The following is a 55,635-nucleotide window of genomic DNA, read 5'->3' as shown; positions in this document are numbered from 1 at the left end:
ATTGAGGTGAAAAGTTCATGTTTAACTTGTACTTTTTCTTGACATAGGACCAGCCAACAGTTCGACAATAGACGAGACAGCAATAACCGCCGTTACGATAATAATATTTATCAAGAATGTATATTCACTTCTAAAACTTTCAAGTGAATCAATCACAAGTTTAGGAATAAATATCGAAGCCACGGATTTTATAATCCCGGCTGGCACTAAAAACAGCGATAAAATAAATCCTAACTTATTATAAATGAAACTCTCTTTACAATAAAAATAAAAATTGTTTAAAATTCCGTACTTTTTGCTATGTATCTGCAAATATTTTTTTACAATATTATCCTGAAATATCATGGTATTCTCCTTATTAAATAGTTTATTGCACCATTCTCTGCATAAAACTACTTAACATAGTTTCATGCCATCAGATATTTCTAATACGCCAAAATACCACCATAATTTTACCTCACTTTCAATCTAAATCTGCCATTAGCTACAATTTATTATAACAAGCTATCTATAAGTCCACAACCAAAATACTATATTTTTTCTGTAAATTAGTAACAGTTCAGCCATAAAAAATAATTGACAATACTTGAGCTTGCTCATTGTATTGTTGATTATCTTTTTATGGTAGAATAGCCTTTCATTTCTGAAATGAGGGAAAAGCCCTCGCGAGCACGCTCAGATGGAACAAATTTATTTGTTCCATCTGAGCTTTGCTTTCGCGTAAATAAACCAAAGCTGCTAAGCAGCGACTGACAGCTTGCTGGCAGGTTTATGAATTGAGGAAATAAAAGGCTGAACTGTTACGTAAATTATCAAGTTTTCCCTATCAATAAGAATAAAAAACTTTAATAAAATATTTTAAATCATCTGCATACTTAAATACCAGAGTCAATCATCTCTTTTGCACGATATAAAACAGGTAGTTCTCTGTTTGCCACAAGTTTCCCTAATCTTGTATTTGACCTGTATTCATATTCTTTAACTGCATCTTCATATAATAATTTCAATGTAGACAAATGAAAACAATTTATCTCATCTTCGGTCAGATTTTTATCACCAAACGAATTAACTCTACATAAAAAATAATTATTAATATTATGTCTATGAATAAGGTTATAATAATCACTTACAACTCCGATTTTACAAACCACTTCTACATCTGCACCCAATTCTTCTTTTAATTCCCTTTTTATGATAGCAATCAGGTCTTCTCCATCCTCTACACCACCGCCGGCAGTTTCAATCAATGTTGCTTTTCCGAAGTCATCATCCCTATTTGCTCTTACAAAATAAAAATATCCGTTTTCATCGTAAACAAACGCTCTTGCTATATTCCTGTCATGATCAATATAATCATATTTCCATTCGGTATCCTGCAAACTAATTTTTAGTTCTTTATGCATATTTTTCTCCACTAACTTTTATTTAGTTTTTAAATTAAATGTGTTTTTGGAGAGCCGGATCATTTCGGCTCCCCTTTTATTATACTGGTTATATTTTTTCAGCTTTAACAATTAAAAGTCATTTTTCAATCCTCTATATAAAATAAATATTCCCATAATATACTTTCATATTCTCTGTTTCATGCTTGTAAGTAAATAAAACCCACCAGACAAATCAATGTCTGGTGGGTTATTTATAATTAGATTGAAATATACAATCTTTAGACACTTATTACGAAGTTTCGCAGAAACTTCTAAAATGAAATCTTCAGATATATTTAACGAAGTTTCACAGAAACCTCTAAGATGAAATCTTTGATTTCATCATTTATACCGGATAAGCCTTGTTCTCTGTATCCGCTGCTGAAGCATCTACCTTATTCTGCTGAGCTTCTCTGTACTTGAAGAACTCTGTAGCAACCTGTGGGAATAATGCATATGAAAGCACATCCTCGTCCTGCTGCTTGTACTGAGCCATCTCTTTCTCGATATCAGCAAGCTGTGGCTTGATGAGATCTGCCGGACGGCAAGTGATAACTTTTGCATCATCACCAAGACATTTCTTCTGTACTTCAGGGTTAAACGGCTTAACTGTCTGTCCAAACTCACCTGATAGGAGTTTCTTAGACTCTTTAGTTACCATCTTGTATCTCTCACCTGATACTACATTAAGTACAGCCTGTGTACCAACGATCTGTGATGAAGGTGTAACAAGTGGAGGCTCACCAAAGTCTTTACGAACTCTTGGCACTTCCTCAAGCACCTGCTCATACTTGTCTTCCTGTCCCATTTCTTTAAGCTGTGATACAAGGTTGCTTAACATTCCACCAGGAACCTGATAACGAAGTGTCTGAATATTAACACCGAGAACCTTTGTATTCATAAGACCGCTCTTAAGTGCCTCCTCACGCATTGGACGGAAGTAATCAGCTATCTCTGCAAGTTTTGTCTGATCAAGACCTGTATCATAAGGAGTTCCCTTAAATGCCTCAACCATAACTTCTGTTGCTGGCTGGCTTGTTCCCATTGAGAATGGAGACATAGCAGTATCGATAATGTCACATCCTGCTTCTACGGCTTTCATGTAAGTCATTGAAGCAACACCTGATGTGTAATGTGTATGAAGATCGATTGGAATACTTACTGACTCTTTAAGTGCCTGAACAAGCTCTGTAGCCTTTGCCGGAACTAAAAGACCAGCCATATCTTTAATACAAAGTGATTTAGCACCCATATCCTCAATCTGTTTTGCCATATCTTTCCAATAATCAAGTGTATAAGCATCACCTAATGTATAAGAAAGTGCAATCTGTGCATGACCGTTTTCTTTGTTTGCTGCATTAACTGCTGTCTTAAGGTTTCTAAGGTCGTTAAGACAGTCAAAAATACGGATAATGTCAATACCGTTTGCGATTGATTTCTGTACGAAATATTCTACAACATCATCTGCGTAATGATTATAACCTAAGATGTTCTGACCTCTGAATAACATCTGAAGTTTTGTATTTTTAAATCCGGCTCTTAATTTACGAAGTCTCTCCCATGGATCTTCCTTAAGGAAACGAAGTGAAGCATCAAATGTTGCACCACCCCAGCACTCTACTGCATGGTAGCCTACCTGATCCATTTTATCTACTATTGGAAGCATCTGCTCTGTTGTCATACGAGTAGCAATAAGAGACTGATGCGCATCACGGAGAACTGTTTCCGTAATCTTTAATGGTTTCTTTTCTAAATCTGCCATGATAATCCTCCTATATTTTAGTATGTACTCTCGGTATCTTCTCAAAACGAGTCATTTCGGCTGGATTTCCGATATACTATTTCCATTTTCTCGTCGTACACACCGTGTACGCACTGTAAAAATGTCATTGTATATCAAAAATCCATCTTGAAATTCTTCGTTCAGAAGATTCCAAGAATACATTAGTGTTTAAATTCCGAATATTGCCATAAATACACCGGCAGCAACCGCTGTACCGATAACACCGGCAACATTTGGTCCCATCGCATGCATGAGAAGGAAGTTTGTCGGATCTGCCTCCGCACCGACCTTCTGTGAAACTCTGGCAGCCATAGGAACGGCTGATACACCTGCTGAACCAATCAGTGGGTTTACCTTTCCGTGTGTAACCTTACACATAACTTTTCCGAAAAGTACTCCTGCTGCTGTACCTACACAGAATGCGATAAGTCCAAGTGCAACAATCTTTAATGTAGTTACTTTAAGGAATGCTTCTGCACTTGTTGAAGCTCCTACTGATGTACCAAGTAAGATAACTACGATATACATAAGAGCATTTGAAGCTGTCTCTGCGAGCTGTTTAACTACTCCTGACTCTTTAAAGAGGTTACCAAGCATAAGCATACCTACAAGAGGAGCTGTTGTTGGAAGGAGAAGACAAACAATAATCGTAACGATGATTGGGAATAATATCTTCTCAAGCTTTGATACCGGACGAAGCTGAGACATTTTAATCTTACGCTCGTCTTCTGTTGTGAAAAGCTTCATAATAGGAGGCTGAATGATAGGCACGAGTGACATATAAGAATAAGCTGCCACTGCAATAGGTCCCATGTACTCAGTCTGCTTTAATTTACCACAAAGGAAAATTGATGTAGGACCATCAGCTCCACCAATGATTGATATTGCTGCGGCTGCCTTATCATTGAATCCTAAAAGGATAGCAATAAGGTATGCTGAGAAAATACCAAACTGTGCTGCAGCTCCGAGAAGGAAACTTGCAGGGTTTGCAATAAGTGGTCCGAAATCTGTCAATGCACCTACACCCAAGAAAATAAGTGAAGGCAATATACTCCATTCATCAAGTATATAGAAATAATGTAATAATCCTCCGACACCATTTGATGTACTATCAGGATCTGCCATGATATCAGGATAAATATTTACAAGAATCATACCAAATGCGATAGGTACCAACAATAATGGTTCGTATCCTTTTTTAATCGCTAAATAGAGAAAGATACAGCCAACCACGATCATAAGGTAATTTCCTAATGTAAGTGATGTAAACGCGGTCTGACCTGCAAGATTCTCAAGCGTTGTAATAACGTAATCCAAAGTCAGTCCCTCCTAGTTTAATGTTGCAAGTACTGCTCCTGCTTCTACTGAATCTCCTGCTGCTACATTGATACTTGCTACTGTACCATCCTGTGGTGCAACTACTTCATTCTCCATCTTCATAGCTTCAAGAATCATGATGACATCACCTTTCTTTACAGCCTGTCCTGCTGAAGCCTTAACTGATAAAATCTTACCAGGCATTGGTGCATTTACCTTAACTGAACCTGCTGCTCCTGCCGGTGCTGCTGCCTTTGGTGCTGCTTTAGGAGCCGCCTTTGGTGCTGCTGCCTTTGGTGCTGAAGCTGCTGAGCCTGCTGCTCCTTCCTCTACTGTTACATCATAAACAGTACCATTTACGGTAATTGTATAATTTTTCATGAATTTGTCCTCCATTTAATTTACTTATCTTCTAATAATTGAACGAATAACAAGACCGTCTGCTGACTCTGTCTCACTTGCTGCTGCAATTGCTGCTGTAATAACTGCCACAAGTTCAAGGTCATCAACAAGATTTTCTTCTTCAACGACAGGTGCTGCCTCTACAACAGGCTCTGCCTTAACTTCCTCTTTCTTTGCACCATTCTGGAAATTGCCAATGTGTTTAAACTGTGCAATAATAATTGCTATAAATATAAGAACCGCAAATACTATAGCCATACTAAGAACCGTATTAAGTCCTGCTTTAGCCATCTTGTCTCCAAGACTCTTATATTCTTCTACTTTCCAAGAAGATGTCTGACCCTTTTCATCATATGTCACGGAAAAAATAAGTTTCTTTCCTGATGAAGTCGTATATGTCTCTACAACTGTTGCAGAATCACTGCTGATAGTGAAATCAGTATCAACCTTATTTCCCTGCTTTCCATACTTTTTCTTAAGCTGTATAGACTCTTTATACTGATTAACCGTGTCCTCGTCAACTTCTGTTGACTGCTCTTTCATAGATTTAACTGCACTCTCAAAATCATAACTAAACCAACTTGTTACAAACGAATCTGCGTTTGTTTCAAGTGTTTTCTTGTTAAAATTTTTGTTGGTCTTTGTAAGACTAAGACTACAGCCTGCCATCATCAGAATACATGACACGATACAAAAAATTAAACATAATTTCTTCTTCATATAACGCTCCTTACTTAGATGGTTCCATGTTTTTTGCCAATAGGATATTCGCTTTTTGTAAACAGCATCTCAAAAGCAAATAAAAGCTGCTTTCTTGCAGATTCAGGAGCGATAACAGAATCTATATATCCTCTTGCTGCTGCTGCCTCAGTACCTGACTGAGTCTCAAACTCTGCTGCCTTTGCAGCCACATCTGCATCTTTGTCATCAGCATACATTATCTTAGCTGCGACATCTGCATCCATCATTCCAACCTTAGCATCAGGAAGTGCAAATACCATATCTGCACCGATATGCTTAGAATTCATTGCAACATATGCACTTCCGTAAGCATTTCCGGTGATAAGATTAACCTTAGGTACATCTGCCTCTGCAAATGCATTTGTAAGTTTTGCAACTGCACCTGCGATAGTTATCTCTTCGTCAACTGTTGTGGCAAAACCTTCAACATTTGTAAGTGTAAGTACAGGAATGTTAAATGCATCACATTTCTTAACAAAAGCTGCTGCTTTCTCACAACCTGCTGTTGTAAGACGTGCATCATATTTTGCTACTGTCTTTCCGTTTTCATCGAACTCAGCAGTTCTGTTTGCAACTGCACCTACAGTCATACCGTCAAGACAAATGAAGCCTGTAACCATCTCTTTTGCATAACCTGCTTTTTCCTCAAGGAAGAAATTGTTGTCTCCGAGGTCTGCAAGTGCAACCGCCGGGTCTGCAGCCTCTGCTGCAAATGCATCAACAACACGGTTAAGGTCATCCATACATTCATCTGAAATACCTGTTTCATTATTATTCTGTGGAAGAATAGTGATAAGTTCTCTCACACTGTTAAGAACTTCTTCCTCTCCCTCGATAACAAAATCAACTGTTGAAGCAGTCTTCTGGAACTTAGCTGATGCAGTATCAAGTTTATCTGCATAATTTCCATCAAGTGTATTTGGTGAATTCACAAAAAGTTTTGCGTTCTTTTCTTCCATGAATGTAAAGTCACTCATAGCTGCAAGAACTGCCACACCACCACCACAGTTTCCAAAAACAGCACTTATCTGTGGAACTATTCCTGATGCGTCAGATTTAACTTTGTAAATCTTTCCAAATCCTGCAAGTGCGTCCGTTGACTCCTGAAGACGCATACCTGCACAGTCAATAAGACCGATAACAGGTACTCCTGTTTTCATAGCAAGCTCATATACATGTGCAATCTTCTTTGCGTGCATCTCACCGATAGTACCATTCATTGCAGATGCATCCTGACTGTAGATATAGACAGGATTGTTCTGAATAAGTCCGTATCCTGTAATAACTCCATCAGCCGGTACTGACTTTTCCTGCATGTTAAAATCCGTACTTCTCTTTGTAATCATAGCACCAATTTCAACAAAACTGTTCTCGTCAACTAAAGTCTCAATACGAGCTTTTGCTGACAAAGCATTTGTGTTACTCATGTTCAGCCCTCCAATAATAGTAGAATATATTTGGTAAATCTAATTTATGAAAGTAAATACAACTTCCATAAAATTAAACAAATTTACACCAATGATAAGTTTATTACTTTTATGCAAAAATATCAACCTTTTTTTAGCATTTCTACCAAAAAAATTGCATATCATTACATATAAAAATAATAGGACATTTTCTAATATGCCAAAAAAAATAAGTTTATTTATATGTTTACTAAGTCTTCTGATTACCGGTATCTCATCATATAAAGCTTCCTGCCATTTTCTTAACGATACATATTTCTTGGATCCCCCCCTCTCTGATACAACAAACTGCGTTATCAAAAAAATATCCGCTTCTGAAAGTGGCATCAAAAGCTTTTCAAAAACTCCGTCAGGACTTTACTCAACCGCCTGCTGCGTCATCGAAAAAGACAGCAAACAGATATTGTATGAAAAAAACAGCAGCAAAAAACTTCCGATGGCAAGCACTACAAAGATAATGACCTGCATACTGGCACTTGAAAAAGGCAGTCCGAAAGATATAGTAACTGTTTCAAAATATGCCGCATCAATGCCTGATGTACAACTCAATATGCAAAGCGGTGAACAGTTCAGGCTTGCCGACCTTCTCTACTCTCTTATGCTTGAATCACATAATGATACCGCTGTTGCGATAGCTGAGCATATCGGCGGCTCGGTAAAAGGCTTTGCAAAGCTAATGAACCAAAAAGCCGCTGAACTCGGATGCAATAAGACACACTTTGTAACTCCTAACGGTCTTGACTCCGACAAGCATTATACCACTGCATATGAACTCTGCCTGATAGCAGATTATGCGTTAAAAAACAGTGGTTTCAGAAAGATAATAACTACTCCTTCATACAGTTTTTCCAATATCAGCGGTTCTAAACAATACAGTGTCAATAATAAAGATGCTTTTCTGACGCATTATAACGGTGCCATAGGTGTAAAAACAGGATTTACCGGAAAAGCCGGTTACTGTTTCTGCGGTGCGGCAAAAAGAAAGAACACAACTCTTATCTCCGCCGTTCTCGCCTGCGGCTGGCCGCCAAACAAAACTTACAAGTGGAAAGACACCAAAAAATTAATGGACTACGGTTTCAATAATTTTACAAAAGTAAATTTCAAACCTGAAAATAAAAATGTAAAGATATTCGTAAAAGGCGGTCAGTCCCCATACACATATGTAAAACTTAAAGATAATTCATGTAAACTCATGCTGTCCTCCTCGGATACCGTCACCTACAAGATAAAGCTGCCAAGAACACTTGACGCACCGGTATCAAAAAACAGCATAATTGGCTATGTAAAACTTTTTATCAACAACAAACTATACCATCAGACTCCTCTTAGAACTGAAAATTCAGTAAAAGCAGTTGACATAAATTATATAAGGTACATTCTCATTCACACATTGTGCGGCATATCGTAAAATAATCCGGCTGCTGCCACTTTACTGCAGAACTGCTCCTAAGAAATCTCCATTTTGAGCCAGCTCTACTGCTGCACATATCCTTTTGTGTATAATTGAAGATATCTCAACAGATTTTTTATCTTTATATTCATCGTACAACATAGGTTTTAGATAAAAAACTTCTGTTTTTACTTTTCTAAGACTCCAAAGGTCAAAAACTTTCCATGAATCAACTATTGCAACCGGCACTATTGGAGCCTTAGCTTTCATTGCACTCTTAAAGGCTCCCGGTTTAAATTCATCAACATAGTTTCCATTCCGGTGCTCATAGCCTCCCGATGGAAAAATAATAAACTTCCGCCCTTCTTTTACTTCCCGGGTCACCTCTTTTATTATCCCTGCTGCCTGTTTTAAATTGTCAATTTTAAGTCTTTTCCCCTCGACAAGGTCAATAAACTGTTTGACTAAAGGACCATGGCTTCTCGCATCATCCATCACAACCGAGCAGGGTTTATCATGTGTATGCATTATTCCAAGTGCATCATACTTACCCTGATGGTTTGAAAACATGACATATCCGCCCTCCTTAGGCAGGTTTTCCATTCCAAAACCCTCTGTAGTTATACGCCCTGTTTTTTTCATAAGATTTATCGCATACCTGTCATATTCATACCGGAACTGTTCAGAATATTTTTCAGGATGCCTTGAATAATATCCCATCTTTGGAATCATCCATGCTCTATATAAATTACCTGCTATCACATAAATAAATCTCAACAAAATACTTCACCTTTTCTTTATTAATATCGCTTTTTCATCTTCCCGTATATGATATTTATAACTCCCGAACCACTATCGAGAATAGCAACCAAAAATCCGCAATATACAGTAACATAATTTGAAAAAATTTACAACTGCTATTTTTTATAATCCTGCAACGGCGGTCTAACTGTTACCGTTTCCTCTATATCATGTTTCTTCTTGAATAATAAGCAGTTTTTGTTTAAAATATAGCTTAAATATAAAATACAGATAATTGCAAAACTAATCATGTTATATTAATTACATCATATTGGGTTCAAAAAATATTTTCCCTCTAACGCAATGGATAACTATCTATTGCATCATAATATGCCATAACGGTTTTGCAGACACATATCTAAAAATAATGAAATGAGGTTATTATAAATGGCACTTGACGGAATCGTTATATCAAGTCTTGTTGATGAACTTGACACAAATATTACAGGCGGTCGTATCACAAAGATAGCCCAGCCTGAAAAAGACGAACTTTTACTTACCATAAAACGAAGTACGCAGGATGAAAACGGCAAAACGGTACGAAGCACGAAAAGACTCACCATTTCGGTAAATCCAAGTCTTCCGCTTATATATCTCACCGATACGAACAAAACATCACCGCTCACGGCACCTACTTTCTGCATGGTACTAAGAAAGCACTTAAACAACTGCGGTATTATTTCCGTATCACAGATGGGACTTGAGAGAGTTATAAAATTTGAACTTGAACATCTGAATGAAATGGGTGACCTTTGCAAAAAGTTTCTGTATGTCGAACTGATGGGCAAACACAGCAATATCATATTCTGTGATGACAACAATAAGATAATCGACAGTATAAAACATATATCACTTCTTGTAAGCTCAGTCAGGGAGGTACTTCCGGGCAGAGAATATTTTATTCCCGACACACAGCATAAATACGACCCATTTTCGATTACCGAGGAGGAGTTTATAAATAATGTACTCTCAAAGCCACTCCCTCTCTCAAAAGCGGTATATACCTCAATAACAGGTTTTAGTCCGCTTATGGCAAACGAACTTATATACAGAGCATCTCTTTCTGAGAAAAACAACACTCAGGAATTAAGTGATATGGAAAAGCTGCATTTATATAGGAACTTTTCCGAGATGATGAATGACATATCAGAGAAAAAATTTACACCTGTTATCGCATTTAAAGACAGTATGCCTGCCGAATTTACAAGTCTTGAACTCTCAATGTATGAAAAGGATGACGCATACACGATAAAAAACTGCGACACTGTAAGCAGTATGCTTTTTGATTATTATGCAACAAAAGAAGTGATGAGCAGGATAAACCAGAAATCTGCCGACCTTAGAAAGATAACAAATACTCTTTTGGAGAGAAATTATAAAAAATATGACCTCCAGACAAAGCAGCTTAAAGACACTGAAAAGCGTGATAAATATAAGGTGTACGGCGAGCTTCTCACAACTTACGGCTACGAATTAAAAGGCGGCGAAAAAAAGCTCACCTGTGAAAATTATTATACTGGCAAAGAGATAACAATACCTCTCGATGAAACAAAATCTGCCGTAGACAATGCCAAAAAATATTTTGACAAATACGCAAAACTCAAAAGAACATTTGAGGCATTAAACATTCAGATAGCAGAGACAAAAGAAGAAATCGAACATTTAGAATCAATAAGCAACTCACTTGATATTGCAAGACAGGACTCTGACCTCACCGCAATAAAGCGTGAACTGTCAGACTGTGGTTATATCAAGAAACATCACGAAAAAAATAAGGGCAGTAAAAACACCGGAAAAAGCAAACCTCTCCACTATATATCATCAGACGGCTTTGATATGTTTGTAGGAAAAAACAACTACCAGAATGATGAGCTTACATTTAAAATTGCGACAGGAAATGACTGGTGGTTCCATGCAAAAGCAAATGCAGGCTCCCATGTAATTGTAAAAACAGATGGCAAAGAACTTCCCGACCGCACATTTGAAGAAGCTGCAAGACTCGCCGCACATTACTCAAAAGCATGCGAACAGGGCAAAGCTGAGATTGACTATATCCAGAAAAAACACATCAAAAAACCAAACGGCAGCAAACCCGGATTTGTCGTTTACTACACAAACTATTCCATGACGATAAGCACTGACATAACAGGCATACAGGAGGTGACAGAATAATGTTTTCAGATAGTAAATCTGCAATTTCAAGACCGGATGCAAATTTGTCAAATGAAAAATTTAATCATGATATTATTCATTCTGACAATCATGTGCACACATATTTTTCAACAGACAGCGATACACCCATGGAAGAAATGTTAAAAGCCGCCATAGACAAAAGATTTACATCCATCTGCTTTACAGACCATATGGATTATAACTTTCCATCAGAAAGTGACACACCTGAATTTCTTCTCGATATAAAGCCATACTTTGAGGAACTGGAAAGGCTCAGTGAAAAATACAGTGACAGTATAAAAATCCGCAAGGGCATTGAACTCGGTCTGAAAAAAGACTGCCTTGACAAATGCCTTTCACTCACAAAAAAATATCCGTTCGACTTCGTTATCGGCTCAACCCATCTTGTAGATAATATTGACCCATATTATGATATATTTTGGGAGGGCACCGACGAAAAAAATGGTATCTTAAGATATTATGAGACAACTTTAGAAAATGTAAATCTTGGAGCGGATTTTGATGTCTACGGACATATAGATTACATCATCCGCTACACGCCAAAAATGAAACAGCTAAAAGCAAAAGGCATCGTGGACGACAGCTATATAGACCGCCTGCTCAAAGACTCGATGGAAATAATAGAAGAAATCTTAAAAACACTTATATCCAACGGCAAAGGAATAGAGATAAACACGGCAGGTTTTAAATACGGACTCGGACACCCAAATCCACATGAAAAAGTTTTAAAACTCTACCATGAACTTGGCGGCGAGATAATCACCATTGGCTCAGATGCACATGAATGTAAACACCTTGCCTATGACTTTGAAAAAGTCCCGGAGATACTTAAGAATTGTGGTTTCAGGTATTATAGTGAATTTACGGGCAGAAAAGCGGCGATGGTAAAAATATGATGGTTTAAATTTGACACCAGCTGACCGACAGTATAAAGATTAATTGCTAAATAGCTCCCCCCATACATGAGATAGGTTAAATTCGTGTATGGGAGAGTTTTAAATAATTTAAAATATAACTTAAAAGTTTACACTAATAATTCTAAAACTCACACTATTTATGTCTATGTTGCAAGCGAATTTCATTCAATAATATCGGTGATATACTTTTTCAGTCCTTTTTCCGTAGAAAAATCATATTCTGCACTTTTTTCGGTATAATATGCTTTTATGCTCTCCATAGAGATTTGCTCATGAGCCGGAATCCCGTCAGCATACCCTCTCCTCGCAAGTTTCCAGGGAGTTTCCTCATGAGTAATCTTTTCCAGCACTTTACCGCTATACTCTCCAAAAGTATTAACAACCAAATCTATAGCATGATGTTCTTTCTCGGTAAGTACATCCTCTGCACATTCAAAAATTGCAAAGCGTGCATCTTCAATAGGATTAAATTTAAAATTTCTAAACATATCATATACTTCGGGATATACCGGTCCATGAACCCATGCCTGACAATTTTCAGGAAATATAGGTTCCCCATTCAGAGCATAAGATTCTCCCTGAATAAAATAAAGTAATTTTTGAAGCATTAACGGAGTTACTTCTTCAAGTTTTTCAAACACATACGAAATCACCCTAAGCATTTTATCCGAAACCGAAAATAACTTTTCCAACTGTACTGCGGCTTCCATTGCCTTATTATATGCGGCAGATGCAATCTTATCTTTGTTTTCATTCAATCTTTTTTGCATAAAATCCGGGGAGGATAATGCCATTCTTATAATATCAGAATACTCTTTAGACGGTATCTGACCGGAAAGGTATCTCGTAATAGTTACTTCACCAAATCCAAGTGCAAGAGACAATGGAGCTTTCCCAATTTTATAAATTTTCATAAGATTTTCAATATCATTAATCGAAACAATATTTTCATAGTCTCTATACTGTTTATCAACTTCCTGAATATTTCTATCAATCAGCCCCGGGATACTCATTTCTTCTCCACAATCACGGCATATTGCAATTGTAATATTAAACATATATTCTACATCTTTTATATTTTTTTTAATATTTCTTTTTTTCAGCACATACTCCGTTTCTTTTCTGCATATCGTACAAAAATCGATTCTCTCTTTCTCTGCCATGGTATTTCCCCCTTATCACATTTCTATTTGAAATAATATTTAATCGGATATTTCTGTTCATGCAATGATACAACAATAACATAACAGTTATCCAGCTTGTTAAATTTTATGTATAAGGACACTGTTTTACTTTCATTACCCATCCTTTCCAAAAGTTCTACATCTTTCCCAAAAACATACAACATTTCATCTTCATATCCCTCGTGTTCATTTTGTAACCTCTCAGAAAAATCTGTTGCCGTCAATCCCATCAATATATCTTTTGCCATTTCTTCATCAATAACATAAGTAAGAAAAAGCTCCCTATTATCCTGCCGCCGGGAATTCATTTCAATTCTATATCTGTTTTTTCTAATCGCATTTTTCACCTCAGTCAAATACAAATCAATATCTTTTAGTGTAATACCCAATATATACATCTCCTCTCATTAATATGATTGACTTTTCATCTTTTTCCATCATCATTATATGCTTATGATAGAATTTTGTCAATATCCTATCATATCTTTTTAAATTAACAGGCTATCTGCTTTACAGCAAATAGCCTGTTTTTCAAGATTTTCCCATATACCGGTCATTTTATGACACTATTCTTTTACTAATTCCTGTTCTTTATAAGTTATACTTCCTTTTGGGTTGTCTGTATCTGATGAAAACACTCTAATTGCATATTCGCAATTATCAGGTTTTATATAAATACTAGAACCATTAAGGGCGATATTCATAGTTTTTTTCTTTATATACAAGATTGTCCAGTTCTGCATTTGACATATTTTTGTACTCCATATCTTCATCCTCCTTGTATAAATTTTTAGTTTTTATTACCATAACACACCTATGTCAAAAAGCAGTTTCCGTTTTTTCACACAAAATAAGACTGTCACATTAAGTTTAATCTATACAATATACAAATAATAAAAACTTTTATCTGCATATTGTATGAATAACATCTCGTGCAACAGCCTCATCTTTTCTGTTAATCAATATTTATACATAGTATTTTTATCCACAGTCAGGCAGATACTTACAATCCACTCTACTACTTCTATAATAGTATTAGTTTTTTCATTTGTACTGAATATTTTGTTTAATACATTTACCAGTTCCAAGAAATTTCAGGCACAACTTTTCTATTCCTCATAGTAATAAATTTCTGTTGCTGCTCCATTCTTAAATTTAAATTGAAAATACGGTGCTTTTTTAATCTTTTTTATGTATTTACCAATCTCTGATTTTTTGACTTTCTTCTTCTTATAATTTTTAACATGAATAAACTTTGTTGAAGGTGTAATTTTGAATGTCCTTTTTTTCTTCTTCATTTCGCTTGCCGCACTATATAATGCACAATAAGTCACAAGTTTCTTTTTGCTTAAAGTGAATTTACCATTTACCTGCCATATATTTACGCTTTCTGCTAATGTTTTTTGAACCGGAACTGCTACCACCGATGCCATCAATATAAAAGCTAAAATCAATGCAATTTTTTTCTTACCATTCCTAATATCTTTAATGTTGTTCATGTTACTTTTCCTCCTTTTTTATCATATAAACTCTCGGATTCTCCTCAAAACAAGTCATTTCGGGAGTACATTGTGTTTAAACTTTTTAAGTTACATCTACTTACTTTAATCTTTATGGTCTGCTCCATATTACGAAATGATTATTCCCCCCTTTTCGTATAAATTTTATATAACTCACCTGCCTTTCTTTATATATAAATAATCCGCCTATAACTTTTTATTTGTTGCTATTATTGCAATATTACCATTATATATTTTCCGTGTATGACAAATATTATTTTTTTAAAACTATACACATCTTAAACAGATGTATTATTAAACTCAACATCATAAAAGAAATCAAAAAAGTCATTATAAGTTTTTCCTCTCCATGTAATTTTGGTATAGTAAGTATCAATGGCATCTCCGGCATTCTCTTTACCATTTTCAAACTCATGTCCGACATATGTCAAACCATCAGGTATTGTTATATCTGTCAGTGCTTCGCAGCCATAAAAGCAACTCTCTCCTATACTTGTCACCCCATCCGGAATTGTTATATCTGTTAATGAACTGCACCACTCAAAGGTTTCATCATTTAACTTTTTTAATCCCGATGGTAATTTTATACTTTTAAGTTTATCGCAGTGATTAAAACACTTTTTACCTATACTTGTTACGCTGTTTGGGATTGTTATATCCGTCAATGCGTCACATGATGAAAAACAACCCTCTCCCAGACTTGTTACCGTATTTGGAATTGTTATATCTGTCAATACATCACAAGCCAAAAAACATTCATTTCCCAGACTTGTTACCGTATTTGGAATCGTTATATCTGTCAATGCAGTACAACCGCAAAATGTGGCTTCTTCTAATTTTTTTAATTTATTTGGCAATTTTACCTGCTTAAGTTGTTGGCACCATGAAAATACACCCTCCCCTATTGTATTTACCGTATTTGGAATTGTTATTGACTGGATACTCGAAAAAGCAAATGCATATTCTCCAATAGACTTAAGTGATTTTGGCAACTTAATACTTCCTATTTTAGTCTCAGCAAATACCTCATTTCCTATTTTTTTCACACCATTTGGAATAACTATATTTCCACTATTTTTTACTCCCCAATATTCCATATTTTTCTTTGTGAGTATTCCTTTTTTTGCATCCGCATCTGCTACAGCTTTACTAACCGTAACACTGCATACATATTTTTTGCCACCTGCTTTTGCCTGAACAGTTGCTTTTCCAACTTTGCAACCTGTTACTGTTACACTCATCTTTGATTTCTTTGACAGACCGATATTTCCACTGCCTTTTGTCACACTCCATGTAACCTTTTTCTTATTGTTACTCAATTTAATCTTTGCAGTTTTTCCTTCATATACTTTTACGCTTTTTGTTATACTTACTTTTTTCGCCGCCTGCGACTTGTTCGGTGAAAACGCAAGTCCTCCAAAAAGCATCACTCCTGCAAATGCTGCAAATACAACTTTCATTTTTTTCTTTTTAATCATAATAAACCTCTTTTCTGCACACTTTTTTGATTTACAAGATTGTGTCCGGTGTGCGAAGCCACAAATCTTGTGGAGCTGCTGCCCTGACACATAAAAATTGTCAGCGTGCAGCTCCGTTTTTTTCTGCTTGTATCTTTACATTCCCCATCCTAACATACCCATGTCTAAAAGCTGTTTCCGTTTTTTTCAGCCAATTTATCCCCATTTTTAGGGCTTTTGACGGCTTTTCTTACCCAAAAATACCGCTTTTTTTGCCTTATTTTGGTGAAAAGTCCAATTTTCCGCCAAAAATTTTATACTTTTTTAATAATTTAATTATAGAGTTGATGCTACGGTACTTACTTCACCTTAACCTTTATGGTTCTGCTCCATTTTCCTGAATAACTCTTTCCGCCTGTTTTTGCTACGGCTTTTATACGGAAATAATAATATTTGCCTTTCTTCAAGCCTTTTCCCGTATATCTTCCACTCTTTAGTGATGATTTTCCTGAAAATGTTTTTGCGTTTTTAAACTGTTTATTCAACGAATACTGAATCTGGCAAGTCGTATTGCCTGCAGATGTCTTTTTCCATGTACATTTTATTTTACCTTTTGACGCAGCTTTTACCTTGAAGTTTTTGACACTTGCCGGCAAAACTTTTATTGTTATCTTCTTTGTTGCCGCTTTATAATTTTGAGTTGCCGCTACTTTTACCGTTATAACTGTCACTCCACAGCCTGTTAAAGTAACATCTCCGTATGCCGATACTTTTGCCACACCCGAATTTGAACTCTGATATGTAACAGAACCGTCACTGTCAGTTTCTATTCCAAGTTCAAAACTTCGAGAATCTAAATATTTTGTATAAGAAGACACTGCACTTATTACGGTGTTCATTTGTTCATTCTGTTCATTGTCAGGTTCTTCTGTCTCTGTCGGTTCTACATAAGGCTCATCTGTCGGCTCTGTAGTTGGTGTCGCCGTCACTGTAGTTGATGGCGATTTACTTGGCGTTGCACTTACACCCGGTGTTGCACTTGGACTCTGCGTTTCATCTGAAGATGGTTCTTTGCCAGGAATTACCGTAGCTGTCGGCTTAGGTGTAGCTGTATATTCTGCCTCTTCAGGTACTTTCGCTTTCACTGAATCCTTATACGAAGAACTGTTACCGTATTTGTCGTACGCATATATGTGAGTTGTATATGAACCTGTTTCATTATTATGGTCTGAAATCTTTACTTTATATGTATAAATATCACCATCTTTTGTACCTGTTACAGCCGCATTTGTTCCCCAGTCTGATGCTATGTCATCCTGTCCGCCTGCTTCTGTCCATGTAGGGAACTGTACTCTGTCTACCATGTAATTATCAGTAACTTTGCATGATACCGTATATCCTTCACTCGTTACATCAGATATTTTTACATCACTTATAACAGGCCCTTGCTCGTCCACTATCGTAAACTTGTCACTTCCACTCTTATATGTTGTTCCATTGGCAACGGCATACATCTGGTAAGTATATGTCTCACCCTGTCTTAAGCCATCCGCTTTTGCTTCGCTCACTATATTCAGATTTTGTTCAACATAAGAAGTTTTCAAACCGCAATCTTCCTTGTGGTCTACAACCAGATTTCCGGCACTGTCCCATATCCATACACCAACCTGTGATATAGTTGCACGGTCAGGATTTTCAATTCTTCCGTGAAGCCCTGCATTCCATGTGTCTACAAATGTAGTATTAAGCTGTGAATACGACACTGACGCTGTCTGAGTTCCTCCTCCTCCGACAAGGTAAATATATCCATAAAATCCTGAGCAGCCGCCCAAAGTCTGCATCTTTGCTTTCGATACGGTTCTGTTGATAACACCGGTGTTTCCCTCAAAACTGTATCCTGCACATCCTCCCTCCGTAACTGTTACATTGTCACCTGAAACATTCTCGACAAAAGCAACATGACCGTACTTTCCGTAGGTACTATTTGCACCTGCGTTATTGTACTTCCATACCGCCAGAGCATATTTTGCCGGCTCACTTCCCTTGTCATAATTTAATGTACGCCAATAATTGTTTGCACCGTAAAGACCAAATTCGTTCATTCCTGTTGCCGGAAGTGTTATTCCAAGCACACTCTGGGCTCTGTCCTTAACCCATTGCACACAGCCACCGTTCGTATAATCTTTGGCTGCACAATTTTTTTCTGTGTGAAGCAGCCAAAAAACATTGAAACAATCAATGTGGCTGCCAATATGACGCTTCCTATGCTTCTTCTTGTTCGTTTCTTCATATTAACCTCATTTCTGCACACATTTTTTGTGCGTAATGTGAAATATGATATATTTCACATATAAGATTTGTGCCAAGTGTGCACAGACACAAATCCAGCTCTTAATAAAATTACAACTATTATCACTTCGTATCCGCATTTCCGCCAAAAAAGCCGGAAATTCAAACACAATTTTCATGATATTTTCGTTTACATCCTAACCATAACACACCCATGTCAAAAAACAGTTTCCGTTTTTTTCGCAGGAAAAAAGCACCATAATGGTGCTTAACCCTTGATTTTATTGACTTTTTCGGCATTATTTTTCATGTAACCGTCCATACCTGCCGCATGAACAAAAAATTTTTTTTGATTTTTTTTTATAATTTGTATCGTATCAGCTACCTTTGACTTTAACTTTCAAGCAATCCGAATAAACACTGTAATATTTTTTCTTTACCCGCTTTACTATCGTGCGTACTTTGAAATAATACACTGCTTTTTTATTATTGCATTTCAGTTTAAATTTTGCATTATATCTTTTTATCGAAGATGATTTTAACTTAATCTTCTGATATTTTTTGTCTTTTTTGCGGATATATATTTCCGCATAAATGCCGCTGTATTTTTTTAGTTCTATCTGCACATAAGGCATTTTCCGGTATATTCCTGTCGTTCCTTTTATCTTCGGTTTCACTATCGACAGCGTCTTTATCATGCAAACATTTGAATATTTGCCATAATATTTTTGTCCTCCCGTCTTTTTAAACAGCCTCATCTTATAATAATATTTTTGTCCCGCTTTTGCTTTTTTATCAGTATATCTGCATGAACTGTTCGTTTCGCCGGCTGCAATCTTCTTCCATGTTATCTTTTTTGACATTGCACGATATATTTCATAGCCAATATTCACTGATGTTTTTTTCCATACTATCTCAGGCTGATTGTATTTAGTCAGTTCAATCAGATTTATCCTTACAATAAGTGCTTTTTTGTCCTTCTCACTTAACCCCGGTACAGATGTTGGCTGTGTTGTGGCTGATGTCGGAGTCGGACTGATTGTATAAAGCGGCTCGTTTGCAGGCGATGGTGACGCATTATCTGCAGGCTGTGGCGTTGTCCTGTCTGTTGGATTTGGTGTTGTCTTGTTCCCTGATGTCGGTTCAGGCTCTTTATCAGGCTTTGACGATACATTTCCATTTGGCATTGCTGATGTAGAATTTATCGGTATTGCCGTCGGTGATACTACCGGAGGTGAACCAGTCATTATCGGTGTTGGCGACGGAACTGCTGCCGCAGGTGTTTTTGTCGGCTTCACCGTTACGGTCGGAATTTTTGTCGGTGCAGGTGTCATAACAGGTGATATTGTAGGGATTAGCGTTGGTGTCGCAGGTGAAGGTGTCGGCTCATCCGGTGGATGCACCAGTTCCTCCAAAATTCCATAATCCGAAGTCTTTTCAAATTGTTCAGGTGCATCTATTTCTCTATAATCCGAAACATAATGACATTCACTGCAATATGTCACTTCCAGTCCTGTATCGTATGCCCGTGCCTCCTGTACTGTCTGTGTCACAAAATTATGCTCATGCTCCGTGACATTTTCAAAAAGTGCATTATTATTTTTGCGAACTCACTCATATCTTCTTTTCCATATACCGTAACCTGATTTTCGGGAATATCATAAAAAAGTTCATTGTCCTCACTGCCTAAGCAGTTTTCAGGCAGATATAACTTTTCTAATGATGTGCATCCCTTAAAAAACTGTTTTGGAAGATATTGCACTGCATCGCTTAATTGAACCAGTGTAAGTTTTTTACAGTTCAAAAACATTTGTTGTCCATATTGTGCATTTTTTCCGCCTAAAATATATTTTATGCCACTCTGAGAAAAAGCATATTCACCTATATCCGTGACACTGTCCGGCAGCACAAGACATTCAAGATTATTGCAATCCCAAAATTCAACCCCGCCTATTTTTTTCAATTTATCTGACAGATAAACATTTCTTAATGTGCTTGAGTACGAAAACGCTCTATCTCCTATTTCAACAGCACCTTTTAATGACACAGTCCGCAAATAAGCTGCCCCATAAAATGCATATTCTCCTACTGAAGTTACATTATCTGCCTTTATATTAAAAATATTTACATCAGCAAATGCACCTGCAGCAATTTTTTTGACACTTTCAGGCACATTATATACAGGATAATACTGATTCCATAGCTCCCCCGGACACCTTATAAGCGTTGTCATATCTTTATCAAATAATACACCCTGTTCAAGAATATAATTTGTATTGTTCTTATCAAGATAAATCTCATCCGTCATAGCTGCCGCGATCGCCAATTCACCAATCTCTGATACATTTGCTCCTATATATAATTTGTGTATTGTATTTTCCCAAAATGCTTTGTCACCTATACTTATAACTGTATCCGGTATATACACTTCATCAAATCCAACTCCTGCACTTTCAAATGCACTTTTTCCAATCCTCGTTACTTTATAATTTTCTCCATCATATTTTACATATGATGGGACTCTTAATACCCTGTCATCTAATTTACTTGTATCATTAAACCCTGCATTTCCCATTTTATCATTATCAGCCCCGACGGTTGCTGTTTTCTCAGATTTATTTAATTTATAATAAATACCATATTTGTCCTTTTGTTCTTCATCAAGTTCATATGTTACTTCTTCATCTGTTTCTTCATCATTTTGTTCTATCATAGGCAGCCATACATTTCCTTCTTTATCCTTGATTACATTAAAATTCTCATAATTATTTTTATAACTGACCTGATAATGTATGAGTTTACTTATATCATAATCTTTTGGCATTTTAAGGCATGAAATATCATTGTGCAAAAATGTCTCTAATTCCGTATCATAGTCAACAACACTTTCAGATATCTGCATTTCAAAATAAATATCTATTCCATCGTCATCTATATTCTCTATTTCAAATCTCGGATGACATTTTTTAGTTATTTTGCTGCTACTAACACTAGCACTCATTATAAAACTACAATTATCACTGTCTGTATTTTCTGCCAGACTAATTTTTCCAATCCTGACCCTTGTAGATTTAATCATATCTATATATAACCAACAGTTATCTATTGATATTTCACCAATCTCATATCTTCCATAAGCGTCGTACCTGATATCAGTCAAATAATCTTTTGCTATTACTTTTTTTATTTTTGCCTGCCCGCTCTTAATTTTTAATTCTGCATCCATTTCAAGCCTTACCGTATCTATATTCAAGTCAATATCAATCATAAAATCATTGTTATTTATTATCAATTCAGAGCCATCCTGCCCCTCAATCCTAAAATAATAAAAATCAGTTTCATCATTATAATAATACCAGTCGTATTTGTGCATTACACACGCTATTATCTCCGTGTATTTTCCTGTCACCTCCAGCTTATGACTACCTATATCCATCACACTCATTTCCGATACATTACACTCATATATCGTGCAGTTACTTAATACAACATCAGACTGTAAATGAATACTGTGATTAATCTTAATCGCCGTTGATCTATATTCTTCTTTATTTACGGGTATCCCCACAAATTTTATGCTCTTACATTCCGGCAGCCATACCTCCCCGTCAATTTTATATTCTGTCTGTTCTGCCGGAAATATTATCTTATAATCTCCATGCTTATCGGTCATATTTGCAAACAGCGTTTTCAGGTCACTGTATTTTCCTATCAACTGACCGCTATTATAAAGTTTCATGACAGTATCCGCTTCATCTGCCGTATCAGCACTCACCAAACATCCGGCAGAAGATAAATTCAAAATCACGATTGCAGATATAAGTAAAAACGCTGCTTTTTGTCTAAACTTCCGTTTAATAATCTTCATAGTATTTCACCTCCTCTCCTATTGCAGATTTTATCATCAATGCCCCGTCACTTTTACCTTTATACAGTCAGAATATACACTGTAATATCTTTTCTTTGACTTCTTTACTATCGTCCGAACTTTAAAGTAATACACTGCTTTTTTATTATCGCACTTAAGTTTAAATTTTGCTTTATATCTTTTTATGAAAGATGATTTTAACTTAATCTTCTGATATTTTCTTCTTCCCCGAATATAGATTTCCACATAAGTGCCGCTGTATTTTTTTAATGTTATCTGCACATAAGGTATTTTCTGATATGTCCCTGTCGTTCCTTTTATCTTCGGTTTCACTATCGACAAAGTCTTTATCATGCAAACATTTGAATATTTGCCATAATATTTTTGTCCACCCGTCTTTTTAAACAGCCTTATTCTGTAATAATATTTTTGTCCCGCTTTTGCTTTTTTGTCAGTATATCTATAGGAACTGTTCTTTTCGCCGACAGCAATCTTCTGCCACTTTATCTTTTTTGACATTGCACGGTATATTTCATAGCCGATACCCTCTGATGTTTTTTTCCAAACTATCTCAGGCTGATTGTATTTATTTAGTCCAATCGAATTTATCTTAATGATAAGTGCTTTTTTGTCTTTATCACTTAACCCCGGAACGGATGTAGGCTGTGGTGTGGCTGCTGTCGGAGTCGGACTGATTGTATAAAACGGCTCGTTTGTAAGCGATGGTGACGCATTATCTGTAGGTTGTGGCGTTGTCCTGTCTGTTGGATTTGGTGTTTCCGTATCCAATAATGTCGGTTCAGGCTCTTTATCAGGCTTTGACGATGCATTTCCATTTGGCATTGCCGTCGGTGATACTACCGGAGGTGAATCAGTCATTATCGGAGTCTGTGTCGGTGACGGAACTGTTGCTGTTGCAGCAGGTGTTTTTGTAGGCTTAACCGTAACAGTCGGAGTTTTTGTCACCATAGGAGTCTGTGTAGGCTTCGCCGTAACAGAAGCAGTTTTTGTAGGCTGGGGTGTAGGCGATACTGACGGCTTTGGTTCTTCCGACGGATGCACAAGACTTTCCGGTTCTCTATAATATGTTGTATCTTCTAACTGTTCAGGTGCGGCTATTTCTTTATAATCCAAAATATAATGACATTCACTGCAATATGTCACTTCCATTCCCGGCTCATATACTCTGGCATCCTGCACTCTCTGCGTCACAAAAGTATGCTCATGTTCCTCAATATTTTCAAAAAGTGCATTGTTATTTTGTGCAAATTCTCTCAGATTTTCTTTTCCATATACCGTAACCTGATTTTGGGGAATATCCAAAAAGGTAACATTATCCTTACTGCCTAAACAAGTTTCCGGTATATATAGTTTTTTTAACGATGTGCAATCAGTAAAAAGACCTCTTGGAAGATACTGCATCGCTTCACTCAACTGAACCAATCTAAGATTTTTACAACTCACAAATGCCTGTTGTTCATATTGTGCATTTTTGCCGCCTAAAATATATTCTATAGACTGACTATCAAAGCAAAATGTACCTATGTTCAATGAACAGTCCGGCAATACCAGACATTTAATATTACAACTACCCGAAAACACCTCCCGACCGATTTTTTCTAATTTATCTGACAGATAGACATTTCTTAACCCATATAAATTATATGACCCACCCATATCAAATGCTCCATTACCTATCTCAACAACTCCTCTCAATGATACTGTCCTCAAATTAATAGCATGATAAAATGCATATTCTCCTACTGTAGTCACCGAATCTGCCTTTATATTAAAAATCATTGAACTGGTAAATGCTCCCGCTGCAATTTTTTTAACACTTTCAGGTACATTATATACAGGATAATATTCATACCATGATTTAGTCGGACATCTTATAAGCGTTGTCATGTCCCTATCAAACAATGCTCCCTGATAGAGAACAAAGTCCTTATTATTATCATCAAGATATACTTCTTCCATCAAGGTTGATGCAACTGCTTTTTCTCCTATATCTGATACATTTGCTCCTATATACAATTTCACTACAGAACACCAAAAAGCATTATCACCTATACTCATCACAGTATCGGGTATATGAACTTCTTCCAATTTCCACTTTGTGCCCTTAAACGCATTTTTTCCAATCCTTGTTACCTTATAAGTTTCTCCCTCATATTTTATATATGAAGGAATTTTTAATACACCGCTATCTATTTTATTAAAATCAGTAAGTAATGAAGCAGAGTCTATATCTCTATCAACACCTAAGGTCGCTGTTTTATCCTTTTCATTTAATTTGTAATAAATGCCATTGCTGTCCTTTTGTTCTTCATCAAGTTCACAGGTTAATTCTTCTTCTGTTGTTTTGTTGTTATCAATTTCTCCTACTATAGGAAGCCACACATTTCCGTCATCATCCATGACCACATCAAATTCTTTCGTCACCAGATATTTTCCAACCTGATAACTCATAAATTTACTTATATCATAATCTTTTGGCATTTTCAGACATGATATATCATTATGCACAAGCATCTCTAATGCCGTGTCGTAGACAACGCTGGCACTTATTTCCATTTTAAAACTAACATTGACATTATCTTCATCAATATCCTCTATTTCAAATCTCGGATAATATGTTTTTGTTATCTCAGGGCAATAAACATACATATCAAAATAACTCTTGTTCTTATCAGCATTTTCCGTCAGACCGACCTTTCCTATCCTGATTTTCGCAGATTCAAACAGATCTACATTCAACCTGCAATTCTCTATTGATATTTCACCTATCTCATATCTTCCTGTAGCATAATATGATACTATTCCGGAATAATCTTTTGCTATAACTTTTTTTATCTTCGCCCATCCGCTTTGAAACTTTAACGATGCATTTTCTTCAAGCCTTACCTTATCTATGAAAAGGTCACTGTCAATCAATAAATTGCAATTATTTATTATCAGTTCAGAGTTCTCCTGCCCCTCAATTCTGAAGCAATAGATACAAACATCACTAGCATAAAAAAGATTGTCTCCATATTTAGCACTCAGTCCCGCTGATATTTCCGTGTACTTTCCGTCTGTCCTAAGTTTATGACTTCCCATATCGAGTACACACATTTCTGTTGTATTCCTCTCAAATAAAGTACAATTATTCAATGTAACATCCGACTGCAAATGAATACTGTCATTGATTTTTACTGCCGTCGATATATACGGCAAAGAATAATGCGGATCATCTACCTGATTTCCTACAAATTTAATACTCTCACACTCAGGCAGCCAAATTTCCCCATCAATGCAGTATTCCGTCTGTTCAGCAGAAAATATTATCTTATATTCACCTTCAATGTCAGTCATATTTTCAAATGTTGTTTTTAGGTCACCGTATTTTCCTATCAACTGACCTTTATCATACAGTTTAATAACATCATCCGCTGTATTTGTTTCATCCGCCGCATCTGCACGCTTTACACAGCCGACAGGACTTAAAGCCATAATAAGAATTGTAAATATAAGTAAGAATGCTAACCGCTTTCTAAATCTATTTTTCATAATATTTCACCCCCTCTCCTCATTTTATAACTATCGTACTCACTTTGAAATGATACCCTTTTTCCTTATAACTTCTCTCCCCTATATTTCCGATGTTATCTCCACAACTTCCGAGTATGAATACATATCATCTTTTTGGTATGTGCTAAGCAGCACCATGTCAAGCTTATATTTTTCATTTATCGAAGTCATTCCACAAGACGATAAAGTTGCATTTGCCATATTGACAAAATATTCTTTCGCCGAGTTTTGTTCATACTCTTTGTTCTGTCTGCTGTTTTCTTCCGTGTACCTGCGCTGAGCAACATAAAGTATCATTGGCAGCAGGTCTTTTCTCTGAACAAGCCTGCATCTTCTATGGTTTTCAACTTTGAATGACTTAAGCCAGTCTTCTGCCTCTTTTACATTTTCCGGCACTGCCGTTTTTTTTGCACAGCTTTCAATAAATTCTGCCACCCACTCCGGACATATGTCTGTATCATCCTTATATTTTAATTCATTGAGAGCTATCCCGGCACGCAGATTTTTCTCTAACTGAATCGGAAGATTTAAAATATCCGACAATCGTTTTCGTGTAAGATTTCCAAATTCATTATTAGATTTTGAAGTTGAAAATATATCTGCCAGCATTTTCTGTCTGGAATCCGGAGACATATGTGCTATTCTGTTTGCTTCCCTGATATTTTCCATCATACCCTCAGACACATTTTTATCCCTTTTTCTCTTTATATAATAAAGATATTTCTGAACTATCCTCTCGTTCTCATCTGCATTTTTCTTTTTTGTCCATGAATAAAAATCAGTCTCTGCCAAAAACTTTTTCAGGCTTACCATAGACTCATTGCACACATATTCAGTAATTATATCTTTATAAATATTTACATATTCCAGCGTTGTCAGGCTATACCCCTTAAATGAGGAAGTGTTCATATACATCCATTCCATAAATTCTTTTTCATCACTTCTCTTTCTCGCATCAAACTGCTCCATCAGATAATTGGTGGAATGTGTCTTTTCTAATTTTATCTCAAATTTCAGCCTTTTCTCGTAAGTTTCTATATTTTTTTCTGCATCCTCCCATGTCATACCGTTGACAAGTCCATACAGCCATATTACTTCATGATAATCATTAAACTGAACATCGGGTTCTCCAAGTCCCTCCATAAGCCACTCTCTCAATCCATTTTCAGACATCTTGAGGACATATGCTATCTCAAATATGTTTTCCCGTCTTGGCAATGTATATCCGTTTATGCCAAACCACCTTTTTACCGTTGGTACCGCCGCAAATCTCCTATCACCGGTAATCTTACAAAATAAGTGATAAGCCTCTGCTCTTGTCTCCCCGCTTATCTTTTTTGTCATATAATCCTTTTTTAGTACCTTTGATATTATAAATATATCAAATCTCATAAACTTATTTTGCTTTAATACTGTTTTTATCTCTTTTAAAAATTCGCCATCTAAATCTTTGTATCTCATAGTAATTCCTCATTCTCGCTTTATTTTCTGTCGTTATTATGGGATACTTCCCGCAAAATCAACATCTTTATTTTTTTTCTCATTTTTCTTAGTCTGAGTCTTTGGTACACTCGTCTTGGCTGGTGCACTTGTCTTAGTCTCATACGGCTTTGGAGTATTTTGTGTCTGTGGTGTCATTTTTATTTTTTCTCCTTTGCTTACCGTAATCTTTATAACAGTCTTGCTTTTCACCATTTTTCCGTGTTTAGGAGCCTGTCCTATTACAATACCTTTATCTTTTTTACTCTCTTTATATATTATCTTATACGAAAGTTTTTTATCTTTAATTTTTTGTATTGCATTCTTATATCCTTTTCCGACACAATCCGGCACCTTATATTTCTTTTCACCATTACTTACGGTGAGAACTAATGTTTTTTTCTTTCCTCTCTCGCATATTGTTCCATCTGTTACACTCTGTGATATTATCTTTCCCTTTTGAGTGCTACTGTATTTTTTGCTCCATTTGACAAGAATCGCCGTATCACCCTTTGCATCCAGCAGTTCTAATGCCTGCTGCTTTGTCATTCCCTCAAATGACGGCATATAATATCTGCTGTCCGGCTCTTTTGTCTCCTCCGTCTGCTGAGTTATCACCGGATTTGCAGAAACCTGTGCAACCGCCCCTTTGTTCTTTGTGAACATTCTTCTGTTATTTACGGCAAATCCCACAACAATACCTGCCATAGCCACGGCAATAAACAGTACCGCCATTTTTCCTATTGTTTTTGTCCTGTTATTTATCCTTATGTTAAAGCTAAACCTTTTTTTGTTATATAGTTCACTATACAACTCGTCCATACTCTGTATCCTGTCTTCTGCTTTTATCGACATTCCCTGCATTATCGCCTGTTTCTGTCTTTTGGTTAAATCTATATTTTCAATCTCCGACAAAGGCACAAGCCTGTCCTTAAGCATTCTCTCTATTGACTCATTAGGCTCTTTTCCCGTGAGCATAAAATACATAGTCGCACACAAAGAATATACATCAGACCAGCTCCCCTGCCTGCCTTTGCGAAGATACTGCTCCTCTGAGGTATATCCTCTCTTGAATGTAACGGTCAGGCTTTTATCCGTCATAACATTTTTTTCTCTTGCCGAGCCAAAATCTATAAGAACAAGCTGTTTTTCTTTTATCCTTATAAGTATATTGTCCGGGCTTATGTCCCTATGCAGGATTTTCGCATCATGAATTTTTTTCAGCGACCTGATAATAGGTTTCATCATCAAAAATGCTTCCTGCCCTTTTATCGCACCATTTTTCCTCACATACTCTTTTAATGTAATACCGTCTACATAATCCATAACTATATAAGCCGTATTGTTCAGATAAAAAAAGTCTCTGACAGAAACTATGCCGTCCAGAGAATGAAACTGCGACAGTATTGTTGCCTCACTGTAAAAGTCACTAAGACCTTTATTATATAGTTCACTGTTTTTTCCGTGATAAATGTATATACTGTAGTCATCCCTGCCACGAACATCTCTGCTTCCATAACTAAGAGGAAAATACTCCTTTATTGCAACTGTTATATTTAAAAGTAAATCTTTTCCTATATATGTAATTCCAAAACTCCCCTCGCCTATAACTCTGCCTATCTTATATCTTTCGTTTAGCATTATATCTTCCGGCAGGCAGCGTGGCGTGCTTTCACACATACTGTAAACCTCCTTTGCACATACTTAAATGTCATTATACACCCCCTATGTCAAAAATCGGTTTCCGTTTTTTTCAGTACCATTTTCCACATATAGAATACCACTTTCAACCCCCTCATTCAACTGGCAGAAAACTCATATTCAGGGTTATCTCACGCATAAAACGGGCTCGACAACCCCAAAAATGTAGATTTTTTTTGTAATTAGGTGATTTTTTCACACTTATATAAGAAAAATTTATTTTTTTAGTTGTTTTATATTTATACACATAATTATTTTCGGCAATTTAACATGTTTTTTCACCCTTTTATCGTTTTTGCATATAATCTAACTCAATTTTTTATATATTCTATAATGAAACTTTCTATAAAAGCCTTCTAATAATACTTTTGTTTTATTTTTTACTCCCATAACTTATTCTCTTAATACTTTTATGGCTGTTTTTAATATATCCATTACAAAGTCAACTTCCCTGACTGTATTTTCTTCACCAAGTGTAAATCTTATTGTTCCATCGGCATATTCCTTTGGAACACCTATACTTTCTATCACATGGGAAATCCCCGGTTCTCCTGTATTGCAGGCTGAACCTGCTGAAGCACATATTCCGTTCATATCGAGTATAATGAGCAGAGTCTCTCCCTCAATTCCTTTAAAACTTATATTCAGATTTCCGGGAAGTCTTTCATTTCCCGGTTCTGCACCGTTTAACCGCACATCTTCTATCTCATTTTCTATCCTTGACAAAAAATAGTCCCTTACATTTGCCGTTTTAAGATTTTTCTTATACATATTTTTAAATCCCTCTTCAACGGCTGCACCCATACCGACAATCCCAGGTACATTCTCCGTTCCTGCTCTCATATTGCTTTCCTGCTTTCCGCCATAGATAAACTTTTCTATATCACAACCCTTTGATATATAAAGAAACCCCGTTCCTTTCGGTCCGCAGAGCTTGTGCGAGCTTACACTCATCATATGTATCCCGCTTTTTTTTACATCAATCGGAATATGCATATATGCCTGAACTGCATCTGTATGAAAATAAATATTGTACTTTTTGGCTATCTTAGCAATCTCGTCTATAGGCTGAATCGTTCCTATCTCATTGTTGGCATACATTATCGAAATCAAAATTGTATCATTTCTTATCGCCCTCTCAAGATCCCTAAGCGAAATCACACCCCTCTCATCAACCGGAAGATAAGTCACTCTGTATCCCTGTTTTTCAAGTGCCTTGCAGGAATTGAGGATTGCATGATGCTCAATACAGCTTGTTATGATATGCCGTCCTCTTTTTCCTTTATATCTGCACGCTCTCACCGTTCCAAACAATGCCCAGTTGTCACTCTCCGTGCCACCACTTGTAAAATAAATTTCATCTTTAGATGCATTTATACTCTTTGCCACCTGCTTTCTGGCTGTCTCTATTTTTTCCTTACACTGTTGTGCAAATTCATATGCCCCCGATGGATTTCCATAATAAATTTCCAGACATTTTTTCATCTCAGCAACCGCCCGTGGACATACCGAAGTCGTTGCCGCATGGTCAAGATAAATCATACCGCACCTCTGCACCCGTATATAAAATCAATATATTCAGCATAATGCTGTTTGACACATGATAAATTTGAAATACATATAAGAAACTTAGCTTTTTACCGTTTGATAACTCTAAAATTTATATATTCATCATAATTTTATTCATCATCTGATAAATCTAAAATCTATATATTCATCATAATTTTATTCATCATATAATAAAATTAAATAATAAGTTTGAATGTGCTAAAGTGAGGAAGTTTTATGAACTCAGCCGCAAAAACAAAAAAAAAGGTAAAAAACAAACTTAAAAGCAATATAATAAAAGGAACTCTTATACTCTCCTGTGCAAGTATCTTAAGCCGCATAATCGGTTTCATATACAGAATATACCTCGCTGATATTCTCGGTGAACAACTGCTTGGTACATATCAGCTTATTTTTCCTATATATGTGCTGTGCTTTACGATTTACGGAGCTGGTATGCAAAGTGCCATATCTCAGGTTGTTGCGACACTCATAGGCAAAAATAACACACATTCTAAAGACGACGGTTTAAAGGGAAGCGTTTCAAAAGATATAACTCCACGCACGATACTTCTTGCCGGCACGATACTCAGCTTTATCCTTGCACTTTTTCTGTCCATTTTTATAAATTTCAACTCAAAGTGGATTGCCTGCAATATCCTCATGGTACCCGACTGTGACATCTATCTTAAACTGCTCACATATCTTTTCCCATTTTGCAGCATTTCAGCCTGCATCTGTGGATACCAATACGGACTTGAAAATGCAAAACCACCTGCCATTTCCGGAATAATAGAGCAGATAACCCGCATCTTATTTGTATTTATCGTTCAGGGCTTTTTCTCTGATAAAGAAATCTGCTGCCAGATAGCCGTGTATGGACTTACCGTTGGTGAATTTTTTGGTTTCCTCTATAATATGTCTACAATAAAAAATAAAAAACGCAACGATAAAAAACATATTTCCGACAAAAATATAAACAATGATAATGCCAAGCTGCACTCTGAAAGCCTGCATTCAAAAAGACAACACGCTTATAATGCTAAATCTGATAACCGGCAATTTAAAAGACAAGAATTAAAAAATAAAACTTTCAATAAAAGAAAAAATAAAATTTCTTTAAAAGAAAGTTTTAAACTGCTCCTGCCGGTATTTATTTCGCTAACATCAATAAAACTGACAATCTCTCTTTTACATAGTGTAGAATCAATATTTATTCCTGCTTCACTCGTAAAATACGGCTATACGATGAACGAAGCCTTAAGTGTGTATGGTATATATTCCGGAATGGCTATGCCATTTATAATGTTTCCTGCCACAATAACAATGGCAATATCAACAATGCTTCTCCCTGCTGTTTCAAAAGCGCACTCATCAGGAAACAAAAAACAGATTAAAAAACTTATCCGACGCACATCATATTTCTGTCTTGTAACCGGAATGGCTGCTACTATCTTTTTCCTGCTATTTGGAAACATCTGTGCAAGTCTTTTCTTCCACAACGAACTTGCCGGAAGATACCTTACCGTAATGTCTTTCTTATGTCCGTTTTTGTACCTAAACATGACCTACAGCAGTATATTGAATGGACTTGGCAAGCCCCATATGACCTTTGTGATAACAGTAGTATGCACACTCATAAAGATACTGTCACTTATGTTCTTTGTTCCTAAATACGGAATGATAGCTTATATCGCCGCATCTCTTATAGCAGAAGCATTGCTGTGCGTGATGCTTAGACATTATTGCGGATAGATTAAGATGTACCATGCGATAAACCCCATAGCATATTGGATTTTAGAAGCTTTCATCTAACCCTTGACAAATTCCCAAACATATACTAATATTAAAGGGAATTAAGAAGTAATTAAAACGACACTATCCGTATAGCAGAACGGTTGTCTTGAAATCAAATATTGGAAAGAATGAATCTAACCGCCATCAGTTTACCAGACCAGGGCGGTTATTTTCTTGCATTCTTACCAATCTCATACGCTGAACCACATAAGATACTAGCGATTCCTAATGCATAATAAACAGTTTGTAACGAAATTGTAATCATTGCAAGTGTCCTCCTTTCATATAAATTACCAAACAGGTTTTCTATATGTAAACAGAGCTTATACTCTCTGGTGGAAGACAACCGTCCTACCGTCTTAGATAGTGTTGTAGCTATAATATCACATTTGACAATTTCTGTCAAAAATTCCCAATAACAGAGAATAACAACATAACAAGCTGCTCACACCCAAAAGAAGTGTGGGCGGTCTGTCAACCCGTTGGCAGACTTTTACAAGCGAGCTGTCGCTGACCGATATACGACATAAATATAAAGGTCGGTTTGCAGAAGTATTGAGTTTGAGAGACTCTATAATCTCCTTCGCTACTGCTCTTGGCGTTGTTTGGTGTATCTCAGCCATTAAATGAGAAACATTATATCTATAGCGAGTCCCTACTTAGTGGGAAACTAACTGTTTTGTGCAAACTCATTATACCACTGAAAGTCCTGTACAATTTATTTTTTTGAAAAAGTTGTAAAGTGGTGATTTTGTAAATATATAAAGCAAAAAACTCTACCCATAAAGAGAGTATGTATTTACCAAGAAGATTTTCATATCTTCTTCATTCTTAAAATAGGGATAGTTGAGTTTACTTACTCTTCTATCCCTATTTTTTACGATTTTATACAAAGTTCTTTGCGGTAAATTTATTAATTATGATTTGTCTCCATGAAGTTCGTATTATCTCCATTTTATCTCCATTGATATATTAAAATATACTAATTTATATTAAAATATACTGGATTATCTAAGTTATCTTGATGTTAGATTATTCTATGCAGATTTCAGAAAACCCTGTTTTATCGTATTTCCGCCATTTCTAATCCCACGAATACGGTGTATTCTGATAAACGTAGTAGTTCAACCAGTTACTAAATAATGCATTTGCTGCACCTCTCCAGCGAAGTTTTGGCCGCTGCTCCGAATCATCATCCGGATAATAATTTTCAGGTACTTCTATATCAAGCCCTTTTGCTTTATCCCTTTTATATTCTGAGTCAAGCGTCATTCTGTCATATTCAAGATGACCAAGTACAAATATCTTTTTTCCGTCATGTGACACCAAAATTAGTTCTCCGGCTTCTTCGGACTCAGCAAGCACTGTTATGTCTTTACAGGCTGCTATCTCATCATGGTTGACTCCTGTATGTCTTGAATGTGGTGCATAAAACACATCATCAAAGCCTCTTAACAGGGGTTCTTTTCTGTGATGCACGATATGCTCATATATTCCAAATTTCTTCTTTGGCAGCATATATTTATGTATTCCATAATGATAATAAAGTCCAGCCTGTGCTCCCCAGCATATATGAAGTGTCGATGTTACATTTGTATTTGACCAGTCCATTATCTTTGTGAGCTCATCCCAGTATTGAACATCCTCATATTCCATATGCTCAATAGGTGCTCCTGTTATTATAAGTCCGTCAAATTTTCTATCTTTTACATCTTCAAATGTTTTGTAAAACTCATTCAAATGGCTTGCAGGTGTATTTGTTCCTATATATGTCGCTGTTGTCAGAAATGTAATCTCTACCTGAAGCGGTGTATTTGAAAGACTTCTAAGAAGCTGGACTTCTGTTTCTTCCTTTAGCGGCATTAAATTCAAAACTGCGATATATAAAGGTCTTATATCCTGAGATACCGCTCTTGTTTCGTCCATCATAAATATATTTTCTTTTTCCATTATCTTCTTTGCAGGAAGATTGTTTTGAACTTTAATTGGCATATTTAACGCCCCTTTCTCTTATTTATTATATAATTACGAAGTTTTTTTATTATTCATCACAATTTTATCGAAAACATATCGATAAATTCATCTTCTGTTATTATCTGCACTCCAAGCTCTTTTGCTTTTTTATTTTTTGATGAGTTACTTGTGCTGTCATTATTTATAAGGTATTTTGTCTTTGATGTGACGCTTCCCGTCACTTTGCCTCCTCTGCCCTCAATAAGCTCTTTTACCTCACTTCTGTTTGAGAAATGATTTACTGAGCCTGTTATTACAAAGTTCATACCCTCCATGTCGTTTGCATTATCATTTTCTTCATCTTCAAGCGTGACAATATCGAGCAGGTCATCTACCATATGGTTATTATTTTCGTTTGCAAAAAATTTTACAAATGACTCTGCTATTATCTCCCCGACACCGTCTATCTCTACCAGTTCATCTATTGAAGCGTGTCTTATTTTCTCAAGATCATTTGAAAATGCCTTACATACCATCTTCGCATTTGACAATCCTATATTCGCAATGCCAAGACTGTATATAAATTTTGCCGTTGTTGTTATTTTCGCTGTCTCAGCGGCTTTTACAAGCTTTTCATATGACTTTTCGCCAAACCCGTCCATTGATATTATTTCATCCTTATATCTGTTAAGTTTGAAAAGGTCAGCAAGTTCATGTAAAAATCCTTTTGATATGAATTTTTCTATGGTTGCTTCTGACATTCCATCAATGTTCATTGCATCACGGCTCACAAAAAGTGATATTGATTTGATTTTTTTTGCAAGACAATCCGGATTTTCACAAAATAACACTTCAACATCATTTTCTTTATGGATGGATGTTTTTTCTCCACACACCGGACATTTGTCCGGTATTTCAAGAGAACCGCTCTTTGTGAGGTTCTGTGCTATCTGAGGAATTATCATGTTTGCCTTATATACCTCGATAGTATCGCCTATTCCAAGCTTCAACTCCTTTACAATGCTTATATTGTGGACACTTGCCCTGCTCACGGTCGTTCCCTCAAGTTCAACCGGCTCAAAAATTGCAACCGGATTTATAAGTCCGGTTCTTGATGCACTCCATTCAACTTCCGTTAGTTTTGTCTTGGCAGTTTCATCTGCCCACTTAAATGCAATGGCATTTCTCGGAAATTTTGCTGTTGAACCGAGCGACTCACCATAACTTATATCATCATACAAAAGTACAAGTCCATCCGACGGAAAGTCATTTGTCTTGACTTTTTCTGAAAACCATTCTACTGTCTCATATATGTTTTTTGCCGTGACAACCTTATACTCAACTGTCTGAAATCCCTGTTCTTTCATAAATTCCATTTTATTTTGCTGGGAATTTTTAAAGTCGACTCCCTCAGCTTCAACAAGTGTAAACGCATAAAGTTCTACATTTCTTTTTGCCGTTATCTCATTGTTTAACTGTCTTACTGAACCGCTGCACAGATTTCTTGGATTTTTATACTGCTCCTCCTCTGATAATAAGGCATTTATCTTCTTAAACTCAGAGTATGTTATTATGGCTTCACCTCGAAGCACCATACGACCTTTAAACGGTATATTGACAGGCAGATTTTTAAACACTTTTGCATTATTTGTTATGACTTCGCCTACGACTCCGTTTCCTCTGGTAACTGCATTTAAAAGCTCTCCATTTTCATATGTCAGCACAACTGTAAGTCCATCCATCTTCCATGATAAAAGTCCCTCTTTGCCACCCAGCCAGCTTGAAAGCTCATCAACCTGTTTTGTCTTGTCAAGAGAAAGCATCGGTGACGGATGTGTCTGCTTAGGCAGTTCACTTAATACCTCATAGCCGACTTTCTGTGTCGGACTTCCTGCCAGCACAAGTCCACTTTCTTTTTCAAGTGCCGAGAGCTCATCATACATCCTGTCATATTCAAAGTTGCTCATTATCTCGTCTTTTCCCTGATAATAAACAGATGCCGCTTTATTCAATATATCAATAAGTTCTTTCATTCTACCTGTTTCTGCCATTGTTTCCTCCATACATACCATATAAAATATATTCATGTGTCATTATCTGCATATGAAAAAATTTATACATAAAAATCAATCGGATATTTGCAATCCGCTTTGATGCCTGTTTATAACACCGGCTGCTGTCGCAGCATATCTGAAAGGACTGTTCCTCTTATGATACCGCCAGCAGCTTTAAAGCATCTTTTTTAATTCTGATACCTCACGCAATGTCAGTTTACGGTATCTTCCTTTTTTGAGTCCGTCAAGAGTTATGTTCATTATTCTGTCTCTCCTAAGATGCACTACTCTGTACCCGAAATATTCACACATTCGTCTTATCTGTCTGTTTAATCCCTGTGTGAGTATGATATGAAAACTAAAATCATCTTCTTTCCATACTTTACACGGTTTTGTAACAGTATCAAGAATAGGAACTCCCTCTCCCATTTTCTTTAAAAACTCATCTGTTACTTTATGGTCTACCTTTACAAAATATTCTTTTTCATGTCCATATCTGCTGCGTAGGATTTTCTCCATAACATCACCCTGATTTGTCATAAGCAAAAGTCCCTCTGATGCCTGGTCAAGTCTTCCGACCGGATATATCCTTTTGTCATAGTTTATATATTCTACAACATTTTTTATTTTCTCACCGTTTTCCTCCGTTGCCGTTGTGCAAACGATTCCCTTTGGTTTGTAAAAAGCAAGATAAATTTCTTCTTCCTCTTTTTTTATATTTCTTCCATCAAGCGTAACCGTCTGTCCGTCACATACTTTTGCACCTGATACCGCCGTAACACCGTCAATACATACCCTTCCGGCGTCTACTAACCTGTCAGCTTCACGCCTTGAACAAACACCTGCTTCACTTAAATATTTATTTATCCTTATACCGTTTTCACTCATGATAATCCTCCATGCCCATACAATGTACTCTCGGTATGGAACACTAATATTTTTTATTCATCACTCTTTAATTCATTAAAAAGTGTCCTCACTTCTTCATCCGTACTTATCAGATCATTCATCCGCTTTTGCACGGAATCTTTTAAAGCGGTTATCTCGTCACTCTTATCCAACTTTGAAATCTCTTTCTGCTCGTTGCTGTTTATTTTCCCAAAATATATCTCATATTCTCCATCTGCTGCTCTCTTTATATAATATGCCGACAATGACGGCAGCATACTCTCAACACCAAATGCCTTTATATCACAATATGCATACACTCTGTATGCATCGGCAGAATAGCATTTTTTGACAGTACACTTTATATTATTGTATGACTCTATACTCTGGTTCTGTGCCTGTATCTTTTTTTCATCTATTACTGTTATATCATTTACATATTTTTTCATGCCCGATATGTTATCGTCAAGCTTTGCATTAAGATAACCTGATACAATTCCGTCTATCTGTTCATTTACATTATCTGTTGAGACTATATCGTAATCACTGTTCTCATCTACTTCTTTTTCTTTCTGGTAATTTGTCTTCTGCTGAGTATTATATACTGTATTTTCTGAATCCATTCCCGAAAGTACAGTATATAATATAGCACTTCCCAATAAAAGAACTGAAACCACTAAAAAAATAACAATTTTTTTATATTTAAACATTGAAATCACTTTCCTTCTCTCGCAATTTCTATCCCATAAAAGATAATTTTAACACAACACAAGGTCATTGTAAAGCTAGGCATTCCAGCTAAATTATTTTTGTACGCTGAATATACTTTACAACAACCATGTGATATGCTAAAATACTTAATTGTATGTGCACCCGTAGCTCAGTGGATAGAGCGACAGCCTCCGGAGCTGTGTGTCGAGGGTTCGACTCCCTCCGGGTGCGTTTTTATTATTTTTCTTTCATTTTATATTTATTATTCCCCCTATTTTTTAACAGCTTTTTATACTTTGTCATTTTCTTTTTATTGCAGCTGACAATAAGCTTTTTATTAGTTCCTTTTAATGAATTTTTCCCTGCCTTTCTAAATATTTTACTCCTAATATTAATCTTTTTCAGACTGTGGCAATTTTTAAAACAATTTTTTCCGATTGTTTTTATATTCTTTCCTATCGTTACTTCTTTTAATTTTTTGCAGCCTGAAAATGCATCTGCTGCCACAGAGGTAACTTTATATCTCACACCGCCTTTTGTTATGCTGTCAGGAATGATTGCTTTTTTCGCCTTAGTATCGCAAAATTTCTTTAATGCAACAGTCTTTTTATTTTTATTATATCTGTTATATTTGGCAGTTTTTTTGTTGGTTTTTGCCTCAGTATTACTACTTTCTCCTGCACTGTTTTTTCCAGCTCCCTGCTGTTTATTCGGACTTGCAGTCATTCTCACCAATGGCGTTTTTGTCTGCTCTGACGAAGCATCTGTCTGCAATGGCATTTTTGTTACTTCAGGTTTTGTACTCTCGGAAACATTATCTTTTTTATCTGTTCCATCACTGTCATCAGGATTTTTACTTTGATGCGGCAGACTGCTTTCAGATGGATTTTTTGTATCTAACGGTTTATTTCCGGATAAGTCTGAATCTGATTTGTCTTTATCTGTCACATTTGGTATCCATTTTGCATATATAACTTTATCTCCGCTTTCATTTTCTGCTATCTTTTCAATTCTCTGTCCGCTGAATTTTTCATCCTGATACCAGCCTGCAAAACTGTATCCGTCTTTCTTTGCACTCTCCGGCAGTTTTACTCCTGTTCCATACAGATATGCCATTGGACTTCCGTCTTCTGTCTTTCCTCCGTCAAGCATATATTTAATTTTATAAGATTCAGGAGTCCATACCGCATAAAAACATTTATCTCCCGTATCATCAGACTCAATCTTTGCAACATATGTATCATTCTTATCTTTGTCCGCCGACCAGCCTTTAAAGACATAGTTCTTTTTTTCTACATCCATCGGAAGATTTACATCATCTCCAAATCTATACGAACTTATCCTGCTTTTTTCATCCTTAAATTCTCCGCCGTTTGTCTCAAATTTTATACTGTATTCCGACAATCTGTAAACTGCCTTTAAAGTTATATCTCCATGTGAGCCTTTTTTAACAACATAAGCACCCTCGTGCAGCTTATCGCTATCATGCCAGCCTACGAAATCCCACCCGTGTTTCTTTGGCGAAACCACGGTAAAGTCATCTGTCTCGCAATCATATTTCAGAGGATTTACATTTGTCTCAGTCTCTCCACCGTCAAAATCATAAGAAATGCTGTATTCTACCGGTTTCCACTGTGCATATAATATTATCTTATCACCTTTTACAGCAGTAAGCCTGCTTACCTTTTGTCCAACCTCATAACTTGTTCCTTTTCCGTCGTATCTTGTATTCCATCCGGCAAAAACATAATATTCTTTTGTACTTTTGTTATCCGCTATCGTGTACTCTGATTGATACATGATTTCCTTATTTTCAGGTGCTTCACCCGTTCCGCCATTTAGATTGTACTCGATATTATATGAGTTTTCCTGCCACCGGGCATAGAGTCTGACAACCTCTCCGTCTTTATCCGTGAGGTTTTTGATGCTTTCACCTGCTTTGTATATTTCTGAACTTCCGTCAGCTAAAGTGCTCCAGCCTGCAAATGTATATCCTTCTTTCTCATACATATTATCCAAAATCTTAAATTCAGTATCATAAAGCAATCCTGCCTGCTCAGTCTGTTCTCCGTCCGTTCCATTTGGCATATACCACACACTGTAGCAATTTGCACACCACTTTGCACTCAATGCTTTTTTTCCTGTCATATCTTCTGATATATTTAGGACTTCTCCCGATATATATTTTCCGGCATCATTATAAAGCTGACTGTCACCTGACGCATATCCACAAAATGTATATCCTTTTTTCTCAGGGACTTCTATATCAGGCATCTTCATTCCACTATAAACAAATATGCCATCTGTCCCGTTATCTCCTCCTTTTTTATCAAACTCCACACAATATGAGATACCGATACACTCAAATTTCCTATTATTTTTTTTACTGTAATCATTAGTTGTTGATTTGCTCCATCCTCTTAAAATTGTATTTTCAGAAAATGTATCATTATTTTCATTGATAACACAATTGGGATTATTTATTTTTATCTCACTTAAAGAAACACATCCATAAAATGCTCTGTTTCCTATTTTTGCAAGCATATTGTTGTCCGAAAATGCAACTTCATTAAGTTTCTCACAGTTAAAAAATACATTGTCACCTAATTCACTAATATTCTCATCAGACATTACTTTTTTTAGTTCCGTACAATTATAAAATGCTGAATTGTCTATTGTAACCGCTGTCTTTTTAGTACGGTCTCCCATAATAGAAACATTCTCCAATGACTTGCAGCCTGCAAATGCAAATCTGCCTATCTTTTCTATTCCTGCTCCCATTATTACAGCGGCAATTTCATCACTGTCCCTGTATTCATCTGCAAATTCCGTTGTACCATCATTCTCAAAACCTGCAAATAAAATAATTTTATATTTATTTTCTACTGAAAAATCATATTGTTTACTTCCTGCATAACATCCTATCAAAGTACCTGCATCTATACTGCTTTTATCACTGATAACTGTTTCTTTTCCCTCGAATACGATTTCTTTTATTTCTTTATCTCCCGCAAATGCTTTTTTTCCTATAAATTCTGTTGCCTTAGGTATAACAAGTGCATCTTTCGTTATCTTCTCATAATCACTCTCATACTTTAAAGAAGTACAACCGGCAAAAGCCTCATCACCTATTCTTGTCACATTTCCAAGAGTAATCTTTTTTAATACCGTGCAGTTTTTAAATGCCCTGTCTCCTATAATTACAACATCCGATGGCACATTAAATCTCTCTAAATATTTTTCTCCTGCAAAAAAGTCCTCACCTATTGTTGTTATCTTATTATAATTTCTGTGATTTTCTTTTGAATAAGACTGTGCCGATGAATTTGAAAATCCTGTTATCACTGCATTTTGTGGTATCGTTTCAAACGACCTGTCTATCTCACAGTCAGGATTTTTTATGATTATCTCATCTAATGAACTACATCCAATAAAAGCATTTTTTTCGATTTTTCTCACTGAATACGGCACTACAATCTTCTTGAGACTTATACAGTTTTCAAATGCCCCTGCTCCTATTTCATTAACTGTTCCGTTCTTAATATCAACCGAAACAAGTTTATCCTGGTCTTTAAATGCTCCGTCTCCTATCCGCTTTACTTCTTCCGGAATTTTCACACTCTCAGGCTTTTCAGACATACTTACCAGTGTACCCGAATTTATCACTGCTCCATTAAGACCGTTTTCCCTATAATCTTTAAAAAATCTTTTTACCGTTATATTTCCTGATACCGTCTTTTCTCCATCGCATGACACATATTTTGTTCCGGGATAATACGCTCCGATTTTTGTATCTGTCCCAAAATACTGACCTGATATTTTTGTATCATAATCGACTTGAACGGTTTTATTATTATTAACACTGTCTATCACCTTACCGTCCTCATAATAATCAATACAGGTAACGCTATACTTATTTTTCTGCCACTGGGCATACAATTTTACTGTAGTCGTTGTTATGTTCTTTATGAGCTGTCCTGCCGAATACGCTTTTCCGCTTCCGTCTGCCTTTGTATTCCATCCGGTAAAATGATAATAACTCCTGCCAAAAGAATTTTGCTTTAAATTTTCTGATTTATCATAATTTATCGTCTGGCTCGCCACATTTCCATAACCACCGTTTGCATCATACTCAACTTTGTATGTAAATGTATCATCATAATACGCACCACATCCGCATCTATGTCTTGTATATCCTTTTGAAGAACTCGTCGGAGCCGTCACTGAAACACTTGAATAATTATGTCCTGTTGCCCCTGCACCTGCCGTCTGTGTCCCACAGGTCGTACAGTATAACACCTGTCCCTGCGTACAGGTTGCTGCACTTTTCTGTGCCCATGTATGATTTGCATACCCTCCTGAATAAGTTGTATTGCTGCACATAGTGCACTTATATATTGCCGGATGCTGACAGGTTGCCCCTGATACATAAGTTGAATAATTATGACCTATCGTACTTCCCTGATTTATTGTGCTGTTGCACATGGTACATTTATATACCGCCGGATTCTGACAGGTTGCTCCTGATATACATGACGAATAATTATGGCTTATAGTGTTTCCCTCACTTTTTGTCTCACCACAGATAGTACATCTGTACTGGTTATTGTGCTGACAGGTTGCTGCAGATGTAAGCTGCCATCTTGATGAATCATAAACATGTCCGCACTGCCAATAAATATATAACGATCTATGATTTTGCGCATCATTGCTTATAAGATTTTTTGCCTCTGCCAAAGTTGCGTTTTGGGGAGTATCTGATAGCTTATTTCCCATTCCAACCATAGCCCTTATATAAAATCCCGGATTTACAAGCGTTGATGCATCTAAATTTGCAACAATATTTTTATACATATTCACATAATCACTTTTTTCATTTATCAAATACTCAACACATAACGAATCTTCACTTTTTTTCAAAACACTTGAACTTTTCATAATTCCTTCTATTGTATTTTTTAGACTTCCTGTCATTGTAAACGGCTTTGAAAAATGCACAAGATATTGATAATATGTCTCTGCTTTTGCCTTTTTTAAATTCATAAACATTCCATTTGACAAAACAACCGCCACCGTCAACACATATATCAAAACTTTTTTTAATAAATTCCTTCTTCTCTCCATATAATCTTCCCCCCGTTTTACGCTACTATTTCAAGCGAATTAAATGTTTTATTGTACCTGTAAACACTGTCCGACAGATATTCATCCGGCAGCAGACAATTATCATTTACTTCTTTTACCATGTTTTTAAGTTCCTCTTTTGTAAGTCCGGCTTTTGCCGACATTGCAAGCACTTCATGTATGCTGCTCGGCAGGATATAAAAATCACCTCCTATTTTCTCAGCCAGTCGCTTAAATATATCCTGATATAAGATAACTGATGCACCGTTTATCCCCATGTTATTTGTTACCACATAAGGCTCATATAAACACTCACGCTTAAGTGCCGGTTTTTTTAATCCCATCTCCTGTAACTGCACATCAAACATACCGATAACTTCGCTCATAGGCATTATTTTTTCTTCAAATATTCTCTCCGAATTTTTTAATGCCAGTGTGTAAAGTTCTCTTGTATCTGTTTGCCATTCCTTTGCAACTTCATTTGTTATCCGTATGGATGCAATTCCATCCTCATCATTACTAACAAGACAATAGAACACAACTGCCATGTCGAGAAATCTGATATACGGCATATCTTCGAGCAGCTTTTTATTTTTGTTCAAAGAGATAAGTCTCATAACTATTTTTTCAATACAATCCTCATACTCCATAGACAGATTTTCATATGTATTCTGTCTCTGGCTGTCCTCATATATCCTCACAACCTCTGATACAAGGCTGTCAATGCCTGTTCCGTCAATGTACTTCTGATACATATTTTGAAGATAAAAATTAGGTGTTATGCTCTTTCCCGTCTCCATGATAGTAAGTGAGTCATATTCAAGCGAATTATTTTTTATGACCTTATGCACCTCTACCGCAACATCCTTACCAAAACACATTTTTATCTTCTCTGCCATCTCATCTACAAATTCATAATATTCCATATCATCCCTCATTTCTGCACACATTTTTCTTCATATCCTATATAGTAATTTATTTCTATTCCATCAAATAATCGGTATAATTTGTGTCGGGTGTGCTCAGACACAAATATTATCCTCCATGTCTTAATAACTCTTTGCCCCAAGCAGACTTCTAATATTTTTGTATTAAAAGTTTCAATCAGATAATCCCTGATTTTTTTATTCTGATTTCACCGTTTTTGCAATCAGGCAAATATTTGTGGTATGCTCTGCTGTTTGCATAATATTGTTAAAACCTGATATATATACTTCTCCTCCTGTCTTTATTTTAGGGATATCTATCTGATGATAAAAATTTGATTTACGGGTGATCTGCTGTTATTTAATCAGCACAAAAAATTTAGAAGTCTGTTTTTAGGCTTAGACAGCCGTCTTAGAACAAAGAAATTTTCCAGTATAACCCACACTGAACACTTTATTATTTTACTGATTATTTTGTGTGGGTTACTAGTTATATGGTAGCAAAGCCGTATATTTTAAACAATGTCAATTATTGATAAAAATATTATGGATTTTTGTTTAATTCATTTATTTTTCTATTTTTAGCAAATTTATTTTTTATGCACTTTGCACTATTCTTTAGTTTTTTTTTATGAAACACTCACAAAATTTTAGACCTAAAAGTGGCTCTAAGTCCCTATATATCATTGTTTGCGTTACTTTTAACATTTTTTATATCAAAAAATAATTTTTTCATTATGCTAAAGGATGTTATTTTTCATAAAATTATGCTTGTTTTTACAAGAAAAAACTGCTATTGCAAAAATAAAACAGCCGAACCCTGAAAATTTTCAAAATCCGACTGTTTTTATCACATTTATCAAAGAGAAATCTCATCACCCAAAGGTAATGGCTTTTTCTTTAATTTTATATATTATTTATTATTTACTTAAGAACTCATCAATTCCCTTAGCTGCTGCTTTTCCTGCACCCATTGCAAGAATAACTGTTGCGGCACCTGTTACAGCATCTCCACCGGCATATACGGCTGCCTTAGAAGTCTTTCCTGTCTCCTCCTCAGCAACTATACATTTTCTCTTGTTAATATCAAGACCTTTTGTTGTTGATGAGATAAGCGGGTTAGGGCTTGTTCCAAGTGACATGATAACAGTATCTACATCAAGTACGAACTCAGAACCCTCAATTTCAACAGGTCTTCTTCTTCCTGACTCGTCAGGCTCGCCAAGTTCCATACGTATGCACTTCATTCCTGAAACATTTCCTTCTTCATCTTCCATGATTTCTACAGGATTTGTGAGAAGGTCAAATTGGATTCCCTCCTCTTTTGCATGATGTACTTCCTCAACTCGTGCTGGAAGCTCTGCTTCGCTGCGGCGATATACGATATGTACATCTGCACCGAGACGAAGTGCTGTTCTTGCGGCATCCATTGCTACATTTCCACCACCGACTACGGCAACTTTCTTTCCTGGAATGATAGGTGTATCATAATTTTCATCAAAAGCTTTCATAAGATTGCTTCTTGTAAGGTACTCATTTGCTGAGAATACACCGTTTGCATCTTCTCCCGGTATTCCCATAAATCTAGGAAGTCCTGCTCCTGAACCTACGAATACGGCATCAAATCCCTCTTCATTTAAAAGTTCGTCTATAGTAACGGCTTTTCCTATGACAACATCAGTCTCAATCTTAACTCCGAGTGATTTTACATTTTCAACTTCCTTGTCTACGACTTTGCTCTTTGGAAGACGGAACTCAGGAATACCGTAAGATAATACACCGCCTGCTTTGTGAAGTGCTTCAAAGATAGTTACATCATAACCGAGTTTTGCAAGGTCACCTGCACATGTAAGTCCGGCAGGACCTGAACCGATAACGGCAACTTTCTTTCCGTTTAGGCTCTCAGCCTTTGCAGGTTTGATGCCCTCTTCTCTTGCAGTATCAGCGACATATCTCTCAAGTTTACCGATAGATACGGCATCACCCTTAATTCCACGGATGCACTTTGACTCACACTGGCTCTCCTGTGGACATACACGGCCACATACGGCAGGAAGTGCAGAATACTCACTTATCACATGGTAAGCTCCCTCAACATTTCCTTTCACGAGTTCACTGATAAATCCCGGTATATTTATATTTACGGGACAGCCCTTTACGCACTGTGGATTTTTACACTGGAGACAACGTGTTGCTTCCGCTGTCGCTTCTTCTTTATCATATCCTAAACAAACTTCCTTAAAATTCGTTGCACGAACTTTTGGCTCCTGCTCACGAACAGGAATTCTTTTCATTACATCAACTTCCATGATATTTTCCTTTCTCTACAATTCTATGTTCTCTGACAGATATTTGCGGGCTTATGTTTAATTCTAAATATTATCTGACACAACTCCGGCATGGAGTATTCCCGCATTTGCTGTATTTTTCTTTTACTGGCAGTTTCCACATCCACCGTGATGTGTATCTCCCTCTTCGAGTTTGAGCATTGCCCTGCCCTCTTCAGTTTTATACATTCTCTGACGACGCATAGCCTGGTCAAAGTCTACAAGATGACCGTCAAACTCAGGTCCGTCTACACAGGCAAATTTAATCTCATCACCTACTTTAAGACGACAGGCACCACACATACCTGTTCCATCGACCATGATAGGATTCATACTTACTATTGTAGGAATATTAAGTTCTTTTGTAAGTATAGTAACAAATTTCATCATTATCATAGGTCCGATAGCTATAACCTTTGTATATGTCTTATTTAAGTTCTTTACAAGTTCATTTATCTGGTCACACGCATTTCCCTTGAAACCGTAAGAACCGTCATCTGTTGCAATATAAAGATTTCCTGCAACTTCACGCATCTCATTTTCAAGTATCATAATATCCTTTGTACGTGCTCCGATTATAACATCAACATCAATACCATGCTCTTTCATCCATTTAACCTGTGGATATACAGGAGCTGTACCAACACCACCGCATACAAATAAAAGCTTTTCTTTCTTTAACTCCTCTATAGGCATCCCAATAAGTTCAGACGCACATCCTAAAGGTCCTACAAAATCCATGAAGCTTTCCCCGACTTCATAGCGTGACATCTCTGTTGTAGATGCTCCGACTGTCTGGAATACTATAGTAACAGTTCCCTTTTCTCTATCATAATCACATACTGTAAGAGGGATTCTCTCTCCTTCCTCATCTGTCTTTACAATAACAAACTGTCCGGGCTGACATGATTTTGCTACTCTTGGTGCCTCAACATCCATAAGCCAGATGTTGTTGGCAAGATACTCTTTCTTTAAAATCTTAAACATAATGAGCCTCCATCTCTTAATCGTTTTTTATAAAAATACGCTTAGGTCGTTACATTTTGATAGATAACTGTTTGCGTATCGTTTATCATCACTTACATTTTCGCCAAACCATACCGGTGGCACAAAGTTTTCGGCATCTTCCTCGCTCTCAAACTCGACCTCAATAAAATAAAGTCCATCAAGCACTCCGCCAAAAATATCAAGTTCTCCCATATGTCCATCTTCCAGGGGTATTATATATCTTGTCTTTTTGATAAGATTATCGTCCACCTTTTCTCTCAGATGTTCATATCCTTCTTTTGTCAGGAAAACTTCAACTTCATTATTTATCCTTACATCCGTATTCTTATCTTCACTGCCACTTACAAGTGACTTGTAAGTAAGAATATATCTGTCATTACTTTTTCTTATCCTGACAACCGGATTTGTGCAAAGATACCCCTGCTCAATATGTTTCTGTTCATATTGTTCCAGATTGTCAGGAAGCTTTTTAATCTTGAATTTCTTTTCTATTTCCATTTATATGCCTTTATAATGTTAGACTATTATCTGCACAATTAGTCCACTTCTGCTTTAAGCCAAAATGTATCACTCACCGTGAACCAAGTCTGCTTTTATTTCGTTTCCGCAATATTGTCTGCCTTTTCATTTTTTGACTTTCGCCACTTGATACCAAGAAGTATCGCACCATAAGCAACACCAAGACTTACAAGGAATTTAACGAGATACCATAAAAATGCTCCTCCGAAAGTAAGGTCCGCAAGACCTTTTAACAATAATGCTCCTGTCATATCTTCACCATACCTTTCTATCTGCGGTTGACAAGTTCCTTTGTTATGTCACTCCAGTCAATATCACACTCTGCCATAAGAACCATCATGTGATAAAGGAAATCGGCAATCTCATACTTAAGCTCTTCCGAATCGGGATTTTTGGCAGCGATAACAATCTCTGTTGCCTCCTCGCCACATTTCTTCAAAATCTTATCTATCCCCTTATCAAAAAGATAATTTGTATAAGAGCCTTCCTTTGGATTTACTTTTCTATCCATGATAATTTTATAGTCTTCAAGCAATACTGTCAATGGGTTTGTTTCAATATACTCTTTTTGGGCAAGTTCCTTAAAGAAGCAGCTTCTGCTTCCGGTATGGCAGGCAGCTCCGACCTGACGAACTTTTGCAAGAATTGTATCATTGTCACAGTCGAGCATAAGTTTCTTTACATACTGATAATGACCTGATGTATCTCCTTTAAGCCACAATTCCTGTCTGCTTCTACTGTAGTAAGTCATTTTGCCACACTCGATAGTCTTTCCATATGACTCCTCATTCATGTAAGCAACCATGAGAACTTCGTTTGTGCGGTAATCCTGAACTACTACCGGGATAAGACCATTGTCCATAAGTTTAAAGTCTGAAAAATCAATAAGACTTTCAAACACTTCTACATCTATTCCTTTTTCTTTTAAGGCTCTTTTTGCCCTGTATATATCTCTGTCCTCGGTATCTTCAAAATAATTTGTTGATACGGCATCTGTTTTTTCAAATGATAAAAGCTCTGCAAGGTCATTTCTTATAAGACCATCCCTTATCATAATATCCATTTTTGTACTATTTATGGCATCAGTAAAACTCTTTGTGCAGTCGATATGTTTAAGCATCGCCGAACCTATTCCCATATCATAATACCTGTCAAGTGCTTCTGCATTCATAAAAGCGGCTTTCATGTCAACTTCAAGCATAAGCTTGTCCTTGTCAAACCTGGCTGTTATCTCGTCTATCACTTTCTGTTCCGGCAGAAGTGCATTTCTAAGCACAAGTTTGTATGCTCCGGTATAAAGTGCTTTTTTTGCATCTTCAAAACGCTCAACATACATTCCTATCATAAACGGAATGTCTATCTGTTTTTCAATCACTCTTGCCGTGCTTAAAAATTCATCTCTCGACGCCTCGTCCCCGGTATAATTGTAGATAAACAATTCATCTGCACCCTTACACGCATATTCATCCGCAAGTTTTATAATGTTTTCCGGATATTCATTTTCCGCATTTATAAATGGGATTATTTTCTTCTTTTTCATATATCCTATTCTCCTAAACTTCCTTTTGTTGAGAGTACATCACTTATTCTCTCATCATACATAACTGCCCTGTCAAGTGCCTTTGCAAATGATTTAAACGCAGCTTCTATTATATGATGATTATTTGAACCGTCAAGCATCTTTAAATGCAGGTTCATACCTGCAGAATAGCTTACGGCATAGAAAAATTCATGTACCATCTCTGTGTCAAATTCGCCTACCTTAGATACGCTAAACTCCATATTTTCTACAAGATAAGGTCTGCCTGAAAGATCAAGTGCACAAAGCATAAGAGTCTCATCCATAGGAAGAATACACTCACCAAATCTCTTAATACCTTTCTTGTCCCCGACAGCCTCCTTTATAGCCTGACCGAGAACGATACCTGTATCCTCAATAGAATGGTGGCAGTCAACCTCTAAATCTCCCTTAACCTTAACCGTAAGGTCAAAAAGGCCATGTCGTGCAAAACTGTTCAGCATATGGTCGAAAAAACCAATGCCTGTATCTATATCAGCTTTGCCACTGCCATCAAGATTTAACTCAACTAAAATATCAGTTTCTCCGGTCACCCTTGAAACCTCGGCCATTCTTGCTTTTACATTTTCATTCATAATAAAAACCAACCCTTTCCAATGCAGTTTCCTGCCCGTTTTTAGTAAAGCGGACATTCGCACTCCGCCTTTGCTGCCTTTCAGTAAAAGCTTACTCCCACTGACATAAGCATCCCATTTATCCACCGCTTAGTGCTCTATACACCATAAGCTTTTGAAATGCTTATTTTTGTTCAAATCTGACAGCGATTGAGTTTGCGTGTGCCGTAAGTTTTTCGGCCTTTGCAAAGTCCTCAATATCCGTATGGATAAGTTTAAGTGCCTCCTCAGAGTATGAGATTATGCTTGATTTCTTTATGAAATCGTCAACTGAAAGAGGTGAGAAGAACTTCGCCGTGCCATTCGTAGGAAGTACATGGTTAGGTCCTGCAAAATAATCACCGAGCGGCTCACTGCTGTACTCTCCGAGGAATATCGCTCCTGCATTTTTTATTCTTGTCATAGTGTCAAAAGGATTTTTTGTCACTATCTCAAGATGCTCTGATGCTATCTCGTTTGCCGTGTCTATTGCTTCTTTCATATCATTTGCCACAAGTATATAACCGTATGAATCAAGCGACTTCTGTATTATCTCTTTTCTTGAAAGGACTTTTACAAATCCGTCAACTTCCTCTGATACTTTCTTTGCAAGTTCCTCACTTGTCGTTACAAGGATAGCTGATGCCATCTCATCATGCTCTGCCTGTGATAAAAGGTCTGCTGCCACATATCTTGGATTTGCCGTTTCGTCGGCAAGTACAAGTATCTCACTTGGTCCCGCGATAGAGTCAATGCTGACATGACCATAAACAGCTTTTTTTGCAAGTGCAACAAAAATATTTCCGGGTCCTACTATCTTGTCAACTTTCTTAATGCTCTCTGTACCAAATGCAAGTGCCGCAACAGCCTGTGCTCCGCCGACCTTGTAGATTTCATCTACACCTGCTTCATGTGCTGCCACGAGCGTTATAGGATATACCTTTCCGTCTTTTCCGGGTGGCGTTGTCATAACTATCTTCTCAACACCTGCAACTTTTGCCGGTACGATGTTCATAAGCACTGATGACGGATATACCGCTTTTCCGCCTGGCACATAAACACCTACTCTTGCGAGCGGTGTTATCTTCTGTCCGAGAAGTGTTCCGTCAGTCTTGCTGTCAAACCAACTGTAACGAACCTGTTTCTGGTGATAATCCCTGATATTTACAAGAGCTTTTCTTATTATCTCAATAAGACGCTCATCCACCTTAGTGTAGGCTTCTTCTATCTCCTCATCAGTTACCTTGAATGTCTCCTCAGTAATCTTTACACCGTCAAATTTTTCAGTGTATTCAAACAATGCCTTGTCCTTGTTTGCTCTGACATTCTCTATAATGTCATTTACAGTATCTTCAAATTTACTGTACTGGTTCGGACTTCTCTTTAAAAGGTTTTCCAGTATATTATTTTTCTCTTTTTCTGTAAGTTTAACTATTCTCATAGCTGCCTCCCTTTTTATCACTAACCGGGTATTTGCGAAACCATTATAATATAATTTTATCACGGTATAATCAAAACAGTATATAATCGGCTCCTCAATCTCCTATTGTCATTTATTTCTAGTCATCAGGTATAACTTTCTTAAGGTCACGGATAAGTTTTGTTATCCTTTCATGCTGCATTTTCATGCTCACCTCATTTACGACTACTCTCGCCGATAAAGGACATATCTCCTCTAAAACTTCAAGACCGTTTTCTCTTAATGTAGAACCGGTTTCTACTATATCAACGATAACTTCTGAAAGTCCTACGATAGGTGCAAGTTCTACCGAGCCGTTAAGCTTGATTATCTCTACTGTCTGGTGCTTTTTATTATAGAAATAATCTTTTGCTATTCCCGGATATTTGCTTGCAACTCTTATAAGCGAGCCGTCATTTAACTTTTCTCTCGCACTCGCCGGTCCTGCCACACACATACGGCATTTTCCGCAATTTAAGTCTAATACTTCGTAGAGTTTTCTTCCGGCTTCAAGTATCGTATCTTTGCCGACAACTCCTATATCTGCTGCTCCAAGTTCAACATATGTAGGGACATCCGATGCTTTTGAGAGGAAAAACTTAAATCCCAGTTCCTCATTTACAAATATGAGTTTTCTTGTCTTTTCATCTTTCATTTCCTCACAGGTGATTCCTATCTTTTCCAAAAGACTTAATGTGTGTTTCGCAAGTCTTCCTTTTGCCAGTGCAAATGTTATATATTCCATCATGTCCCTCCTACTTGAATGTTATTTCTTCAACTACAGTCTTATCTTTTAAATACAAGAGTTTTTCCTTATTCATTCTCTTTGCATAATCTTTATACAAATCAATATCTTTCTGCGATGATTTGCGTACAAGCTGCACATTCTCACCCGATTTTCTAAGTGTGGCAGCTTTGTTTAATGCCTCTTCCCTGAGTTCTTTAGGATAAAGAAGAATACATCCTGATACAAGCTTCTCATCGAGAATATTCTGTCTTGTAAGTGCAAGCATAAGCTGGTCTAAAACAATGGCAAGACCGATGGCAGGCGTATCTTTTCCAAACTGCCCCACAAGTCCGTCATAACGACCTCCTGTTGCCACAGCTTCGCCCGTACCGTATGTATATGCCCTGAATATAATTCCTGTATAATAACTGTAATGGCTTAACATACTAAGGTCTATCGTAACATAATCTGTAAATCCATATATTTTTAATATGTTATCAAGTTTTGCAAGTCTGTCAAGAGCCTTTAAAACCCTTTCATTTTGGCAGCGTTCCTTTACAAACTTAGCAGCTTCATCAAAGTCATCTAAAAGGTCAGGAAGTTTTAAGATTACCTCCTTAAGTCCCTCTGATACTGTCAGATTGTCGAGAAGATCCTCAACACCAAAAAAATTCTTACTCTCAATAAGTTCATGAAGTTTTTCTGTTTCCTCAGGTGTAAAACCTGCCTCCTCAACTATTCCCCTGAACAGATCTGCATGACCTACCTCAAGCTGAAATCTCTTAAGACCACTGCTTAAAAGACTCTCGACCGTAAGTGCTATCATCTCTGCGTCTGCATCTGAACTTGCATCACCAAAAAGCTCTGCACCTACCTGTGTCACTTCCTGAAGTTTTCCCTTATAAGGATCTGTATTTACAAATGTGTTTGCCGTATAGCAAAGACGAACCTGCATCTGTTCCTCTCTGTAATACTTTGCAACGCATCTTGCTATCGGAGGTGTCATATCCGGTCTTAATACAAGTGTATTATTTCCCCTGTCAAAGAACTTAAACATCTCTTTTGAAGAAGCTGTTCCTCTCTCTTTGCTGAATATGTCAAAATATTCAAATGCAGGGGTCTGAATGTCATCAAAACCATAAGATTTCATAACATCATGGACTTTTCCCGCCACATTTAATTTATTTTCACACTCTACACCGTAAGTATCTCTCACTCCGCCCGGTGTATGGAGTAACTCGCTCCCTATATAACCTGTTGTATTTTTAAACTGACTCATCCTAAACCTCCACTTCTTAATTTATTTTTTCATTTGAAAAAACACACTTACACTTTTACAGTAACAGTTCAGCCTTTCATTTCTTACATTCATAAACCTGCCAGCGAGCTGTCAGTCGCTGCTTTGCAGCTTTTGTTTATTTTGTTGATATAGTCGTTCCTGTGCAGTCAGACAGATTTTCATGGCACTCTCTGCTGCCTGCTCATTGCATTATTCATATAATCCTGTCGGGCTTTCCTCTTTCGGATCATATCCATGTTTTTTCAATGCTTCGATAATCTCTTTCTTATGCTCATGTCCAAATGCCTCAAGCGTTATCCTGAGCTCAACGGCGGCATTTCTGTTTATACTTACAAACTGGTTGTGCTCAAGTCTGATTACATTTCCCTTAAGTTTTGCAATAACATTTGCCACATTTACAAGTTCACCCGGTCTGTCAGGAAGCTGCACCGATACCGTAAATACTCGTCCTCTCTCGATAAGACCATGCTGTACAACTGATGAAAGCGTTATTACATCCATGTTTCCACCGCTTAAGATAGAAACTATCTTTTTACCCTTGCAGTCAAGATGCTTAAGTGCAGCAACAGTAAGCAGACCTGAGTTTTCAACGAGCATCTTATGATTTTCCATCATGTCGAGGAAGTTTACGATAAGTTCCTGATCTTCTACTGCTATTATCTCATCAATGTTTTTCTGTATATACGGAAATACAATGTCTCCCGGTGTCTTTACTGCCGTACCGTCTGCTATGGTATTCACATCAGGAAGAGTAATTACCTTTCCTGCATCTAATGATGCTTTCATACAGCTTGCTCCTGCCGGCTCAACACCTATTACTTTTATATTAGGATTTAAAAATTTTGCAAGTGTTGAAACTCCTGCTGCAAGTCCACCCCCTCCGATAGGTACAAGGATTATGTCAACAGTCGGAAGTTCCTTAAATATCTCCATTGCAATCGTACCCTGTCCCGTTGCTACGACTTCATCATTGAAAGGATGAACAAATGTTGCCCCCTCTTTTTTTGCAAGTTCAAGTGCGTACTGGCAGGCTTCATCATATACAGAACCGTGAAGAACTACTTTTGCTCCATAACCCTTTGTTCTGTTTACCTTGATAAGCGGAGTAGTTGTAGGCATGACTACCGTTGCAGGCACACCGTAAAGTTTTGCCGCATAGGCAACTCCCTGTGCATGATTTCCTGCTGATGCAGTTACAAGACCTTTCTCTCTTTCTTCCTCTGAGAGAGTGCTTATCTTATAATAAGCGCCTCTTACTTTGTAAGCTCCGGTGTACTGCATATTTTCAGGTTTAAAATAAACCTTATTTCCCGTCTGCTCTGAAAAATACTCACTATAGATAAGGTTTGTAGGCAGTACGACCTCCTTCACCTTTTCTGATGCTTCTTCAAATTTCTCTAATGTCAACATTTTTATATGCTCCTTTCAAGTTACTTTTAATTTCTGCACAGGTTTCTTTGGCATAATGTGAAATATGATATAGATCACATATAAGATTTGTGTCAAATGTACACCTACACAAATCTTGTGTGTAAAATCGGATTTTCTACGCTAAAATTTTGCATATATAAATTTTTCACACTACTCAGCTTTTGTCTCAAACAGTGCATCTAC

At 36.7% G+C, this 55,635-nt stretch carries 41 protein-coding genes and 1 tRNA gene (1 of these 42 cut by a window edge); 5 read left to right on the top strand and 37 right to left on the bottom strand.

What is annotated here, in order from left to right; all coding sequences use genetic code 11:
- Positions 1 to 21 precede the first annotated feature (21 nt).
- The 7 genes from DWZ63_RS01800 to DWZ63_RS01770 all read right to left on the bottom strand — a co-directional run bounded on the left by DWZ63_RS01800 (position 22) and on the right by DWZ63_RS01770 (position 7,094).
- Complete coding sequence (locus tag DWZ63_RS01800; RefSeq protein ID WP_055943289.1) at positions 22 to 345, bottom strand: hypothetical protein; 324 nt, start codon at positions 343 to 345, stop codon at positions 22 to 24.
- Positions 346 to 875: 530 nt separating this feature from the next.
- On the bottom strand, positions 876 to 1,403 hold the full coding sequence (locus DWZ63_RS01795; protein ID WP_118498457.1) for an NUDIX hydrolase: 528 nt from the start codon (positions 1,401 to 1,403) through the stop codon (positions 876 to 878).
- Positions 1,404 to 1,770: 367 nt separating this feature from the next.
- On the bottom strand, positions 1,771 to 3,186 hold the full coding sequence (locus DWZ63_RS01790) for an oxaloacetate decarboxylase subunit alpha (RefSeq protein ID WP_055943297.1): 1,416 nt from the start codon (positions 3,184 to 3,186) through the stop codon (positions 1,771 to 1,773).
- 189 nt (positions 3,187 to 3,375) lie between these two features.
- Positions 3,376 to 4,524, bottom strand: coding sequence for a sodium ion-translocating decarboxylase subunit beta (locus DWZ63_RS01785; RefSeq protein ID WP_022014797.1), 1,149 nt, complete (start codon positions 4,522 to 4,524; stop codon positions 3,376 to 3,378).
- Between the two features lie 12 nt (positions 4,525 to 4,536).
- Positions 4,537 to 4,905, bottom strand: a complete 369-nt coding sequence (locus tag DWZ63_RS01780) for a biotin/lipoyl-containing protein (protein WP_022014796.1) — start codon at positions 4,903 to 4,905, stop codon at positions 4,537 to 4,539.
- 24 nt (positions 4,906 to 4,929) lie between these two features.
- Entirely contained in the window at positions 4,930 to 5,646 is a 717-nt protein-coding gene (locus DWZ63_RS01775) for an OadG family protein (protein WP_118498456.1), read from the bottom strand.
- 14 nt (positions 5,647 to 5,660) lie between these two features.
- The gene (locus DWZ63_RS01770) at positions 5,661 to 7,094 is read right to left on the bottom strand and encodes a carboxyl transferase domain-containing protein (RefSeq protein WP_022014794.1); all 1,434 of its coding nucleotides are present in this window, start codon (positions 7,092 to 7,094) and stop codon (positions 5,661 to 5,663) included.
- A gap of 196 nt (positions 7,095 to 7,290) precedes the next feature.
- Here DWZ63_RS01770 and DWZ63_RS01765 point away from each other — a divergent pair, with 196 nt between their 5' ends.
- The gene (locus DWZ63_RS01765; RefSeq protein ID WP_182431414.1) at positions 7,291 to 8,544 is read left to right on the top strand and encodes a D-alanyl-D-alanine carboxypeptidase family protein; all 1,254 of its coding nucleotides are present in this window, start codon (positions 7,291 to 7,293) and stop codon (positions 8,542 to 8,544) included.
- A gap of 21 nt (positions 8,545 to 8,565) precedes the next feature.
- Here the strand turns inward: DWZ63_RS01765 and DWZ63_RS01760 are convergent, their stop codons facing one another.
- The gene (locus DWZ63_RS01760; protein WP_022014792.1) at positions 8,566 to 9,306 is read right to left on the bottom strand and encodes a lysophospholipid acyltransferase family protein; all 741 of its coding nucleotides are present in this window, start codon (positions 9,304 to 9,306) and stop codon (positions 8,566 to 8,568) included.
- Between the two features lie 408 nt (positions 9,307 to 9,714).
- Between DWZ63_RS01760 and DWZ63_RS01755 the strand changes: the two genes are divergently transcribed.
- On the top strand, positions 9,715 to 11,499 hold the full coding sequence (locus DWZ63_RS01755; protein ID WP_118498452.1) for an NFACT RNA binding domain-containing protein: 1,785 nt from the start codon (positions 9,715 to 9,717) through the stop codon (positions 11,497 to 11,499).
- Positions 11,499 to 12,416, top strand: a complete 918-nt coding sequence (locus DWZ63_RS01750) for a histidinol-phosphatase HisJ family protein (RefSeq protein ID WP_082440697.1) — start codon at positions 11,499 to 11,501, stop codon at positions 12,414 to 12,416. The genes DWZ63_RS01755 and DWZ63_RS01750 overlap by 1 nt, the downstream gene beginning before the upstream one ends.
- A gap of 182 nt (positions 12,417 to 12,598) precedes the next feature.
- Here DWZ63_RS01750 and DWZ63_RS01745 read toward each other — a convergent pair whose 3' ends face one another.
- The 12 genes from DWZ63_RS01745 to DWZ63_RS01690 form a co-directional block, all read right to left on the bottom strand.
- Positions 12,599 to 13,600: a Panacea domain-containing protein gene (locus DWZ63_RS01745; RefSeq protein WP_118498450.1), complete on the bottom strand. Its 1,002-nt coding sequence runs from the start codon at positions 13,598 to 13,600 to the stop codon at positions 12,599 to 12,601.
- Between the two features lie 23 nt (positions 13,601 to 13,623).
- Positions 13,624 to 14,019 carry a hypothetical protein gene (locus DWZ63_RS01740; RefSeq protein ID WP_243020442.1) on the bottom strand — a complete coding sequence of 132 codons (396 nt, stop codon included), beginning with the start codon at positions 14,017 to 14,019 and terminating at the stop codon, positions 13,624 to 13,626.
- A 168-nt stretch (positions 14,020 to 14,187) separates the two neighbouring features.
- A complete protein-coding gene (locus DWZ63_RS01735) occupies positions 14,188 to 14,394 on the bottom strand; it encodes a hypothetical protein (protein WP_118498446.1) in 207 nt (68 codons plus the stop codon).
- A 336-nt stretch (positions 14,395 to 14,730) separates the two neighbouring features.
- Positions 14,731 to 15,120 (bottom strand): hypothetical protein, encoded by a 390-nt coding sequence (locus DWZ63_RS01730; protein ID WP_118498444.1) that lies wholly within the window; start codon positions 15,118 to 15,120, stop codon positions 14,731 to 14,733.
- Between the two features lie 299 nt (positions 15,121 to 15,419).
- A complete protein-coding gene (locus DWZ63_RS01725; RefSeq protein ID WP_118498442.1) occupies positions 15,420 to 16,619 on the bottom strand; it encodes a leucine-rich repeat domain-containing protein in 1,200 nt (399 codons plus the stop codon).
- A 338-nt stretch (positions 16,620 to 16,957) separates the two neighbouring features.
- Positions 16,958 to 18,814 carry a GBS Bsp-like repeat-containing protein gene (locus DWZ63_RS01720; protein ID WP_279217355.1) on the bottom strand — a complete coding sequence of 619 codons (1,857 nt, stop codon included), beginning with the start codon at positions 18,812 to 18,814 and terminating at the stop codon, positions 16,958 to 16,960.
- A 450-nt stretch (positions 18,815 to 19,264) separates the two neighbouring features.
- Positions 19,265 to 20,440: a hypothetical protein gene (locus DWZ63_RS01715; RefSeq protein WP_118498438.1), complete on the bottom strand. Its 1,176-nt coding sequence runs from the start codon at positions 20,438 to 20,440 to the stop codon at positions 19,265 to 19,267.
- Complete coding sequence (locus DWZ63_RS01710; protein WP_118498436.1) at positions 20,437 to 22,755, bottom strand: leucine-rich repeat domain-containing protein; 2,319 nt, start codon at positions 22,753 to 22,755, stop codon at positions 20,437 to 20,439. The genes DWZ63_RS01715 and DWZ63_RS01710 overlap by 4 nt, the downstream gene beginning before the upstream one ends.
- A gap of 36 nt (positions 22,756 to 22,791) precedes the next feature.
- On the bottom strand, positions 22,792 to 26,307 hold the full coding sequence (locus tag DWZ63_RS01705; protein ID WP_118498434.1) for a leucine-rich repeat protein: 3,516 nt from the start codon (positions 26,305 to 26,307) through the stop codon (positions 22,792 to 22,794).
- 81 nt (positions 26,308 to 26,388) lie between these two features.
- Positions 26,389 to 27,789 carry a hypothetical protein gene (locus tag DWZ63_RS01700; RefSeq protein WP_118498432.1) on the bottom strand — a complete coding sequence of 467 codons (1,401 nt, stop codon included), beginning with the start codon at positions 27,787 to 27,789 and terminating at the stop codon, positions 26,389 to 26,391.
- Positions 27,790 to 27,825: 36 nt separating this feature from the next.
- Positions 27,826 to 29,487 (bottom strand): PASTA domain-containing protein, encoded by a 1,662-nt coding sequence (locus tag DWZ63_RS01695; protein WP_022014617.1) that lies wholly within the window; start codon positions 29,485 to 29,487, stop codon positions 27,826 to 27,828.
- 414 nt (positions 29,488 to 29,901) lie between these two features.
- Positions 29,902 to 31,050 carry a cysteine desulfurase family protein gene (locus DWZ63_RS01690; protein ID WP_055943319.1) on the bottom strand — a complete coding sequence of 383 codons (1,149 nt, stop codon included), beginning with the start codon at positions 31,048 to 31,050 and terminating at the stop codon, positions 29,902 to 29,904.
- Between the two features lie 243 nt (positions 31,051 to 31,293).
- Between DWZ63_RS01690 and DWZ63_RS01685 the strand changes: the two genes are divergently transcribed.
- Positions 31,294 to 32,811, top strand: coding sequence for a polysaccharide biosynthesis protein (locus DWZ63_RS01685; RefSeq protein ID WP_118498430.1), 1,518 nt, complete (start codon positions 31,294 to 31,296; stop codon positions 32,809 to 32,811).
- A gap of 1,125 nt (positions 32,812 to 33,936) precedes the next feature.
- Here DWZ63_RS01685 and metA read toward each other — a convergent pair.
- The 4 genes from metA to DWZ63_RS01665 all read right to left on the bottom strand — a co-directional run bounded on the left by metA (position 33,937) and on the right by DWZ63_RS01665 (position 38,458).
- Complete coding sequence (gene metA, locus DWZ63_RS01680; protein ID WP_022014612.1) at positions 33,937 to 34,845, bottom strand: homoserine O-succinyltransferase; 909 nt, start codon at positions 34,843 to 34,845, stop codon at positions 33,937 to 33,939.
- 56 nt (positions 34,846 to 34,901) lie between these two features.
- Positions 34,902 to 36,857, bottom strand: coding sequence for an NAD-dependent DNA ligase LigA (gene ligA, locus DWZ63_RS01675; protein ID WP_330674103.1), 1,956 nt, complete (start codon positions 36,855 to 36,857; stop codon positions 34,902 to 34,904).
- A gap of 177 nt (positions 36,858 to 37,034) precedes the next feature.
- Positions 37,035 to 37,748 (bottom strand): pseudouridine synthase, encoded by a 714-nt coding sequence (locus DWZ63_RS01670; protein WP_022014610.1) that lies wholly within the window; start codon positions 37,746 to 37,748, stop codon positions 37,035 to 37,037.
- Between the two features lie 53 nt (positions 37,749 to 37,801).
- Positions 37,802 to 38,458 (bottom strand): hypothetical protein, encoded by a 657-nt coding sequence (locus DWZ63_RS01665; RefSeq protein WP_118498428.1) that lies wholly within the window; start codon positions 38,456 to 38,458, stop codon positions 37,802 to 37,804.
- Positions 38,459 to 38,617: 159 nt separating this feature from the next.
- Here DWZ63_RS01665 and DWZ63_RS01660 point away from each other — a divergent pair.
- Positions 38,618 to 38,690, top strand: a tRNA-Arg gene (locus DWZ63_RS01660).
- 6 nt (positions 38,691 to 38,696) lie between these two features.
- Here the strand turns inward: DWZ63_RS01660 and DWZ63_RS01655 are convergent.
- The 13 genes from DWZ63_RS01655 to ftsY form a co-directional block, all read right to left on the bottom strand.
- Entirely contained in the window at positions 38,697 to 43,583 is a 4,887-nt protein-coding gene (locus tag DWZ63_RS01655; protein WP_118498427.1) for a leucine-rich repeat protein, read from the bottom strand.
- 17 nt (positions 43,584 to 43,600) lie between these two features.
- A complete protein-coding gene (locus tag DWZ63_RS01650) occupies positions 43,601 to 44,509 on the bottom strand; it encodes a DUF5688 family protein (protein WP_118498425.1) in 909 nt (302 codons plus the stop codon).
- A 920-nt stretch (positions 44,510 to 45,429) separates the two neighbouring features.
- Positions 45,430 to 46,818, bottom strand: a complete 1,389-nt coding sequence (gltA, locus tag DWZ63_RS01645; RefSeq protein ID WP_118498423.1) for an NADPH-dependent glutamate synthase — start codon at positions 46,816 to 46,818, stop codon at positions 45,430 to 45,432.
- A 123-nt stretch (positions 46,819 to 46,941) separates the two neighbouring features.
- On the bottom strand, positions 46,942 to 47,823 hold the full coding sequence (locus tag DWZ63_RS01640) for a sulfide/dihydroorotate dehydrogenase-like FAD/NAD-binding protein (RefSeq protein ID WP_055943341.1): 882 nt from the start codon (positions 47,821 to 47,823) through the stop codon (positions 46,942 to 46,944).
- 27 nt (positions 47,824 to 47,850) lie between these two features.
- Positions 47,851 to 48,342 (bottom strand): CYTH domain-containing protein, encoded by a 492-nt coding sequence (locus DWZ63_RS01635; protein WP_022014604.1) that lies wholly within the window; start codon positions 48,340 to 48,342, stop codon positions 47,851 to 47,853.
- Positions 48,343 to 48,437: 95 nt separating this feature from the next.
- A complete protein-coding gene (locus tag DWZ63_RS15595) occupies positions 48,438 to 48,614 on the bottom strand; it encodes a hypothetical protein (protein ID WP_156335810.1) in 177 nt (58 codons plus the stop codon).
- A 17-nt stretch (positions 48,615 to 48,631) separates the two neighbouring features.
- Positions 48,632 to 49,903 carry a bifunctional phosphoribosyl-AMP cyclohydrolase/phosphoribosyl-ATP diphosphatase HisIE gene (hisIE, locus tag DWZ63_RS16090; protein WP_082440698.1) on the bottom strand — a complete coding sequence of 424 codons (1,272 nt, stop codon included), beginning with the start codon at positions 49,901 to 49,903 and terminating at the stop codon, positions 48,632 to 48,634.
- 5 nt (positions 49,904 to 49,908) lie between these two features.
- A complete protein-coding gene (gene hisB / locus DWZ63_RS01625) occupies positions 49,909 to 50,517 on the bottom strand; it encodes an imidazoleglycerol-phosphate dehydratase HisB (RefSeq protein WP_118498473.1) in 609 nt (202 codons plus the stop codon).
- Positions 50,518 to 50,680: 163 nt separating this feature from the next.
- Positions 50,681 to 51,976, bottom strand: a complete 1,296-nt coding sequence (gene hisD / locus DWZ63_RS01620) for a histidinol dehydrogenase (protein WP_022014601.1) — start codon at positions 51,974 to 51,976, stop codon at positions 50,681 to 50,683.
- A 118-nt stretch (positions 51,977 to 52,094) separates the two neighbouring features.
- Complete coding sequence (hisG, locus tag DWZ63_RS01615) at positions 52,095 to 52,739, bottom strand: ATP phosphoribosyltransferase (protein WP_055943344.1); 645 nt, start codon at positions 52,737 to 52,739, stop codon at positions 52,095 to 52,097.
- Between the two features lie 10 nt (positions 52,740 to 52,749).
- On the bottom strand, positions 52,750 to 54,000 hold the full coding sequence (gene hisZ, locus DWZ63_RS01610; protein ID WP_118498422.1) for an ATP phosphoribosyltransferase regulatory subunit: 1,251 nt from the start codon (positions 53,998 to 54,000) through the stop codon (positions 52,750 to 52,752).
- Positions 54,001 to 54,210: 210 nt separating this feature from the next.
- Entirely contained in the window at positions 54,211 to 55,431 is a 1,221-nt protein-coding gene (ilvA, locus tag DWZ63_RS01605) for a threonine ammonia-lyase (protein ID WP_118498420.1), read from the bottom strand.
- Positions 55,432 to 55,602: 171 nt separating this feature from the next.
- Positions 55,603 to 55,635, bottom strand: partial view of a signal recognition particle-docking protein FtsY gene (ftsY, locus tag DWZ63_RS01600; protein WP_243020447.1) — the 3' end only. The gene runs 927 nt beyond the window's last position; the window shows 33 of its 960 coding nt (coding positions 928-960); the start codon falls outside the window, past its right edge — the gene reads right to left on this strand; it ends in the stop codon at positions 55,603 to 55,605.

Source organism: Clostridium sp. AF34-13, from assembly GCF_003477845.1.
Classification (GTDB): Bacteria; Bacillota; Clostridia; order Lachnospirales; family Lachnospiraceae; genus Butyribacter; species Butyribacter intestini.
Note: the sequence above shows the minus strand (reverse complement) of the source record. Positions and strands in the feature narration are given on the sequence as shown.

Excerpts from the sequence above, each read along its gene's own strand:
- DWZ63_RS01795 (WP_118498457.1), bottom strand. The coding sequence starts at position 1,403 with ATGCATAAAGAACTAAAAATTAGTTTGCAGGATACCGAATGGAAATAT.
- hisIE (WP_082440698.1), bottom strand. The coding sequence starts at position 49,903 with ATGAAAAAGAAGAAAATAATCCCATTTATAAATGCGGAAAATGAATAT.
- DWZ63_RS01770 (WP_022014794.1), bottom strand. The coding sequence starts at position 7,094 with ATGAGTAACACAAATGCTTTGTCAGCAAAAGCTCGTATTGAGACTTTA.
- DWZ63_RS01755 (WP_118498452.1), top strand. The coding sequence starts at position 9,715 with ATGGCACTTGACGGAATCGTTATATCAAGTCTTGTTGATGAACTTGAC.
- DWZ63_RS01800 (WP_055943289.1), bottom strand. The coding sequence starts at position 345 with ATGATATTTCAGGATAATATTGTAAAAAAATATTTGCAGATACATAGC.
- DWZ63_RS01765 (WP_182431414.1), top strand. The coding sequence starts at position 7,291 with ATGCCAAAAAAAATAAGTTTATTTATATGTTTACTAAGTCTTCTGATT.
- DWZ63_RS01780 (WP_022014796.1), bottom strand. The coding sequence starts at position 4,905 with ATGAAAAATTATACAATTACCGTAAATGGTACTGTTTATGATGTAACA.
- DWZ63_RS01685 (WP_118498430.1), top strand. The coding sequence starts at position 31,294 with ATGAACTCAGCCGCAAAAACAAAAAAAAAGGTAAAAAACAAACTTAAA.
- metA (WP_022014612.1), bottom strand. The coding sequence starts at position 34,845 with ATGCCAATTAAAGTTCAAAACAATCTTCCTGCAAAGAAGATAATGGAA.
- DWZ63_RS01730 (WP_118498444.1), bottom strand. The coding sequence starts at position 15,120 with ATGAACAACATTAAAGATATTAGGAATGGTAAGAAAAAAATTGCATTG.
- DWZ63_RS01750 (WP_082440697.1), top strand. The coding sequence starts at position 11,499 with ATGTTTTCAGATAGTAAATCTGCAATTTCAAGACCGGATGCAAATTTG.
- DWZ63_RS01650 (WP_118498425.1), bottom strand. The coding sequence starts at position 44,509 with ATGGAATATTATGAATTTGTAGATGAGATGGCAGAGAAGATAAAAATG.
- DWZ63_RS01790 (WP_055943297.1), bottom strand. The coding sequence starts at position 3,186 with ATGGCAGATTTAGAAAAGAAACCATTAAAGATTACGGAAACAGTTCTC.
- DWZ63_RS01665 (WP_118498428.1), bottom strand. The coding sequence starts at position 38,458 with ATGTTTAAATATAAAAAAATTGTTATTTTTTTAGTGGTTTCAGTTCTT.
- DWZ63_RS01635 (WP_022014604.1), bottom strand. The coding sequence starts at position 48,342 with ATGGAAATAGAAAAGAAATTCAAGATTAAAAAGCTTCCTGACAATCTG.
- DWZ63_RS01690 (WP_055943319.1), bottom strand. The coding sequence starts at position 31,050 with ATGATTTATCTTGACCATGCGGCAACGACTTCGGTATGTCCACGGGCG.
- DWZ63_RS01670 (WP_022014610.1), bottom strand. The coding sequence starts at position 37,748 with ATGAGTGAAAACGGTATAAGGATAAATAAATATTTAAGTGAAGCAGGT.
- ilvA (WP_118498420.1), bottom strand. The coding sequence starts at position 55,431 with ATGTTGACATTAGAGAAATTTGAAGAAGCATCAGAAAAGGTGAAGGAG.
- DWZ63_RS01655 (WP_118498427.1), bottom strand. The coding sequence starts at position 43,583 with ATGGAGAGAAGAAGGAATTTATTAAAAAAAGTTTTGATATATGTGTTG.
- DWZ63_RS01740 (WP_243020442.1), bottom strand. The coding sequence starts at position 14,019 with ATGTATATATTGGGTATTACACTAAAAGATATTGATTTGTATTTGACT.
- hisG (WP_055943344.1), bottom strand. The coding sequence starts at position 52,739 with ATGGAATATATAACATTTGCACTGGCAAAAGGAAGACTTGCGAAACAC.
- hisD (WP_022014601.1), bottom strand. The coding sequence starts at position 51,976 with ATGAGAATAGTTAAACTTACAGAAAAAGAGAAAAATAATATACTGGAA.
- DWZ63_RS01745 (WP_118498450.1), bottom strand. The coding sequence starts at position 13,600 with ATGGCAGAGAAAGAGAGAATCGATTTTTGTACGATATGCAGAAAAGAA.
- DWZ63_RS01705 (WP_118498434.1), bottom strand. The coding sequence starts at position 26,307 with ATGAAAAATAGATTTAGAAAGCGGTTAGCATTCTTACTTATATTTACA.
- ligA (WP_330674103.1), bottom strand. The coding sequence starts at position 36,857 with ATGGCAGAAACAGGTAGAATGAAAGAACTTATTGATATATTGAATAAA.
- hisZ (WP_118498422.1), bottom strand. The coding sequence starts at position 54,000 with ATGAGTCAGTTTAAAAATACAACAGGTTATATAGGGAGCGAGTTACTC.
- DWZ63_RS01725 (WP_118498442.1), bottom strand. The coding sequence starts at position 16,619 with ATGATTAAAAAGAAAAAAATGAAAGTTGTATTTGCAGCATTTGCAGGA.
- DWZ63_RS01700 (WP_118498432.1), bottom strand. The coding sequence starts at position 27,789 with ATGAGATACAAAGATTTAGATGGCGAATTTTTAAAAGAGATAAAAACA.
- DWZ63_RS01640 (WP_055943341.1), bottom strand. The coding sequence starts at position 47,823 with ATGTTTAAGATTTTAAAGAAAGAGTATCTTGCCAACAACATCTGGCTT.
- DWZ63_RS15595 (WP_156335810.1), bottom strand. The coding sequence starts at position 48,614 with ATGACAGGAGCATTATTGTTAAAAGGTCTTGCGGACCTTACTTTCGGA.
- gltA (WP_118498423.1), bottom strand. The coding sequence starts at position 46,818 with ATGGAAGTTGATGTAATGAAAAGAATTCCTGTTCGTGAGCAGGAGCCA.
- DWZ63_RS01710 (WP_118498436.1), bottom strand. The coding sequence starts at position 22,755 with ATGAAGATTATTAAACGGAAGTTTAGACAAAAAGCAGCGTTTTTACTT.
- DWZ63_RS01695 (WP_022014617.1), bottom strand. The coding sequence starts at position 29,487 with ATGTGTGAAAGCACGCCACGCTGCCTGCCGGAAGATATAATGCTAAAC.
- hisB (WP_118498473.1), bottom strand. The coding sequence starts at position 50,517 with ATGAATGAAAATGTAAAAGCAAGAATGGCCGAGGTTTCAAGGGTGACC.
- DWZ63_RS01735 (WP_118498446.1), bottom strand. The coding sequence starts at position 14,394 with ATGAAGATATGGAGTACAAAAATATGTCAAATGCAGAACTGGACAATC.
- DWZ63_RS01775 (WP_118498456.1), bottom strand. The coding sequence starts at position 5,646 with ATGAAGAAGAAATTATGTTTAATTTTTTGTATCGTGTCATGTATTCTG.